The sequence below is a fragment of the Actinokineospora cianjurensis genome (assembly GCF_003663795.1).
In the GTDB taxonomy this organism is placed as follows: domain Bacteria; phylum Actinomycetota; class Actinomycetes; order Mycobacteriales; family Pseudonocardiaceae; genus Actinokineospora; species Actinokineospora terrae.
In genome coordinates, this window is the sequence record NZ_RCDD01000001.1 from 346,030 (window position 1) to 402,863 (window position 56,834).

Below are 56,834 nucleotides of genomic sequence, written 5' to 3' on the forward strand. Positions count from 1 at the left end.
CTTTGAGCGGTTTGATCTTGAGCTGAGGGGTGTCCGGCTCTCGCGCTCGGCTTCGCCATCGACGACCACGCCTCGCCTGCGGCATTGGCCCAAGCGCGATTTACGAGCCAAGCTCGATGCGGTGGACTTGTTTTGCGTGGGGCCCCGACACCAGCCGTGGCAGGACCGCAAAGCAGGGGCCGAAGAGCATGGCCCTGTCCGCGAACGACGCTACGACTGGTGCTCCCCCACACAAAACAAGTCCACCCCATCGAGCCGGCCTGGCACCAGCGGATCCGAGGAGCGGTTTCGGGCCAACGTCGTAGAAGGGCACGTGGGGGCCGACGACCGAGAAGGGCACGTTCGGACCAGCGGATCCGAGGAGCGCGTGGCTGGCCAACGTCTGTGAGGGCCGGGTGTGGGCCAACGTTGTTCGGGGGCGCGTGGTTGGCCAACGATTGTGAGGGCCGAGTGGGTTGGAGGCTGGTGTTAGCGGCGGTTGCGGTCGTAGACCAGGCGGAGGCCCAGGAGGGTGAGGTTGGGGAGGTGGTGGTTGATGGTTTCGGCTTCATCGACCACCAGAGGGGCCAAACCGCCGGTGGCGATTACGGTTACTGGGCCTGTGTGGCCGGTGCGGGTGAGTTCGGCGGTGATGCGGTGGACGAGACCGTCCACTTGGCCTGCGAAGCCGTACATGATGCCGGATTGCAGGCACTCCACCGTGTTCTTGCCGATCACCGAGCGCGGGCGGACCATTTCGACTTTGCGGAGGGCGGCGGCTCGGGCGGCTAGGGCGTCGACGGAGATTTCGATTCCCGGCATGAAGACGCCGCCGAGGAATTCGCCTTTGGCGGAGATCACGTCGATGTTGGTGGAGGTGCCGAAGTCGACCACGACGCAGGCGGTGCTGTGCAGGTGGTGGGCGGCGAGGGTGTTGATGATCCGGTCGGCGCCCACCTCCTTGGGGTTGTCGACCAGCAGCGGGACGCCGGTGCGGACGCCGGGTTCGACGATCACGCGGTGCACGCGCGGGTAGTAGGCGCTGAGCATGGCCCGGAGTTCGCGCAGGACGGCGGGCACGGTCGAGAGCGCCGAGACGCCGGTGATCTGGTCGGCGTGCGGGCCGAGGAGGCCGCGGGTGGTCAGCGCGAGTTCGTCGGCGGTCATCCTGGCGTCGGTGCGCATCCGCCAGTCCCGCACCAGCTCGTCGCCGTCGTGCACGCCGAGCGCGATGTTGGTGTTGCCGACGTCGATCGTGAGCAGCACGTCAGCTCTCGGCGGCGAGCAGGGCGTCGAGCTTGGCCGCGTCCACGGTCTCGGCGGGCGGCTCGGCCGTCGCGGCGCCGCTGAGCAGGCCGGAGTCGGCCGGAGCGTGCGCGGCGTCGGCGCCGAGGTGCACGACCCGGTTGTCGGCGTCGACGAAGACGACCCTGGGCTCGTAGGCGGCGGCCTCCGCGGTGTCCATCACGCCGTAGGCGATCAGGATGACCAGGTCGCCGGGGTGCACCAGGTGCGCGGCGGCCCCGTTGATGCCGATCACCCCGCTGCCCCGCTCGCCCTCGATGACGTAGGTCTCCAGGCGGGCGCCGTTGGTGACGTCGACGATGGCGACCTTCTCGCCCGGCAGCAGGTCGGCCGCCTCCAGCAGCACCGGGTCGACGGTGACCGAGCCGACGTAGTGCAGGTCGGCCTGGGTGACGGTGGCCCGGTGGATCTTGGACTTGAGCATCGTGCGCAACATCGCGGACCTCTCCTATCCGTGCGTTCCGAGTTCGCCGCCGCCGAGGTGCAGCGCGACGTTGTCGATGAGCCGGGTGCCGCCGAGCCGGGCGGCCACCAGCAGTCGGGCCTCGCCCCGGTCGGGGGCGGGGCCGAGGTCGGGTCCGCGCAGCGCGAGGTAGTCGACCTCGAGTTCGGGGGTGCCCACCAGCACGGCTTCGGCCGCCGCGAGCACGCCCTGAGCGCCCTGGGCACCGGCGTACGCGCCCGCGGTCAACGCGGCGGACAGCGCGGTCGCGGCGGTGCGCTGCTCGGCGTCGAGGTAGGCGTTGCGGCTGGACTTGGCCAGCCCGTCGCGCTCGCGGACCGTGGGGATGCCGATGACGTGCGGGTCCATGTCCAGGTCGCGGACCATCTTCTTGATCAGCGCGAGCTGCTGGTAGTCCTTCTCGCCGAACAGCGCGTAGTCGGGTCGGACGATGTTGAACAGCTTCGCCACCACGGTCAGCACGCCTGCGAAGTGCCCCGGCCGGACCGCGCCCTCCAGCTCGTCGCCGAGCGGTCCGGGGTGGACGGTGACCTGCGCGCCCTCGGGGTAGAGGGCCTCGCGCTCTGGGGTGAACACCAGCTCGACCCGCTCAGCCGCGCAGACCTCCAGGTCGGCCTCCAGCGGGCGCGGGTAGCGGTCGAAGTCCTCGCCCGCGCCGAACTGCAGCGGGTTGACGAAGATCGACACCACCAGCACCGTGTTCGGGATCCGGCGCGCGCGGCTCATCAGCTCGCGGTGGCCGTCGTGCAGCGCGCCCATGGTGGGCACGAACGCGATCTTGCGGCCCGTGGCGCGCAACGCCCGGGTGGTCTTGGCCAACTCCTCCGGCGACGTGTGCCGGTGCAGCTGACCTGCGGTGAAGCTGGGCTTGGCCCTCATCGGGTCTCTTCCTCGATCGCGGCGGTGACGTCGGGCGCCAGGTCGGGCCGCAGCAGGCCCGCCTCGGTGGCGCGGCCGACGGTGCGCATCGCCAGTGCGCGGTAGGCGGGCAGCATGTGCGGGGCCTGCTCGGCGAGCACCCGCACGTGCCGGACGACGGTGCCCGCGTCCCCCCTGGCCACCGGGCCGGTGAGGGCGCGGTCGCCGTGGCGCAGGGCGTTGTCCAGCGCGGCGGACAGCAGCGGGGCGAGCAGGCGCTGCGGGGTGGCGACCCCGGCGTCGCGCAGCAGGTCGACGCACTCGCCGACCAGGGTGACCAGGTGGTTCGCGCCGTGCGCGAGGGCGGTGTGGTAGAGCGGGCGGGCCGCTGCGGGCACCCGGACCGGCTCCGCGCCCATCTCCACGACCAGCGCCTCGGCGACGTTCCAGGCGACCTCGTCGTCGTCGGCCGCGGTGACCCCGAAGCTGCACGCGACGATGCGCTGCAGGTCCTCCGCGCGGCCGGTGAAGGTCATCACCGGGTGCAGCGCGAGCCCGAGGACGCCCTGCTCGACGGCCGGTTCCAGCACCTCGACGCCGTGGGCGCCGCAGGTGTGCACGACGATCTGGCCCGGTCGCAGCGCACCGGCGGCGGCGAGGCCGCGGACCATGCCGGGCAGCGCGTCGTCGGGGATGGCGAGCAGCACGAGGTCGGCGATCGCGGCGACCTGGTCGGGCGGGAGGACGGCGGCGTCGGGCAGCAGCTGCTCGGCTCGGCGCAGCGACTCGCGGGACACCGCGGAGACGGCGGTCACGGTGTGGCCCGCGCGGGTGAGCGCGGCACCGAGGACGGCACCGACCCGACCGGCGGAGACGACCCCGACCGACAGGCGCGCGGGCCTGCTCATGACGGGCGACCTAGCGTGCGGGACATGGCGAACTGCGCTCCCTCGCCTCGTTCCAGTCCCGCATCGGCGCGGGTACCGGACGACGCCACGAGAGTAGCCACCGCGGCGGATCCGGGTGGGGGCTGGGTGATGTGCTTCACCGGGTCGCGCGCGCCACATCCACCGCGGCGCGGCGGGACTCGCGGACGATCCCGACCAGCCGCGCCTCCCGGTCGGCCGCCGCCGGGCCCGCGGTCCCGACCGCCATGGCGTGCCGGTGGAAGGCCAGTTCGCTGACCGCGCTCTGGTACACCTCGACCGCCCGCGCCGCCTGCCCGCCCGCCTGTGCCCTGACCTGCGCGCGCCACTTCCGGCGGCCCTTGAGGCTGGCCAGCAGGTCCACTTCGGACCGGACGACCAGCCCGGCGTCGACCATGGCCACCAGCCCCGCGCTGACCACGCGCTGCTCGCGCTTGCGCTGCCAGTGCACGAAGTACACGACCGCGCCGAACACCGGCACCATCACCAGGAAGTACACGCTGAGGAAGGTGTCCGCGTTCCCGAGGGTGGCGGTGGTGTTCCACAGCGCGTGCAGCACGACGGCGGCGAGGTAGCCCAGCAGCGGCGCCAGCACCCGGGTGCGCTTCGAGGTCGACCTGGCCGCGACGCCGAACCCGATGCCGATCATGACCGTGAACAGCGGGTGGGTGAACGGCGAGAGGACACCGCGCAGGATGAACGCGGCGAGCACCCCCGGCGAGGTGCTGTCGCCGAAGCCGTACTCGGCGAACGCGCGGCCGAAGTAGTAGATGTTCTCGGTGAAGGCGAACCCGGCCGCGACCAGTCCGGCGTAGACGATGCCGTCCACGACACCGTCGAACTCCTCGCGCAGGAACAGCAGGATGCCCAGCACGAACGCGCCCTTGACGCCCTCCTCGAACAGCGGCGCGGACACCATGGCGCTGATCTTGTCGCCCTGCCCCTTGCCGAGCAGCAGGTCGCCGACGGCCTCGGCGGTGTTGTTGATCAGCAGCGCGGTGATCGCCGCGACGCACGCGCCCCAGGCGAAGGCCAGCCACAGCAGCCGGGCGGGCTCCGGCTCCCACCGGTCGACCCACAGGAACGCGGCCACCACCGGCCCAACGGGCAGCAGCGCGCCACCGACGCCGACCAGCTCGGCGAGCAGCCCCACTCTGGCGTAGCTCAACGCGAGCAGCGTCAACCCACACCCGGCGAGCACGACCAAGCCCGCCACCGGAACCAGAACCGTCAACCGGCGCGGCAGATGCCGTCGCGGAACCCCGTCAGACACGACAGATGATCATAGGGCCGGGCGCGGTCAGTCCTCGCCGCGGCGGCGGTGGCGGCGCGGCGAGCCACCGGTGCCGTGCGCGGCGAGCAGCTCGCTGACGGACTTGCCGGAGGAGTGCGACCCGGTGTCCTCCTGCGGCTCCTCGGCGGCGATGCTCTCGTGCCAGGCAGGCGCGCCCTCGGCCCTGCGGCGCCTGCCGCCGGGGTCCTGGTCGGCGTGCTGGGCGTTGACCGGGGGGAAGGTGCCGGTCACCGCGCGCCTGCGACCACCTGGGTCGGGTGCGGCGGGCATCAGGGCACGGTCGGGTGCGGCGGGCGCCAGGGCACGCTCGGGTGCGGCGGAGGTCAGGGCGGGGTCGGGCGCGGGCGTCATGGCGACCTCGGTGCGCTCTGCGGACCGGGGACGCTGCACCGAGCCGGGCGCGGGCATGTCGCGGACGGCACCGGGCGTCGGCTGGGCCTCGCGCGCGGCCGGGCGGAACTCCTGGCCGGTCTCCTGGCGCGGCCGGACAGGTGCCGCGGGCTGCTGCCGCACCGGTGCCTGCGCGGAGACCTCACGGCGCACCTCAGGGGCGCGCTCCGCACCGTTGCGCACCGGCACCTGCGCGGTCGCCTCGCGCCTGGGCTGCTGCTGGACCGGCCCGAACTGCTGGCTCGCCGCAGGCCCGGGAGCCGCGTGCCCGTGGGCACCCGCCCGTGCCGGGCCCGTGTCCTGGCGGACCGGGCCGAACTCCTGGCTCACCTCGGGGCCGTGACCGTTGCGCGCGGCACCGTTGCGGGTGGACTCAGGCCGAGCGGGGCCGGGCGTGCGCGTCTGAGCGGCTGGGTGCCCCGGTCGGACCTGGCTCGCCTCGGAGCCATGGGTGCCGGTGTGCGACGAGGCCGGGCCGCCTCGCACACCATCCCGACCCTGAGCGCGAACCGGGCCGAACTCCTGACTCGCCTCAGGACCATGAGCACCATTGCGAACAGGCTCGAACTGCTGACTCACATCCGCGGCATAGGCACCGGTGTGCGACGAGGCCGGGCCGCCTCGCACACCATCCCGACCCTGGGCACGAACCGGGCCGAACTCCTGACTCGCCTCAGGACCATGAGCACCATTGCGGACGGGCTCGAACTGCTGACTCACATCCGATCGGGCCGGGCTGCCTGCACGCCCGTTGGCGCGAACCGGCCCGGACTCCTGGCTGGCCTCGGGACCATGACCGTTGCGAACGGGCTCCGCGGCGTACGCACCGTTGCGGGCTTGCTCCGACCGAGCCGGGCCTGCGCTGCGGACCTGGCTCGCGTCCCGGCCCTGGGCACCCGCCCGGACGGGACCGAATTCCTGGCTGGCCTCGGGGCCGGTGCGGACCGGCTCGAACTGCTGGCTCGCCATCGCGGCGTAGGCACCGGTGCGTGCCGGGGCCGGGTCGCGGCGGGGCGGGTTGGTGGCGCCCGCGCGAGCGGCTTCCCGGGGCGCGGCGGGGCGCTGGGGGGCGGCGGGGTCGCGGCGGACGGGCTCGAAGTCCTGGCTGGCCTCGGCGTTCGCGCGGGCGGGTTCGCGGCGCAGCGGCTTGACGCGGTTCTGGGCCGGGATGGGCGCCGACTGCCGCGAGGACTCCCAGGACGGGGTCCAGTCGGGGTCGATGCGGTCCGGGTCCTCGTCGCGGACCCACTGGTTGCGGGCCACCCTGCCGATGAGCTGGGTGTCCGGGTCGCCGCCAGCGGTGATGTGCCGGACCGGGTTGGCTGGCCGCGCGGCGATGGCGTTGTCGGCGATGCCGCGCATGCGGGTGGCCTCGGCGTGCAGCGCGAAGCGCTCGACCAGCACCTCGCCGCCGAGCAGCGCCTCGAGGCTGTGCCGGAGGTGGTGCAGTTCCTCGCGCAGCGCGGTGAGGTCGTCGGAGGTCTCCGCCTCGACCTTGCGCCGGGTGGTGGCCTCGACCTCCAGTTCGAACTCGCGGCGGGCGGCGACCTCGCGCTCGAGTTCGAGTTCGTACACGCGCTGCCGCTCGGTGGCCTCGTCGGCCCGGTCGGCGACCTGCCTGCGGTAGCGGGCGGCGAGGAAGGCCCCGGCGAGGGCGGCCCACAGCGCGGCGACGACGCCGAGCCGCATCCACCGCAGCGAGTCGCTGAGCACCAGCACCGCTGTCGAGGCCAGGGCCAGACCTAAAGCGGCGAGCAGCAGGGCGCGCGCACCGCGGGAGCCCTGTGCTGGGGGGTCAGTCCGGCCGGTCATGGCGCCTACCGTACCCGCCCGTTATCTCAGCGAGATCAAATGGCGGGCACGATGTTTACCTGATCGGGTCCCGTCGCTGGTCATCGCGGTCGTCCGGGGTGCGGCAGCAGGACTCCAGCCACAGCGCCGCGGCGATGAGCGCGGCGGCGCACACCACACCGACGACGGCGCTGGCGACGTCGTGCTTGGCTGCGGCCACCTCGGCGCTCTCCGGCAGCACATATCCCAGGACACCGAGCCAGGCGCCGACCATGATGGCACCGAGCACAGAGGACGCCTTGGCCAGTGCGACGGCCCTGGCGGCGGTCAGCGGCTGCACCGCTTTGCCCGTCCCCTTGATCCGGTCGCGCAGGCCGAACCCGAACAGCGCCTCCACGACGGCGAGCACCAATAGGGTGATTCCGGCGAGGCGGGGCAACGGGGGCAGATCGCCGTAGAGGACGCGCAGTGCCAAGTAGACGACGACCGCGCCGACCAGCCCGGCGAGCACCAGGTCACGGGGTTTGGTGAAGGTCATCGCAACTCCAGGTCGTCGCGCCGGTGGACTCCGCTGACATCAAGGCCCGCCAACAACGCGTCAGCCCTACCGAGCCCGGGTACGACCGCGTCCGGGTCTATGTCCAGCCACGGGATCAACACCGTGGCGCGCTCGTGGGTTCCCGGGTGCGGGAGGATCAGATCCGGTTCCGAGCTGATGACACGGTCGACCACCACTACGTCCACATCGAGCGTCCGCGGCCCCCAGTGCTGCTCACGGACTCGTCCAGCCGCGTTCTCCAGTGCCTGACCGCGCCACAGCCATCCCCAGGCGTCTGTGACCGCGTCTTCCACCACACACACGGCATTGAGGAAGTCGGGCTGGTCGGTGACGCCCCACGCGGCCGTCTCGTAGACAGGCGAGAGCGCGACAAGGGCGTTCGCGAGTCCGTCCACGGCGATGCGCAGGTTGGCCAACCGGTCGCCCAGGTTGGAACCGAGTGAGAGGACCGCCCGGCTCACCGGCGGCGGGAGCGGCGCACGGTCACCGCGACGTCGGCGAAGCTGAGCGGGATAGGCGCGCTCGGTTTGTGCACTGTGACCTCGACAGCGTGCACGCGCGCATCGGTCATCTCGCCGTCCGCGATCTCGGCGGCCACCGTCTCGATGAGATCCCGCGACGGTCCACCGATGACAGCCGCCGCGCGCTCGGCCAGTTCGCCGTAGTGCACGGTGTGCTGGAGGTCGTCGGTTGCCGCTGCCTCACGCAGGTCGATCCACAGCGTTATGTCGACCACGAAGTCCTGCCCGTCGCGCTTCTCGTGCTCGAACACGCCGTGGTTGCCGCGCACGCGCAGCCCGGTGAGGGTGATCCGATCGGTCATCGGTCTCCTGTCATAGCGGCGGCTACCGCGACCGCGTCCAGCGAGCGCCGCACGTCGTGCACCCGCACCCCCCAGGCCCCCGCTGACGCGACCAACGCCGACACCGCGGCCGTCGCGTCCTCCCGGCCGCGCGGCGGGCGGAGAGCGCCTTCGGCGTCGGCGAGGAGCTTGCCGAGGAACCGCTTGCGCGAGACCCCCACCAACACCGGGAACCCCAGGTCGACCAACGCGGGCAACTCGCGCAGCAGCGCCCAGTTGTGGTCGCTGTTCTTGGCGAACCCGATGCCCGGGTCGATCGCGATCGCCTGCTCGGCGACACCGGCGGTCAGCGCGGCGTCGACCCTGGCCAGCAACTCGGCCCTGACCTCGGCGACCACGTCGGTGTACTCGGCGAGGGCGTCCATGTCCCTGCTGTGCCCGCGCCAGTGCATGAGGATCCACGGCACCCCGGTCTCGGCGGCGACCCTGGCCATGTCCGGGTCGGCGAGCCCACCGGACACGTCGTTGATCACGACCGCGCCCGCGGCGACGGCGGCCTCGGCGACCAGCGCCCTGGTGGTGTCGACGCTGACCCGCACCCCGGCGGCGGCCAACTCCCTGATGACCGGGACCACCCTGGCGATCTCGGTCGGGGCGTCCACCCGCAGCGCACCCGGCCTGGTGGACTCACCGCCGACGTCGACCAGGTCGGCGCCGCCGCGCCAGATCCGCACACCGTGCTCGATGGCGTCGTCGACGTGCAGGTACCGACCCCCGTCGGAGAACGAGTCGGGCGTCACGTTGAGCACGCCCACGACCGCGCACCGACCAGGCGAGGGCAGCAGGGTCACCGGCTGCGCCCGTTGATCAGCTGGATGGCCTCGGCCCTGGTGGACGGCGAGCTCTTGAGCAGCCCGCGCAGCGCGGAGGTGGTGGTGCGGGCGCCCGGCTTGCGGATGCCGCGCATGGCCATGCACAGGTGCTCGGCCTCGATGACCACGATCACCCCGCGTGGCTGGAGTTTGCGCACCAGGGCGTCGGCGACCTGCGAGGTGAGCCGCTCCTGGACCTGCGGCCGCTTGGCGTACAAGTCGACCAGCCTGGCCAGTTTGGACAGTCCGGTGACGTTGCCCTTCTCGTTCGGGATGTAGCCGACGTGGGCGTGGCCGTGGAAGGGCACCAGGTGGTGCTCGCAGTTGTGCGTCAGGTGCCCGCCGATGAGGAACGTCGGGTGCGGGTCGCAGGTGAGGCTGTAGACGGTCGCCTCGGCGGCCACCGCGCGCACCGACTCCACCCGCACCCACTGCGACTGCCCCAGGGTGGTGGTGTGCCCGTCGCGGGCGAACCCGTGGCGCAGCAGCCACTCCGCGTCCTGACCCGGGGCGCCCGCGGTGACCAGCTCCCTGGCAGGCGCGGCGATCCCGGTCCACTCCACATGGGACCCGGCGACGTCCTTCGCCTCGGCCCAACCGTGCGGGGTCGCGAGTGGATGATCACCGGTGACGGTGAACACACCGGCGCCTGTGGACACCTCGACGAGGTCGCGCGACCGCTTGGCGGTGACGCCGATCACGGAAGTCTCCACCCGGCGACCGTCCACCAGGGTCCACAGTGGATCACCGACCCGGATGTCCTGCGCGGCGCGGGGACCGCCGACGGCGTCCACCGGCTGCCCGTGCGGCACGCAGGTCGAGTACATCGGGATGTCGGTGACCAGGATGAGCTCGTCGTGGCTCTCGTCGAAAGTCTTGTCCAGCACCGAGTCCGGCTCGGTGTAGAGCCCGGCGAACAGCTCGGCGTACGCCCTGGCCACCCGGGCCGGGGTCTCCAGCAGGCCCTCGCGGTCGGGGTCCTCGCCGCAGGCCAGCAGCAGCTCGCGGATCGCCTTCTCGGCGCGGTCCTGGTCGAAAGCCGGGGTCGGGACGTCCTCGCGGGTGCTGAACGTCCCGACCCGGTCACGGCTCGTTGTCATCGGTATCCTCCGCCATCGTCGCGGCACAACGCCGCCACCATCGCATCAGGAACCGTTGGTGCGCCCACCGGAGTCCTGATCCCGGTTCGTGGGATCCGCGGGGGGCTGACCACCACCCTGGTGCTGCTGCGCGTCGTTGCGGCGCTCACCCCACGACGGCTGCCAGGAGTCGTGCGGACCGGACGGTCGGGTGGGACCGGTCGCCGGTGTCCACCCGGGCGGCGCGCCGTAGTGCGGCGGCCCCGCGTGCCTGCCGGTCTGCTGACCGTACGGCGGCGGGCTGCCGTAGGGCGGCGGCTGCGGCGAGCCGTAGGGCGGCGGGCTCCCGTACGGCGGGGTGCCGTTGGGGGCGGCGCCGTTGCCGGGGGGCAGCTCGGGGGTGCCCCGCGGCGGACCGCCGGGCAGGTCGCCCGCGCCGCCGATGGCGCCGACCGGGGTCGGCACCGGCTCGCGGGGGGTGTCCTCCGGCCAGGTCTCGCCGCGCTCGATGGCCTGCTCGCGGCGGGTCTTGATCGGCGGCTTGTCCGAGGGGGTGCGCTCGCCGAAGTCGTTGAACGCGGTGATCCTCGGCCGCTTCTCCACCTTGGAGAAGATCCGCTCCAGGTCCTTGCGGGTGAGCGTCTCCTTCTCCAGCAGCTCCACCACCAGGTCGTCGAGGACGTCGCGGTAGGTGTTGAGCACGTCCCACGCCTCGGTGTGCGCGGCCTCGATGAGCTTGCGCACCTCCTCGTCGATCTCGTGCGCGACCTCGAGCGAGTAGTCCGCGCCGTGGCCCATCGACCGGCCGAGGAACGGGTCGCCCTGCTCCTGGCCGTAGCGGACCGCGCCGAGGCGGGCGCTCATGCCGTACTCGGTGACCATCGCCTTGGCGATCTTGGTGGCCTGGTCGATGTCGCTGGACGCGCCGGTGGTCGGCTCGTGGAACACCAACTCCTCGGCCGAGCGACCGCCGAGGGCGAACACCAGCCTGGCGATCATCTCCGAGCGGGTCATCAGCTGCTTGTCGTCCTCGGGGACGACGAGCGCGTGCCCACCGGTGCGGCCGCGGGGCAGGATCGTCAGCTTGTACACCGGCTCCAGGTCCGGCATCGCCCACGCGGCGAGGGCGTGGCCGCCCTCGTGGTAGGCGGTGATCTTCTTCTCCTTGTCGGAGATGATCCGGCTCTTGCGGGCCGGTCCGCCGATCACCCGGTCGACCGACTCCTCCAGCGCGGCCGCGGTGATCTGCGTGCCGTTCTGCCTGGCGGTGAGCAGCGCGGCCTCGTTGAGCACGTTGGCCAGGTCGGCGCCGGACATGCCGACGGTGCGCTTGGCCAGGCTGTCGAGGTCGGCGTCGGCGGCCATCGGCTTGCCCTTGCCGTGCACCTGCAGGATCTTCTTGCGGCCGGTCAGGTCGGGCGCCGACACCGGGATCTGCCGGTCGAACCGGCCGGGGCGCAGCAGCGCCGGGTCCAGGATGTCGGGCCGGTTGGTGGCCGCGATGAGGATGATGCCGCCGCGCGCGTCGAAGCCGTCCATCTCGACGAGCAGCTGGTTGAGGGTCTGCTCGCGCTCGTCGTGACCGCCGCCGAGGCCCGCGCCGCGCTGGCGGCCGACCGCGTCGATCTCGTCGACGAAGATGATGCACGGGGCGTTCTGCTTGGCCTGCTCGAACAGGTCGCGCACCCGGGAGGCACCGACTCCGACGAACATCTCCACGAAGTCCGACCCGGAGATCGAGTAGAACGGCACCCCGGCCTCACCGGCGACGGCCCTGGCCAGCAGGGTCTTGCCGGTTCCCGGCGGGCCGTAGAGCAGCACGCCCTTGGGGATCTTCGCGCCGAGCGCCTGGTAACGGGCCGGGTTCTGCAGGAAGTCCTTGATCTCGTGCAGTTCCTCGACAGCCTCGTCGGCACCGGCGACATCGCCGAACGTCGTCTTGGGCATGTCCTTGGGCAACTGCTTGGCCTTGGACTTGCCGAAGTTGAGCACCCGGTTGCCGCCACCCTGGACGTTGTTCATCATCCACATCAGCAGCAGCAACAGCAGCGCGAGCGGGATGAGGAAGATCAGGATCTGGGTGAGGAAGGAGTCCTGCGAGACCGAGGTCTTGAACTCGGTCCCGGTCTTGGCGATCAGCGACTTGTAGATCTCCGAGGTCGCCCCGGCCGGGTACTGCGCCAGGACCTGGGTGACCTGCTTGCCGTCCTGATCGATCGGGGCGTTGAGGGTCAGCTTGAGCTGCTGTTCCTTGTCACCGAGCTCGGCGGTCTTGACGTTGCCCGCCTGGATCTGCGCGATGGCTTTCGACGTCGGCACCGTGGTGTAGCCACGGGTGTCGTCGAAGAGCATGGTGAAGGCGAAGTAAATCAGCAACACCGCCAGGATCCACAGCAGCGGGTTGCGAAGCAGGCGCTTGCGGTCCATTCACTTACGGCCGCGAGGCGGCCTCCACCCTCCCTGACGTGCACTGAGGGCAATGACGACCCATTGCCCAGCCGGACGGGGCACACACTCCGGTCTTGCCAGAGTACCGTCCGCGTCGGCACCCTCACCGGGCGAAGTGCCGGCTGGGTGCGCAACAGGGACAACGTGCCCACGACGGGCATGGTTCCCACGACTACCTGATCGGTCCAGTTCAGGCGGCCGGGTCGGTGCTCAGGACGTGTAGACCCTCGGGTCCAGCGTGCCGATGTAGGGCAGGTCGCGGTAGCGCTCGGCGAAGTCGAGGCCGTAGCCGACCACGAACTCGTTCGGGATCTCGAAGCCGATGTAGCGCACCGGGACGTCGACCTTGATCGCGTCCGGCTTGCGCAGCAGGGTGCAGACCTCCAACGACTTCGGTCCGCGCGAGGCGAGGTTCTTGAGCAGCCAGGACAGGGTGAGCCCGGAGTCGATGATGTCCTCGACGATGAGCACGTCGCGGCCCGCGATGTCGCGGTCGAGGTCCTTGAGGATCCGCACCACGCCGGAGGACGAGGTCGCCGACCCGTAGGAGCTGACCGCCATGAACTCCAGCTGCACCGGCACCGGCAGCGCCCTGGCCAGGTCGGTCATGAACATCACCGCGCCCTTGAGCACGCCGACGAGCACCAGGTCCGAACCGTTCTCCGGGTAGTCGTGCCCCACCTGCTTGGCGAGTTCGGCGATCTTCTCGTCGAGCTGCTGCTCGGTGATCAGCACCGAGGCGATGTCGCCGTCGTACACGGTTCCCCTCTCACACATCCCGACCAGTGCACGTGAGCCTGCCACGTGCACGCCGAGCCACCAACCCGCCCGGCAGGGCGATGCCGCGTTGTCCGTGCCAATCGGACACCAGCGCGTCGGCACCCCGCAGGTGCGCGTCGGTCAGCTCGGGGACACCCGCCCGGGTCAGCCAGGTGCGCAGCACGCGGCGCCGCACGGCGGGGGGTAGCGGGGTGAGTTCTGCCACGACCAGTTCGCCGCCCGCGCTGGCCCTTGTGTGCGCTTCTGCGGCGATCGCGTCGAGTGCGGCTAGGTCTTCGCGCAGCTGGGCCGCGGTCCTGGCGAGGGCAGCGCTGACACCGCCTTGGAGGACGTCGTCGAGCAGCGGCAGCACCTCGTGCCGTAGGCGGACGCGGGTGAAGCGTGGGTCGGCGTTGTGCGGGTCCTGCCACGGGGTGATGCCCAGCGCGGCGCAGGCGGTCTGCGTGGTGGTCCTGGGGGTGCGGAGCAGCGGTCTCGCCCACGGGTGGTCCAGCGGCTTCATGCCCGCGATGGACCGGGGGCCGGAACCGCGGCCGAGTCCGAGCAGGACGGTCTCCGCCTGGTCGTCGCGGGTGTGGCCGAGCAGGACCCAAGCGCCGTCCGCCGCGGTGCGCAGTGCGGCGTAGCGGGCGCGGCGGGCGGCTGCTTCCAGGCCGCCCTTGCCCTCGACGACGACCGGGAGGACGTGGACCTCGTCGAGCCCGAGGTGCGCGAGGTGCTCGGCGGCGCGGGACGCGGTGAGCGCTGATTCGGCTTGTAGGCCGTGGTCGACGATCAGGCCGACGACCGCCAGGCCCATCTTGTGGCCGATGTGGGTCGCGGCGGCGGCGAGCGCGAGGGAGTCCGCGCCACCGGACACGGCGACGGTGATCCTGCCCTCGGGTTCGACCCCGTCGAGCAGGTCGCGCACGGCCCGCCGGATGTCGGCAACGGCCGGGTGGGGCTTGGCAGTGCTCACGCGACGCGGCGGATCCAGGCGGCCGGGTCGCTCAGCTCCGACCTCAGCGGCAACGTCTCCGGTGATGTCCAGATCGCGTTGAACCTGTCCATGCCGATCTCGCCGATGATGTGCGAGGTGAACGTGGCGCCCACGGCGTACTGCTTCATCTTCGCGTCTACGCCCAAGAGGTTGCGCAGCACGCGGTCGAGCAGTCCCCCACCGCGCCTGCGCACGGTGAACCGCTCGCGGATCGTGGCCACGGTCGGCACGACGATCGGGCCGACGGCGTCCATGACGTGATCGGCGTGGCCCTCCAAGAGGGTCGAGATGGAGATAAGACGGTCGAACACCGCACGCTGCTCAGGGGTCTGCAATGCCTCCACGAGCCCGAGAGGGCCACTGGAGGCGGTGGGGTCCGGCTTGGTCCTGGCGCTGCGCAGCAAGTCTGGGAGGCGCGCGACGGCACCGTTAGCGCTGTCGTCGAGACCACCGAGGAACGCGCCCACCTGCTGCTGGAAGTAAGAGCGCAGCCACGGAACGGCGGTGAATTGCAGCCTGTGCGTGCACTCGTGCAGACAGACCCACATCCGGAAGTCCTCCGGTGGGACGTCCAGCGCCTGGTGCGCGGCCACGATGTTCGGCGCCACCAGCAGCAACCGGCCGGACTCGCCGCCGAACGGGTCGTACTGGCCGAGGACCCGGCTGCTCAGGTACGCCAGCACCATCCCGGCCTGCACCCCGGCCGTGCCCGCCAGCACGCCACCGACGACCCGGCTCGGCCTGCTCGGCAACGCGTCCGTGGTGAGCGCGGCGATGCTGTCGGCGGCGGCCTGGATCCAGTGGTCCCGGTCGACCACGTCACCGGGCAGCAGCGGCAGGTCCGCGCCGAGGCCGGTCAACCGGCGCACATGTGCCTCGGCGTCGGCGGTGATGTCCCGCAGCCTGCTCACCGTGTGCTCGGCGACGTCCCTGGTCACCACCGGCCCGGGGCGGACCAGCCGCCGCGCCGTCGAGACCGCCAGGTCCCAGTCGACCGGAGGAGCCCCGCCGGTCGACTTCGCCACGTCCGCGCCGGTCGTGTTCACCTGCTCGACGCTACCGGAGCGCGGGTGATCTCACCTACAGCCGCATTGGCGCAGCGCGGCAGCCACGGCGTCCAGCGCGGGCTGCGCGGCACCGGGGACCGAGCCGTTGGACATCAGGGCGAACACCAGCAGCCTGCCGTCGGTGTCGAGCACCACCCCGGCCAGGGAGTTCACGCTGGACAGGGTGCCGGTCTTGGCCCGCACCCAGCCCTTGCCCGGCGCGGCGGCCGGACCCTGGTAGCGACCGGCGAGGGTGCCGCTGCCACCCGCGACCGGCAGCGCGCCGAGCAGCGGGCGGAGCTTGGCGGTGCGCGGGTCGGCGCCGTCGGGCGCCGCGGCGACCTTGAGCACGTCGGCCAGCAGCGCGGCGCTGACCTGGTTCAGGGTGGACAGACCGCTGCCGTCGTCGAGGGTGACGGTGCTGGTGTCGAACCCGTTGTCCTTGAGGGTCTTGATGGTCGCCGCCGCGCCGCCCTCGAACGACGCCTGCTGACCGGTGGCCTTGGCGACCTCGCGGGCCATCGCCTCGGCGAGCACGTTGTCCGACCGCTGCAGGACGTTGTCGACCAGCTCGACCACCGGCGCCGAGCGCACCTCGCCGAGCACCTGGGCGTCGGCCTTGGCCTGCGCGGTCGCCTTCGCGGGCACGGTCGCGCCCCCGCCGATCCGCTTGGCGAACTCCTCGGCCAGCGAGCGGGCCGGGTTGGCCGAGCGCGGCGAGACGGCCTTGGTCGGGTCGGCCCGGCCGCCGTCGAGCATCGCGGGCACCATCGGCGCGATGTAGCCACCGGCCACGTCGGCGGGGATCCAGCCCTTGGCGATGCTCTCGCCCGAGTAGCGGTCCAGGTCGAGCAGGACGGTGGTGACCGGCCCCTTGGCCTTGACCTGCTCGACCAGGTCGTCGAGGTGGGCGGCGCCGGGGTAGACGGTGTTCTTGCCCGCGGCGAACGACGACAGGGTCGGGTCACCGCCGCCGATGATGATCACGGTTCCCGGCTTGTCACCCGCGACGACCTTGGTGGGGAGCTGGGCGGCGTGCGGGAGGGCCAGCAGCGCGGCCGCGCAGGTCAGCAGCTTCGCGGTGGACGCGGGGACCAGCGTGGTGTCGGCGTTCTGGGCGAAGAGGACCTCGCCGTTGGCCGGGTCGACGACGGTACCGGTGAGCGTGCCCAGGACCGGGTCGCTCGCCGGGCCTGCCAGGGCCGCACGCACCCCGGCGGACGAGGGCGCGGCGTTGGCGGCACCCGGGCCCTTGAGGGTGGGCGTGAACTGCACCGGGCCGGGCGGCGGCGCGATGGTGACCTCGGGCTCGGCGGCCGTGATGCCCAGCTTGGCCCGCAGCTCGGGGACGAACTGGACGGCGGCGGCCGCGCCGAGCACCACGACGACGACCAGCGCCATCGCCACCAGCAGGCCGATCCGCGGCTTGCGGCGCTCGACCGGCTGCTCCGGCTCGTCGGCCGGGTCGAGCCGCTGCGGGGCGGTCTGGCCCGACTGGGCCGGTGCGGGGTGCCCGGGTGGTCCGGGCGGCACGGGCTGGATGGGCTTGGGTTCCCTGGTGACGGCGCCGACCTGGATGACCTGGGTGCGCTCGGCCTGGCCCGGCGGCGGCTGCGGCGGCGGCCACGCACCCGGCCGCTGCCTGCCCACCTGACCCTGCTGACCCACCTGCCCCTGTCCCGGTTGCCCTTGCCCTGTCTGCCCCTGAACTGGCTGTCCTTGGCCCTGTCCCGGCTGTCCCTGCTGACCTGGCGACCCCTGGAGACCGGTGAGGCCCGGCTTGCTCTGTCCTGGCTGCCCCTGACCTGGCTGGCCTTGTCCCGGCTGTCCCGGCTGACCTGGCGACCCCTGGTGACCGGCGAGGCCCTGCTGACCGGTCTGCCCCTGCTGCGGCCCCGGGCCGGGCGGGCCCTGGCGCTGCGGCGGACGGGGACCGCTCGGCGGCCGCGGCGGGCCACCCTGCGGACGGCCCTGCCCCTGGCGACCAGCGGGGAACGCCGCCGTCGCGTCGCCGGAGGGGCGGCGCGCGGGCTGGGTCTTGTCGCCGTCGCGCGGGCCGGAGGGCGCGAACGGGGCCTGGATCGGCCCGTCCAGCAACCGCCCGCGGTTGCCCGCGTGCACGGTCACGTCCGCGTCAGCGGGTTCACTCGAACGTGGAACCGCCGTTCCGGGCGTGTCGCGGACGTGGGTCTCGTCACGTAACGCGGGCCCGCGAGCGCTCCGAGTGGTCGACTCGGGTGCTCCGACGGGGCGGTCGTCGTCGACGCTCGGCCACGCCGCGTCGTCGTCCGCGGGCCACGCTGGGTTGTTGTCCGGCACGTCAGGAAGACGTTCGCCCTGTTCATCAGGTTGTCGCCGGGCTCGTTCCCGATCCCGGCCGTGCTCTGATCCCGGCTGCGGCACCCCGCGTCCTCCCCCTGCGCTCCCGGTGAACGTCACACCCGGATCGGTTCGGGCCGGGGCGACACCGTGGTCCACACTAGTGAGGTAGCAGAGGAAGCGAGCAGGAGCGAGGACACGTCAGTGGAGTTCGACGTCACCATCGAGATCCCCAAGGGGAACCGCAACAAGTACGAGATGGACCACGAGACTGGTCGCATCCGGCTCGACCGCACCCTCTTCACCGCCACCCAGTACCCGGCGGACTACGGGTTCGTCGACAACACCCTGGGTGAGGACGGCGACCCGCTCGACGCGTTGGTCCTGGTGCAGGAGCCGACCTTCCCCGGCTGCCTGATCCGCGCCCGCGCCATCGGCATGTTCCGCATGACCGACGAGAAGGGCGGCGACGACAAGGTCCTGTGCGTCCCGTCGCACGACCCGCGCACCGAGCACCTGCGCGACATCCACCACCTGGCCGAGTACCACCGGCTGGAGATCCAGCACTTCTTCGAGGTCTACAAGGACCTCGAGCCGGGCAAGAGCGTCGAGGGCGCGAGCTGGGTGGGTCGCACCGAGGCCGAGGCCGAGATCGAGCGCTCCTACGCGCGGCTCAAGGAGTCCGGCCTGACCCTGCACTGACCGCAGGCAGCCAAGAGCCCCCGCGCACCCCTGGTCGGTGCCGGGGGCTTTCGCTTTCCCCGGCCTATTCGCGGACCCAGCGCAGGCGGCCCAGTGCGTCGACCTCGGGGCGGTACTCGGCGGGGTTGGCGCCCTCCAGCCTGGCCGCGGTGCGGTCGAGCAGGTCGACGACGTCGTCGGCGTGGTGCTGCATCGCCGGGTAGCGGTAGACGGCGCCGTCGTGCAGGTAGAGGAAGTTGCCGGACTCGCCCTTGGCGAAGGGCACGTCCCCCTCGCGCCAGTTCGGGTCGGCGCACACCTCGGTGACGGTGGTGCGGATCTCCCGCACGGTCAGCGGCTGGTAGGCGGGCGGGAAGCCGAACCCGTCCAGGCGGACGCCGTCGTGCCTGCCGAGGGAGACCACGAGCGCGGTGGGCAGCCGGACGCCGAGGTCGCGCTGCAGGCCGATCATCTCGGTGCGGCTGGCCGGGGCGTTCCAGGACGCGGAGGTCGCGGCGGCGTTGTCGACCAGCCACCGCTCGACGCGCTCCCAGGCCACGGTGACCCGCTCGGCCACCACCGGGTCGGGCTCGGCGAGGTTCAGCGGGCCCTCCGGTGGCCTGCACCTGCCGTCGACCGGCGTCGGCGCGGCGCTGGGCCTGCCCGCCGGGTGCTGCTCGATCGCGACACCGAGCGCGAGCGCGCCCGCGATCAGCAACCCACCTATGGCGAAGATCGCCACCACCACGCGCACCGATCCACCCCCGTTGTCCCCCGCCAGGATGACAGAGACCTACACAGCCGGTGCACAGCGCGTTCCTGGTTAACAGTCGAAGCATGGGCGTCATGGACCACCACACCGAAGACCACGACCGGGGACTCGCCTTCGACCTGGCCACCCTGGGCAGACGGCGCTTGTTGACGTTGATGGGTGGTGCGGGTCTGGCAGCGCTCACGGGCTGCGGTACCGATCACACGGGCCACAACATGAGCGCCAGCACTACGACCACAGCGGGCACCGTGGCGCAGTCGCAGGGCGCGGCCGCCGCGTCCGACTGTGGCACCGAGACCCCACAGGAGACCGGAGGCCCGTACCCGGCCGATGGGACCAACGGGCCGAATGTGTTGACCGAGAGCGGGATCGTCCGCAGCGACATCCGATCCAGCTTCGGTAGCTCTACCACCACGGCCAAGGGCGTTGCTTTGACGGTGGAGCTAACGATCGTCGATACGGCACAGTCCTGCGCCGCCATTCCTGGCACAGCGGTCTACCTGTGGCACTGCGACATCAACGGCAACTACTCGATGTACGGCAAGGGCATCGAGAACGAGAACTACCTGCGCGGCGTGCAGGAGAGCGACCCACAGGGGAAGGTCAAGTTCACGACCATCTTCCCCGCCGCCTACTCCGGCAGGTGGCCGCACATCCACTTCGAGATCTACCCGAGCCTGTCCGAGGCTACCAAGGCGGGCGAGCCTCTGAAGACGACACAGTTGGCTCTACCGAAGGACGTTTGCACCACCGTCTACGGCACGGAGGGCTACTCCCAGAGCGTCCGCAACCTCGCCCAGACGTCTCTGGAGCGCGACAACGTCTTCGGTGACGGCTACGAGACCCAACTCGCCACCGTGTCCGGCGACGTGACAGCCGGCTACGCGGCAACGCTGGCTGTCCGGGTATGACAAACGGCCCCGCACTCAGATGAGTGCGGGGCCGCTCGGTAGAGCTATCAGTGCATCGCGGCGGCGGGAGCGGCGGCGTTGGCCTCCGCTGCCTCGTCCGCGGCGCGCTGGATGCCGGACTTGTTCACCAGCGGGGTCTCCTTCAGGAACCAGATCAACCCGAAGGCCACCAGCGTGACGATCCCGCCGACCAGGAACACCGTGTCCAGCGAGCTGGCGAAACCACTCAGGATCGGCCGGGCGAGCACCGGGTCCAGGGTGTTGAGGAACGCGGTGTTGTTCAGGTCGACACCGGTCCCGCTCGCCAGGCTCCGCGCGAACTCGGGGTTCTGCGCCAGCGCCGCGGTGAACGCCGCGTCGCCGCGCACCGAGCCGAACGCGTCGCCGATCCGGTCGCCAACCACGCTGAACAGGATGGACAGGAAGACCGCGGTGCCGACGGTGCCGCCGATGGACCGGAAGAAGGTCGCCGACGAGGTCGCCACCCCCATGTCCTTGACCGGCACGTCGTTCTGGATGGCCAGGATCAGCGTCTGCATGCACAGGCCGAGCCCGGCGCCGGTCAGCACCATCACCAGCATGACCTGCCACATCGGGGTGTCCACGCCGACCTGCGAGAACAGCAGCAGGGACACCGCGGTGGCACCCAGGCCGATGATCGGGAACTTCCGGTACCGGCCGGTCTTGGCGATGATCTGCCCGGACCCCATCGCGGCCACCAGGATGCCGAAGGTCATCGGCAGCGTCATCAGACCCGACTCGGTCGGCGACGCGCCCTTGACGATCTGCAGGTAGAGCGGCAGCGACATCATGGTGCCGAACATGCCGACGCCCATCACGAAGTTGACCACGTTGGTCAACGCGAAGGTCCGGCGGCGGAACAGGCGCAGCGGCAGCAGTGCCGCGTCCCCCATGCGCTTCTCGACGAAGACGAACGCGACGAGCCCGATCACGCCGATGGCGTACATGAGGATCGCGCGGCCGGAGTCCCAGCCCCACTCCCGACCCTGCTCGGCGACGATCAGCAGCGGCACCAGGCCGACGGTGAGCGCGATGGCGCCCCAGTAGTCCACCCGCTGCGGGACGCGGCGGTGCGGGACGTTGAGGTGGCGGGCGACCACGATCAGCGCGACGATGCCGATCGGGACGTTGAGCAGGAACACCCAGCGCCAGCCCTCGATACCCGCGAAGGTGTCGAGCCCGGCGAAGGCACCGCCGACGACCGGACCGGCCACACTGGACAGTCCCCAGACGGCCATGAAGTAGCCCTGGTACTTGCTGCGCTCACGCGGCGGCACCATGTCGGCGATGATCGCCAGCGCCAGCGACATGAGGCCACCGGCACCGAGGCCCTGGACCGCGCGGTAGGCCGCGAGTTCGTACATCGAGTTGGCGATGCCGGAGAGCACCGAGCCGACCAGGAAGAACGAGATCGCGGTGAGGTACATCGGCTTGCGGCCGAAGATGTCGGACAGCTTGCCGTAGAGCGGGGTGGAGATGGTGGCGGTGATCAGGTAGGCGGTGGTCGCCCACGCCTGGATGGTCTGGCCGTTGAGCTGGTCGGCGATCGTCTTCATGGCCGACGCCATGATGGTCTGGTCGAGCGCGGCGAGCAGCATGCCAAGCATGAGCCCGGAGAGCACGGTCAGGATCTGCCGGTGGCTCAGTTGCCCTGGTGCGGCATCTGAAACCGGTGCTGACATTACTTTCCCCCTTCGGAACGCGCGTGGGTGGCGCATTCGGTGATGAGCGTCGGCAGGTAGTCCGCGTGGTCGGCGAGGAACCGCTCGAACAACCGCACGAAGGTGTCCAGGTCGTCGTGGTCCCAGTGGGCGACCATCTTCGCCAGCGACAGCGCCATCACGGCGCGCTGGCGCTTGAGCAGGTCGACCCCGGCCTCGGTGATGGCGAGCAGGCTGGCCCGCCCGTCCTCCTGGTCGGCGCGCCGCTCGACGAGGCCGTCCTTGACCAGGGTCGCGACCTGGCGGCTGACCGTGGACGGGTCGGAGTGGATCGCCTCGGCGAGCGCGCTGGAGCGGCTGGGGCCGAGGACGACGAGGTTCTTGAGCAGCACGATGGCGGACCGGTCGACGCCTGCCTTGCTCATCCGCGCCGCGATGGTGGCCTGCTGCTTGCCGAAGGCGAACAGGACGGTGGCCAGTCGCTGGCCCTGTTCGACCTCTCGCGCGGAGAGTTCGGCGGTGGTGCCGGTGGCCTGCTCGACCGGCGTGGCCGCGACGGCTTCGGTCACCCGACACCTCCCGAGTTGCTTGCATCATCCAAGTAGTTGGTCGATACAAGCATGCGCTTTTCGGGTGACGGACCGCAAGCCAATAACCTGCGACCCCGCTCACACCGGCGAACTGCCCGGCGCGCTTGCGCGACACCGGGCGTTCAGCAGGTGTTAGCGCAGGTCAGGACCACCCGGGCATGGGGAACCCGGCGAGCAGTTCGCGCACCTCGTCGGCCACGGCGGCCACCTCGGCGTCGTCACCCGCCGCGATCGCCCGGTCGATCCACTCGGCCAACTGGGGCATGTGCTCGACCCGGAGACCACGCGTGGTGATCGCCGAGGTTCCCAGCCGCACGCCGGAGGGGTCAAACGGTTTGCGGGTGTCGAAGGGCACCGAGTTGTAGTTGAGCTCGATGCCCGCGCGGTCGAGCACCTTGGCCGCGGGCTTGCCGCCGACGCCCTTGCCGGTGAGGTCGATCAGGATCAGGTGGTTGTCCGTGCCGCCGCTGACCAGGTCGAACCCGCGCTCGACCAGGGCATCGGCCAGCGCCTTGGCGTTGGCGACGATGTCGGCGGCGTAGGTGCGGAACTCGGGCTTGGCGGCCTCACCGAGCGCGACGGCGATCGCGGCGGTGGTGTGGTTGTGCGGGCCGCCCTGCAAGCCGGGGAAGACGGCCTTGTCCAGCGCCTTGGCGTGCTTGGCGTCGGACATCAGCATCGCCCCGCGCGGGCCCCGCAGCGTCTTGTGCGTGGTGGTCGAGATGATCTCCGCGTGCCCGACCGGCGACGGGTGCGCCCCACCGGCGACCAGGCCCGCGATGTGCGCGATGTCGGCGACCAGCACCGCGCCGACCTCCCTGGCGATCTCGGCGAACCCGGGGAAGTCGATCGTCCTCGGGATGGCCGTGCCGCCGCAGAAGATCAGCTTGGGCCGCTCGGCCAGCGCCAGTTCGCGAACCTCGTCCAGGTCGACCCGACCGGTGTCCTTGCGCACTCCGTACTGCACAGCGCGGAACCACTTACCGGTCGCCGAGACTCCCCAGCCGTGGGTGAGGTGACCTCCCGCGGGTAGCGCCATGCCCATGACCGTGTCGCCTGGCTCTACCAGCGCGAGGTAGATAGCGAGATTGGCAGGGGAACCGGAGTAGGGCTGGACGTTGGCGTGGTCGACGCCGAACACGGTCTTGGCCCGGTCGACCGCGAGGGTCTCAACAGGGTCGATGAACTGCTGGCCCTCGTAGTACCGCTTGCCCGCGTACCCCTCGGAGTACTTGTTGGTGAGCACGGTGCCGGTGGCTTCCAGCACGGCAGCGGAGACGTAGTTCTCGGACGCGATCAGCCGGACCTTCTCGAACTGCCGTCGGGCCTCCCCCTCGACCAGCGCCGCGACCTCGGCGTCGGCGGCGGCCAGGTGCGGGATACCAGGCTGGTGCATGGTCGTTCCTTCCAGAGCGTGCGGCGACGGGACCGGTGACACCCAGGCGTTCGGTGTCGCACCCGCTCCAGCCGCTCCCCGGTGGTCACTTCCACCCGTACACGCCAGTAACGACTCTGGGTAAGACCCTACCCGTTGCCACCTCTTGTTACTCGCGGGTAATCTCGCCGCATGAGCCTGGACTGGGTCGCCGACGCGATGAAGAAGACCGTCCCCTGGGTGACCACCGCCTGCGTGGAGTTCCTCGAGGTCACCCCCACTCAGGTGACCTGCTCCCTGCCCGACCCCGAACCCCACCGCAACCACGTCGGCGGCCCCCACGCCGCCGTCATCTTCGGCCTCGCCGAAACCGCCTCCGGCGCCCTCGCCCTGGCCGCCTTCTCCGCCGAGATGGCCCGCGCGACCCCGCTGGTGGTCCGCTCGGAGATCCACTACCGCAAACTCGCCCTCGGCCCGCTGACCGCCACCGCCGTGCTGACCCGCCCCGCCACCGAGGTCACCGCGGAACTCGACGCGGGCACCCGCCCCGAGTTCACAGTGGACTGCACCATCCACAACGCCGAAGGCACCCTGACCACCGAGATGGCCGTCACCTGGACCCTCAAGCCCCACAAACCCCAGTAACAGCAACCCGCCCCGGCCAGCCCAACCACCACGGCACCCGCCCGCACACACCCGCACACACCCGCGCACCCCGGCAGCGCCACCACCCCAAGGTCACCCCAACCGACCCCAGGTACCCCCACCGCCCCCGCTTCGCGCACGCGGTCCCGACCCGGCCCAGCCCCCACCCACACCGGGGGGCGTCCCAGTGCCCAGTCTACCGGCACCCCCCGACAGTGGATCTTGAAACAGGGCCCCACAAGATCCAGATGTGGATAACTTCTGTCGCTGAACCGGGTGAAAACCAGGGTCAGCTCGGGCGGGTTGGCCGAGGTAGGGCCAGGGCGGCGTCGACGTCGACGTGGGCTTCGGGGTGCTCGGCCCACCACTGGGCGTAAGTCGGGTTGCGGTCGACGATCGAGCGGTAGGCGTGGGCGACGCAGGCGAAGACCTCGTGCCTGCGGCTGCCCAGGACGCCGTCCAGGCGGATCACCAGGACCACGGGCAGTCGCAGGATGGCGCCGCGCAGGGGGCGGATCACGAAGCCGGGGCCGCTCAGCGACGCGGGCTGCGCCAGGCACACCGCCCCCGCCGCGGCCAGGGCCATGGCGGTGCGGCCCTCGGTCACGTGGTGGGTGATGCGCGGGGTGAACCCGAGCTTCTCGCACGCCTCGCGGAAGCCGAGGCGCATGGTGTCCTGGTCGGGCGGGGGGACGACCCAGTCGAGGTCGGCGAGGTCGACCAGGTCGATCTCCTCCTGGGCGGCCAGCGGGCTGTCCGAGCTGAGGGCGACGAACTGCGGTTCCTCGACGATCGTGCGGACCTCGACGTCGCGCAGGGTGCGGTTCTCCATGCCCTCGAAGCGCTCGAAGACGGCGATGTCGGCCTGCTTGGAGGAGATCAGGTCGAGCAGCGCAGGGCCGGACGAGTCGATCTCGGTGCGCAGCTCGGAGGTCTTGATCCAGGCGCGCAGCTCGGCGATGAGGGCGCTGGTGAACAGCATCGGGCTGGACGCGACGACCAGCGGCGCCTCGGCCGGGTTCTGGGTGTGCGTGCGCGCGGTGGCCAGCAGCGCCGACATGTCCTCCAGCACGACCCGCGCCGAGCGGACCACGCTGCGGCCGAGTTCGGTGGGGATGCTGCCGTTGGAGCTGCGGCGGAACAGCTCGCCGCCGACCAGCCGCTCGATGGAGCGCAGTTGCGCGGTGAGCGCGGGCTGGGTCACGCCGAGGCGGATGGCCGCTTTGGACACACTGCCCTCCTCGGCGATGGCGCAGATCGCCCGGAGGTGGCGGAGCTCGAGTTCGGCCATAACTGAAGTTGATACCCCGTTCGGATGAGATCAAGCTAGAGCGACGCGGCATATTTCTGATACCGGTTTGCCGCGCGCCGATGTCGGGCGCGCCGGACCGGGGGCACAACCTCCGGGTCCCGCAGACTCCCGGTGCCCGGCACCGCCCACCCACGGCGTGCCGGGCACCGGTTTCACACTTCCTCGATCCCCGTGGCGTGCCGCCGGGCGAGGTGCTGGTAGACGGTCGCGTTGTGGTCGACCCACACCTTCGAAGTCCCCTCTAGCGGTACCTGCCGCTTCGCCGGTACTCCCATCGCGACCACCTCTGGCGGGATCTGGGTCCCCGGCCCCACCAGGGCCCCTGCCGCTACCAGCGCGCGTTCGCCGATGACGGCACCGTCCTGGATGGTCGCACCGTTGCCGATGAGGGCTTGTGCGCCAATGACGCAATCGTGCACTACGCACAGGTGGCCGATCGTGGCGTTCTCGCCCACCTCGCAGCCGTTGGCGTTGACGTGGATGACCGTGTTGTCCTGGACGTTGGCACCGGATCCGATGACCACGGGCCCGAAGTCGGCGCGGATGACCGCCCCGTACCAGACCGAGGCGTCCGCCCCGACCGTCACGTCGCCGATGAGGGTGGCCGTCGGCGCTATCCACGCCGACGGGTCGACCTTGGGGCTCTTGCCCTCGAACGAGTACAGCGGCATCGCCCCACACTAATGTCGGGCCGCATGATGCTCGACTCCGGCGGCTACGCCGCGACCGTGACCGAGGCCGCCGACGCGGTCGCCGCAGCCGAGCGGGCCGGGTACGACGGCGCCTGGGTGGCCGAGACGCAGATCGACCCGTTCGTGGGACTCGCCGTCGCCGCGGGCCGGACGGAGCGGGTCGAGCTGGTCACCGGCATCGCGGTGGCCTTCGCGCGCAACCCGATGACGGTCGCGGTCCAGGCCAACGACCTGCACCTGCTCTCCGGCGGCCGGTTCGTGCTGGGGCTGGGGTCGCAGATCAAGCCGCACATCACCAAGCGGTTCGGGATGCCGTGGTCAGCACCTGCCGCGCGCATGCGGGAGTTCGTGCTCGCCGTTCGCGCTATCTGGTCCGCGTTCGAGACCGGTGAGCGTTTGCGCTTCCTCGGTGAGTTCTACACGCACACGCTGATGACGCCGTTCTTCAACCCTGGTCCTAACCCGCACGGCAACCCCAAGGTCTATCTAGCCGCAGTCGGCGAGCGGATGACCGAGGTCGCCGGCGAGGTCGCAGACGGAATGCTGTGCCACGGCTTCTCCACTGAGCGCTATCTGCGTGAGGTGACACTGCCTGCGTTGGAACGCGGCTTGGCGAAGGCGGGTAAGACGCTCGAAGGCTTCGACATCAGCGGGCCGAGTTTCGTCGCTAGCGGTTCGACCGATGAGGAACTGGCCACCGCGATCGCCGAAGTACGGAGGCAGATCGCGTTCTACGGCTCCACCCCGGCCTATCGCGGCGTCTTGGAACTCCACGGATGGGGCGCCCTGCAGGACGACCTCAACGCGTTGTCCAAGCGCGGTCAGTGGACCGAGATGAACGCTCTTATCGACGACGAGGTCCTGAACACCTTCGCGGTCGTAGGCGACCCGAAGTCCGCGGCTGCGGAGATCAAGCGCCGCTACGGCGACGTCGCCACCAGGTTGACGGTGACGCCGCCGGTCGCGGCAGCCCTACGCGACGCGGATTAGAGCGGCGCCTGCCAACACGAAGAACACCAAGACCACCAGCGTGCCGGAAGTCCCACCCTTGCCGCTCGTGACAACCTGATCGACCGCGCCGGTCAGCTGGATGCCGCAGTGCGCGGTGACGATGTGCCGACCGGGCACGATCTTGGGGAACTCCACGCGCGCCGTGAACTCACCGTCGGTGTCGGACACGGCGGTGCCGACCTGCTCACCGCCGGAGGTCAGGATGACCGTCTGGCTCGGCGTGCAGCCCGCACCCTTGGCGGAGAGCGGGTCGCCGGGGCGGACGCTCTTGCGGTCGAGCTTCAGGCCGCCGTCGACGGGCTTCTCGTCGACGATGGGGGTCGTCGACGTGGTGGTCGTGGGCGGCTCGGTGGTCGTCGTGGTGTCCGAAGTGGTCGATGTCGTCGTGTCGGTTGTCGTCACACCGGGCGTGGTGGTTGTTGTTGTCGGCCCGGTCGTCGTTGTGGTGACCGTCGGACGTGACGTAGTCGTTGTGACCGGCGGGATGGTCGTCGTCACAGGCGGCACGGTCGTAGTGGTCGGCTTGGTCGTGGGGGGCACGGTCGTCGTCGTGGTCGGGACCGTCACGGTGAACCGCGTGATCCCCTGGTCGCCGTCGCCGTTGCAGGTGCCGGTGATGGAGTAGGTCGCCTGCTTCGCCGACCTCGGCACGACCACGGAGAACGAGCCGGAGATCTTGCCATTCGTTACCACTGTGGGGATCGTGGTGAGCGACGTGGCGAACGTGAGGGTGCGGCACAGACCCACGACGCCGAGGCTCCACGAGATCGTGAAGGTGCTGCCCGCAGGGCCGGAGGTCGGGCTGATGCTCAGCGACACCGGTGGCGGCGGGACCGCGGCGGATGAGAGCGGTGCCAACGCGACCAATAGCGCCGCCGCGGCAACGGTGATGCTCGCTAAGCGTCCAACACTGCGCACAGCTCGTACCCCTGTCCGTGTCCCTGATCCCGTGGAACGCCCCGGTCCGAACCCGGACCGCTGTAGCATTCCGCCCCGATCAGCCCTGCCTCAACCGGGAGTCTTCCCATGGGACGTCTCATCGCCGCCGCGGTTGCTCTCGTGACGGTAGCCCTGCTGTTTGGTGCAACACCTGCGGCAGCGCAGGATTCGGACGTCCCGTTGACGGTGACGGTCACTCTGGACGGTCAGGACATCACCGACCGTACGGTGCGACTGGACCCGGCCAAGGCCGCCGAAGTTTCGGTAACAGCCGTTAACCGCGGTAAGAGCGTGCAGAAGGTCCGCCTGGTGCGGCTCTCCGGTATCGCGCTGGCACTGACGTTCTTCGCCTACGACACGACGCTGCCGTTCGAGGTGCAGCCGGGTAGCCGGGTCACCCGGACGTTCCCGCTCGACGTGCGCGACCTCGAGGGCCAGGCGATCGGGCTGCTGCCGACGTCGGTCGAGCTGCTCTCGGAGGACCGCGAGGTGCTCGGCAGCGCGGAGACGGTCGCGGACGTGCGCGGCACGGTGTGGTCGGTGTACGGGGTGTTCGGCCTGGTCATGCTGCTGCTGACGGCGGCGATCTGGGCGACCGTGCTGATCGCGCTGGCCAGGCACAAGCTGTCGCCGAACCGGATCAGGCGGGCGCTGCGGTTCCTGCCAGCGGGCATCGGCACCGGGATCGTGGCGGTCGTGTCGCTGTCGGTGCTGCGGCTGGTCCCGCCGGACCCGCTGATCGAGATCCCCATCGTGGTCGGCGCGTCGGCGATCGCCATGGTGCTCGGGTTCCTCACCCCGCACCCGGTCGCGCCCGCGTCGGACGGCGACCTGACGGTGGCGCTACCGCCCGCTGTTGACCCTGGCGCCGTCACCCAGGGCGTCACGGATCACTACACCCAGCCGAACACCAAGAGGTGGCCTGGATGAGCAACCCGGCGGCACTCGCCACCGCGCTCCCGCAGTACGAGGTCGGGGTCAAGATCGGCTCCGGCGGGATGGGCGTGGTGTTCGAGGGCACCCACCGCTCGCTCGGCCGCGCGGTGGCCATCAAGGTGCTGCCCGCGGACCTGGTCGGGGACCCGTCGGTCAACGCCAGGTTCGACCGCGAGGCGCGGGTGCTGGCCAGCCTCGACCACCCGCACATCGTCCCGGTGTACGACTACGTGCAGACCGGCGCGGACAACCTGCTGGTGATGGAGAAGCTCGACGGCGGCACGGTCTACGACAGGTTCCACGGCGCAGGGCTGACCGGTGAGCAGTCCTGCGCGATAGTGCTGGCGATGCTCGGTGGGCTGCACGCGGCGCACAAGGCCGGGGTGCTGCACCTGGACGTCAAGCCTAAGAACCTGCTGTTTACATCGGCGGGCGTGCTCAAGGTCGTGGACTTCGGTATCGCCCAGGTGGTCAGCGAGGGCGCGACGATGATGACGCACGCGGGCGAGGTGCTCGGTACCCCTGCCTACATCGCCCCGGAACAGGCGATGGGCAACGCTCTTACCCCCGCCGCGGACATCTACTCGTCTGGGACGGTCCTCTACGAACTGCTGTGCGGGGAGCTGCCGTACGACCGCACGCGCGGCGCGGTGAGCATGATGCGCCAACGCATCTTCAACGACCCGGCGCCGATCCCGAGGGTGCCCGCGCCCCTGGCCACGGTCGTCATGCGCAGCATCGCCCGCGACCCCGAGCACCGCTACCGAGACGTCGAGGCGTTCGCCACCGACCTCAGCTCCGCCGCCACCGCCGTCTTCGGCGCAGGCTGGCTCGAACGCTCCAGCGTCCCGGTCCACCTGGCCCCCCGCATCACCGGCGCGATCTCCCAACAACTGAGCCGCCAGCCAGACGCGCTCACCATCATCACACCCCCCATCCGCGGCATGACAGCGGAACCGACCCGCACGATGGGCGACTTCCGCGGCAAGGAACTCCGCCCCGCCAGCGAACTCATGTCCCGCCGCGGCCCGTCACCCTTGTGGCCCGCTCTGGTGGCAACGGCGGCTCTTATCGCGTTGGTGGTGTTGCCCTTCTTGTCCCCGGCAACCCTGAACCATCCGCCATCGGCTCTATTGGTGAACGGCCAACTCGCGGATACGACCGTCGAAGTCGACCTGAGCAAACAAATCACCGTCGCAGGCCGCGCTAACGGCGCCGTACCGCTCCGATTCGACCTCAGCGCCGCTGGAGTCCCCCTCGGCGGCGTGAGCAAGGTGATCGCGCCAACACCCGAGGGCACCTTCGAGACCACTTTCAAACCCCAAGCCCTCATGCGCTGGCTCGCAGGCGGCGCCGTAACCGCCCAGATAACCCTGGGCGACGCGGCCCCGGAGACCTTCACCCTCCGCTCCGCCTCCCACCCCATGGCCACCATCATGGGCGCGGGCAGCCTCCTGCTCTCCCTCTTCGCCCTGGCCAACGTAGAAGCCCAAATGCGCGCCCTCCGCCGAGGCCACCGCCGCCCAGCGGCCCCCTTTGTGGCGGGCTTCCTCGGCCTGCTGTTCGGCCTCACGTTCTGGCTCTTCATCACCGCCATCACCACCCACGAACCCTCCCCCGGCTACGCCATCGGCACCGCCATCGCGGGCGCCATCACGGCCTCGGCCTTCGTCCTCGCCACCGCCTGGTCCGCCCGCCGCTCCAGGGCTTAGCGAGCGCGATCCAGCGGACACCTCGACGAATGGGCGCGTGAAATATTTCAGTTGGGCCGAGAAATTTCACGGCCCGGCCCGCTGAAGCCCCTGTGCCGCAAGGGGATAAGCTGTCGATCAACTACTCGATCCTGCCGCGAGAACTCTCGGCGGGACACTCCCGCCGAGTTGGGTAATTCCCCAAGGTCAGGAGGAATGAGTGGTCGACGGACGGCGAAGACGAGTCCGTGCGCGCCGGGAGCGTCCAAGGTTGCAGCCCTGGACGCTCCTCGGCATCGCGATTCGGGTGTGCCTGTGGTTCTGGACTGACGACTAGTACCCACGAGCGATCCCGCGGCGGCCGGGTGGGGATTCCCCATCCGGCCGTCTCGCTTCCACCACACTCGCGGTGGAGGTGTACCGACGATATCAGCCGCTGACCAATTAAGTACGCGTGGTTCGGCTGAAACCAGTCCGGATCATCCGTTGCGGGTGAGGAGTAGGGGGATTTCGGAGACGCAGGACAGCAGGTGGGTGTGGCGTTCCTGGCCCAGGGTCTCGGCGTCCTGGGAGCCGGTGAGGACGCCGATCACGTAGCGGGCTGAGGCGTTGGTGCCTGCTCTGAGGTCCAGGACGGTGTCGCCTGCGGTGAGGACTCGGGTGGTGGAGTGGACGCCGGTGAGTTCCATGGCTCGGAAGATCATGTACGGGGCTGGGCGGCCGGTGGCTACCTCGTCGGCGGTGACTAGGGCGTCGATGCAGCCGCCGACTTTCCAGCCGAGGCGGGTCAAGAGGTCTTCGGCGACGTCGCGGGAGAAGCCGGTTGTCAGGGCTACCTTGACGCCGCGGGCGCGGAGTTCGGTAAGAGCGGATTCGACGCCCGGTAGTGCGGTGGGGGGTTCGGCTTCGTAGGCGGCGGCGAGGCGGGTGCGGAAGTCGTCGAAGACCGTGTCGACCTCGGCGGGGGCGCCTGCGAGCAGGGCGGCGATCGCTTCGCGCTTGTCGGCGCCCATCCAGCGCTGGATGTCGGCGGCGGGCACGGGTGAGCCGGACGCGGCGGCGACGGCGTCGGCGAGCGCGCGGTAGACGGCGCCGCCTTCCTGGACGGTGGTGCCCGCCATGTCGAGGGCCACCAGGTCGATGCTCACGGGGTCTCCTTGAGGATGTGCGGGCTGACCCGGCCCGCCTGCACGTTGTCGATGGTGAAGGTCACCAGGTCTGGTCGGTACCGGTCGTCGGCGTACTCCACCCGGGCGCCGGTGGCGTCGGTGGCTCTGCGGCGCTCGCGCAGCAACGGTGCGCCGACGGCGATCGACAGCAGCTCCGCGTCGGTCTCGTTCGCACCGATTGCGTCGATGGTGTGCCGGGCGGCGCGCAGGTCGATGCCGCGGTCGAGCAGGTGGGCGTAGATCGACCCGCCGTCGGGGTCGAAGTCGAACAGCAGCCGCCCGACCGGTTCGATGAAGCTGCTGCGTTCCAGCATGGTCGGGATGCCGTCGAGCAGCCGCAGCCGCAGCACCTCGACGACCGGGCTGCCCTCGTCCACCCCGAGCACGTCGGCGGCCACCTGGCTGGCCCCGCGCCTGGCGACCTCGACGGTGCGCTGTCCCGGTTCCCGCCCCATCTCGCGCGCCCAGCGGGTGAACGACAGGAACGTCTCGAACGGCTGCGCGACCGCCGCGTGGCGCACCACGGGCGGCTTGCCCTGGCCGCCGCCGATGAGCCCCTCGTTGCGCAACGCGGCCAGCGCCTGTCGCACCGTTCCACGCGAGGCGCCGAACTCCTCGCACAACTGGGCCTCGGACGGCAACGCGGCGCCGACGGTGAGCTGACCGCGGCTGATCCGGCCACGCAGCGAGTCGGCCACCCTGTGGTGCAGCGGCTGGGTCACAGACTTGACCATACGAGTCGCCCACCACCCGCTGTCAAGTCGGCCCACCATCCGGCTTGAGCTGGATGAACAACGCGGAAACTTGTCCAAACAAGTGCCGCGAAGGTCTTGCGATCACCCACCAACCGGCCGCACCTTCTGTGCCATGACAACCCATGCGGACCTCGTCGTCGTCGGCGCGGGCATCGTCGGCCTGGCGCACGCCGCCGAGGCCGTCGACCGCGGCCTGCGGGTGGTGGTGCTCGACCGCGACGAACGCGCGGTCGGCGCGTCCATCCGCAACTTCGGCCACATCTGCCTGACCGCCCAGCACGGCGACGCCCTCGCGTACGGCCTCGCGGCGCGGGAGCGGTGGCTGTCGTTGGCGGCGAAGGCGGGTTTCTGGGTGTCAGAGGCGGGAACCGTCGTCGCAGCGCGCGCGCAGGACGAGGTGGCGGTGCTCGCGGAGTTCGCCCAGCACCGGGGCGACCAAGTGCGGCTGCTCGACGCGAACGGCGTGCGCTCACACCTCCCGGTGATCTCCGACGAGGTCATCGGCGGCGCGTGGTTCCCGCTCGACCTGCGCGTCGACCCCCGCGAGGCGGTCCCGGCGCTGGCGACGTGGTTGGCAGGCCAGGGCGTCGACTTCCGTTGGCGCACAACGGTCACCGGTGTCGAGTCGGGGGCAGTGCACACGACCAGGGGCACCGTGACCGCCGACAACGTTGTGATCGCCGTCGGCCACGATGTCGACCGCCTGCTGCCGGATGTCGCCGAGGCCGCAGGCGTGCAACGGTGCTTGCTGCGGATGCTCCAAGTATCCACACCGGACTCAACGACGATCGCCCCGGCTGTCCTTTCCGGACTCTCCATGCTGCGCTACGCGGGCCTCACCGCCTGCCCGTCGGCGGCCGCGGTGCGGGAGCGGATCACCCGCGCCGACCCCGCGCTGCTCGACGTCGTCATGAACCTGATGTTCACCCAACGACCCGACGGTGACCTCGTCATCGGTGACACCCACCGGTACGGCAGCACCCACGACCCGTTCGACGACGAGCCGACCGGCGACCTCGTCCTGCGGGAGACCGCCAGGCTGCTCGGCGTCGACCGGCTCACCGTCCGCGCCCGCTGGCGCGGGGTGTACGCGGCCGCCGAGCGGTCCGAGTTCCTCATCGCCCACCCCCACCCCGGGGTCAGCGTGGTGTCCGTGACCTCCGGGATCGGCATGACCACCGCGTTCGGCCTCGCCCCCACCGTTCTCGACAGCCTAGGAGCACCATGAAGCGCATCGTTGTCCTCATCGCCGCCGCGGCGCTGGCGTTGACCGCCTGCGGTAGCAACGAAGCCGCGACTGGATCACCGTCCTGCCCGGGCGGCGAGGTCAGGTTCGGCATCGAGCCCTACGAGGACCCGGCCAAGCTGACCCCCGCCTACGAGGTCCTCACCGGCGCGCTGCGGCGGGAGCTGGACTGCCCGGTGAAGCTGCAGGTCGTGCAGGACTACTCGGCCGAGGTGCTGGCCATGCAGAACGGGAAGCTGGAGCTGGCGCAGTTCGGCCCGCTCGGTTTCGTGTTCGCCAGCCGCCGCGCCAACGCCGAGCCGCTGGCCTCCTTCGGTGACGCGCAGGGCAAGCTGACCAGCTACAAGGCCGGGATCTGGGTGCCGAAGGACTCCCCGGCCCAGTCGCTGGCCGACCTGCGCGGCAAGTCCCTCGCCCTCTCCGAGCCCGGCTCGACCTCCGGCGACGCGCTGCCCCGGGCCGCGCTGGCCAAGATCGGCCTGGACAAGTCGGCGCTGAAGCTGGACTACGCGGGCGGCCACCCCGAGGCCCTGCTGGCCCTGACCAACGGCAAGGTCGACGCCGCCGAGATCAACACCCAGCAGCTGGCCACCGCGCGCGCCGCGGGCACCTTCGACGAGTCCCGCTTCCGCCAGGTCTGGGCGTCGGACCCCATCCCCAACGACCCGATCACCGTCGCGGGCAGCGCGAGCCCCGAGTTCAAGGCCGCCGCCCGCAAGGCCCTGCTCTCCCTCACCCCCGCCGAGGTCGCCGCCGTCGGCAAGTTCCTCGACGTCGACCCCGCAGGCCCCCTCGTCGCGGTCGACAAGTCCACCTACCAGCCCCTCTTCGACCTGGCCGACACCCTCGGCCTCACCGAAGGCGACGTTTAACCCTCCCTTTCCCGCCCCTTTCCCACACCATTTCCCGCCCCATTCCGGCACAACTCCAGCGCAATTCCAGCACCTTTTCCCGCCGCTAGACTGGTCGCCCAGCCCCCACCACTCCCGGGGGGTGTCCCTGGGGCCAGTCTACCGGGGGGCGGGGTCGCGGGGGGTGGGGTGGGGGTGATCTGTGGACAAGTCGGGGGTTGTGGATGGAGGGATCCGCAGGTCAGCGGGCCGAGGCGAGAAGCAGCAGCAGGGAAGTCAGCCGGATGGGTGAAAGGCGGAAGTCGTGGGAAATGCGCTTTCGGTGAAAGGGCTGCGGAAATCGTTCGGCGACCGGACCGTGTTGAACGGGGTTGATTTCGAGGTCCGGGCGGGCGAGTTGGTGGTGTTGCTGGGCGCGAACGGGTCGGGGAAGTCGACGGCGTTGCGGTGTGTCGTCGGGTTGGCCGAGGCCGACGCCGGGGAGATCACCGTCCACTCCGGACGCGCCGCGATGGTGTTCCAGCAGATCCACCTGGTGCGCAGGCGCAACGTGATCGACAACGTGTGCGCGGGTGGGCTGGCCGGGTTGCCGTTGTCGCGGTCGCTCACCCCGGCGCTGTTCCCCAGGGACCTGCGCGAGAAGGCCATGGCGTGCCTGGACCGCGTCGGGCTCGCCGACCGGGCGCGGGACCGCGCCGCGAGCCTGTCGGGTGGGCAGCAGCAGCGGGTCGCGGTCGCGCGGGCGTTGTGCCAGGGGGCGGAGGTGCTGCTGGCCGACGAGCCGGTGTCCGCGCTCGACCCCGCCGCCGCGACCCAGGTGATGGAGTTGCTGGTCGAGTTGGCGCACCGGGACGGGTTGGCCGTCGCGGCCGTGCTGCACCAGCCGGACCTCGCGCGCAGGCACGCCGACCGCGTGATCGGCCTGCTGCACGGCGAGATCCGGCTCACCACCCCGGCCGCCGAACTGTCCGATGTGGACATCGACGCGCTGTACGCCCCGGATCGGGTCCCGGCATGACCACGCGCAAGTACCTCACCGCCGCCATCGTCATCGCGGTCCTCGGCGTCGCGCACGTTCTCGCCTGGGACACAACAGAAGTCTCGCCCGCGGCGTTGGTCGACGGCTGGCAGGGGATGGCGCGGTTCCTCGCCGAGGCCCTCCCGCCCGACCTCGACTGGAACACGGTCGTCCAACCCGGACTCGAAGGGTGCCTGACGACACTGGCGATCGGGCTGCTTGGCACGACGCTGTCGATCCCGGCAGCGCTGCTGTTCGCGGTCATGGGCACGCGTGGGCGAAACCGAGTCGTGTACCAGGTATCACGCTCGGTCATGTCGTTCCTGCGGGCGGTGCCGGACGTGGTGTTCGCGCTGGTGTTCGTCACCGCGGTCGGGCTCGGGCCGTTCGCGGGTGTGCTGGCGTTGATCTGCCACAACGTGGGCGTGATGGGCAAGCTGTGGTCGGAGGCGATGGACGAGATCGACCCCGGCCCTGCCGACGCGCTGCGGGTGTCCGGGGCGAGCGAGGCGCAGGTGGTGGCGAACGCGGTCCTGCCAGCGGTGGTCCCTGCGCTGGTCGGGCTACTGCTGTACCGGTTCGACGTGAACGTGCGGTCCTCGCTCGTACTCGGGCTCGTCGGCGCGGGCGGGGTGGGGTTCCTGATCAACCAGTCGATCCAGCTGTTCCAGTTCGACCAGATGGCGACCTACATCCTGATGGTGCTGGTGCTGATCGTCGCGGTCGACCTGCTCAGCGCGGCGGTCCGGCGGCGACTCGGCTGACCTTGCGCCGTTCGAGTGACAGATGAACCTTCAAGTAACAGCTGGTGTCTGTCTCCGATGGACTCTCCACACCGTCCGGTCACGGGAGACGCAGCCGCGCGCCCTCAGCGCGGGCCCGTGACCGGACGGTGCCGGGGCGGCGGGCAGCGCACCGCCCACCACCCCACCCGGGTCCGCGGAGCCCGCCACCACGTCCACGGCGCGACACCACCCGCGCAGGCGAAAGCCGTGGTGTCCACGCCGTCGACGCCCCGACCGGCTGACCTCGGCGGGCGGACGGATCGTGGTGGCAGTCCTCGCGGACCCGGGCCACATCACTCCAGCCGGTAGCGCAACGAGTCGATCTGGCTCTGCCGCACGTCCTCGACCGTCAACCCCGGGTCACCGATGTGCGCGTGCGACAACTCCGCCGGGTCCGGCTGCGCCTCCGCGCCGGGCCACGCCCCCGGCTCCCACAGCTTGGACCGGACGAAAGCCTTGGGGCAGTGGGTGAACACCTCCTCCGGCCGCACGACCAGCGCGGCCAGTGGCGGCTTCCCCACCGCGGTCAGCCCTTCCAGGAGATCGGCCCGCGCTGTCACGCACGCCCGCCCGTTGACCCGCAGCGTCTGGCCGCGCCCCGGGATGACGAACAGCAGTCCGACCCGCCCGGTCGCCACCACGTTGCGCAACGTGTCGATCCGCCGGTTGCCGGTCGCGTCCGGGATCAGGACCGTCCCGTCCGCGGTGACGTGCACGAACCCCGGCGGCCCACCCCGCGGCGTCACGTCGCAGTGCCCGTCCGCGTCGTAGCTGGAGACGAACACGATCGGCGCGCAGGCCACGAACTCCCGCGCCAACGCGTCCACCTCGTGGATGACCTTGTCGTGCTTGCGCTGCGGCTCCTCGTAGATCTCCCGCAGCCCGGCCTCGTCCGCAATCGCTCCCCAGAAGTAGTCCACCGGTCCACGCTATCCCCGGTGTCCTGGGATTTCCGCCCCTACCGCAGCTCCGCGACGACGGCGAGGTCCGCGGCCAACGCCTCCCGGTCGGCTGGAGTCAGCTCCAACGCGTCGATCTGCTCCAAGAGGTCGGCGGGGGACTCGCCTACGCGGACCTGCAGTTCGGCCAGGTAGACCAGGGCAGGCAGCCGGTGCGCGGGCGGCGCGTCGGCGTGCCGGGCAAGGGCGTTCTCGAGCACGCGGACCGCGGCCGGGACGTCACCGCGAGAATCGGCCTGCCGCGCCGCCGTCTCCACCGCCTTGCCGAGCCTGCTCTCCGGCGCGGGCCCGTCCCCGGTACGACCGGAGATCCGCAGCCAGTTCCCACCGGGGTCGACCACGCTGAACCCCGCCGACATGCCCTGCTTGCGCCGCGGCCTGGTCATCCGCGGGATGCCGGACACCGGCACCTTCCCGAACGCCGCCCGCAACCCGGCGGCGAACGCGGCGTGCAGGACCTCGGTATCGGCGACGACGATGACCACGCTGCCCATCGAGTCGGCCGGGTCGAACCCCTCGACGGCGAAGAAGTGCAGGTAGATGCCGCCACGCTGGATGGAGGCGAACGGGTTGGGGCGCTGCTGGCGGTAGGTCACCTCGAACCCGAGGGCGGTGTAGAAGGGCACCACGTCGTCGAGATCGCGGCAGGGCAGACCGGGGATGACCAACTCGGTGGACATACCGAAAGACCGTACACTGTTCGGAGTATCAGGAGGTAGCGGAAATGGAATACGCGGGACGCGGTGACGCGGTGCGCACGATGGCGCTGCTGTGGGACGGGCTTCCCGCACCGCAGCGCGGCCCTCGGCAACGGCTCGACCTGCCGCGCATCGTTGACACGGCGATCGCCGAGGCAGACCGCGCGGGACCCTCCGCCCTGTCGATGCGCTCCCTCGCCCAAGCCCTCGGCATCGGTGCGGCATCGCTCTACACGTACGTGCCGGGCAAGGCGGAACTACTGGAACTGATGGTCGACCGCGTCGCGGGCACCCAACCCCTGCCCTCGGCCGCCCGCGGGTGGCAGACCGGCTTGCGCGACCTCGCCGAGTCCGACCTCGCCAACTACCGCGCACACCCGTGGCTGCTGCAGATCGCCACGTCCCGCACGGTGTTCGGCCCGCACGTCATCGCGCGCTACGAAGCCGCCCTGGCACTACTCGACGGCCATGACCTACCCGCGCTCGACATCGCGAACCACATCGCCACCCTCGACTCCTACACCCGCGGCGCCGCGGCAACAGTCGTCGAAGCCGAACAAGCCTTCTCCCACACCGGCAACACCGACGACGAATGGTGGACCGCGCGAGCCCCCCTCCTAGACGAACGCCTCAACAACCGCTTCCCCCACCTAACCGCCCTAGCAACAAGAGGCGCCTTCACCGTCTCGTCGACAACGCAGCCTTACACCCTGCAACGCGCCCTGGATCGCTTCACCCACGGCCTATCCCTGCTCTTGGATGCCCTCGCCACCCGCGTCACCACCGCGAAGAACACCACCTGACCGGCCATTGATCCGACCAGGCGCCGTGGGCCATGATCAACATCAGCCCCGCCGGAGGTGTGCGCATGGAGATCAAGCCGGGCGGATCGGACCCGCTCGCCGTCCCCAGCCTCTCCGATGCGATCGGCGACTTCCTGGCGGGCGTCACCGCCGCGCTCACCGAAGGACCGGTCGAGATCGGAACGCGCTACCCCGTCACCAGGAGCGGCCCGCGCGACGAGATCCCCCGCACGCTCCGGCGACTGGTCTGGTACCGGGACCGAGGGCGGTGCCGACTGTGCGGCCTTGGCGGTGATCGGATGGAGCTGGACCACATCATCCCCTGGTCGAGCGGCGGCCCCGACACCGGCGCCAACCTGCGGGTGTTGTGCGAACCCTGCAACCAGGAGCGCGGCAACTTCCGAACCTTCGAACCGATCTCCCAGCTCCCCGTCACCCTCATCTGCGACGCGTGCATCGTCCGCCACGGCCAAGTCGAGCACGACAGCCCGCACGGCGTTCGCTACGACATGTGCCCGATCTGCTCCGAGCACAACTTCGACTGGACGATCATCGAGCAAGGCCGGTTCCAGCTCGCGTTCTGCGGCAGCTGCCGCACACGAGCACGGGTCACCGACGCGCGCCGAATACTCTAGCGAGCAGGTACCGGGCGATGATCACTTCGCCGAGGCGCAGAGCGACGACCACCCAGCACTCAAGGCCCGGCAACGGAAGAAGGCCCGGGTCAGCGAACTGACCTGGGCCTTCTGGCTGAGCCGCCTAAGGGAATCGAACCCTTGACCTGTTCATTACGAGTTCCGTAGTGATCATGTCGGGGGGTGCTGGGTGGTACCGCTCCAGTCTGATCCATGCAGGTCAGGCCGGAGCGGCTGCCGTTCGGGACCGGTGCGTATCAGGTGCTGATCATGCGTTCGGGCACACGTCGGGCACGCCTGTTGACGCCTAGAAGCGCAGGTCAGCGTTAGTGCGGGCAGGTCTCGATCACGGCACCCACAGTGCGGGTGCGGACCCGACAATGAGGCGTGGGGCAAGCCGTTGAGCAGGGGCGGGCAGGCCCAACAGCCCCTCGACCACGTGGGACAACGAGCCCGTGCGCCGCTCATCGCAGGCTGCTCGCAGCCCAACACCAGCAGGCCGGGCGGGTTAGGGACGCCCGAACGGTCCGTGTGCGGTGCGAGCGCGAACGTGCTGAACCCGGCGAATCCGCTGTTCTGGTCAGAGCCGAGGTCGACCAGTGTGGTGATGCCGTCCGACGCGCTGCCCCGGTGCGGGACCACGGTGGCGATGGAGCGGGCGACCCTCAGCAGGTCCGCCGAGTCGGTGAGCCCTTCGACCAGGGCCACGCCGTGCCGCGTCAGCGCCTCGACCGCTGCCGACCGGTCGTCGGCCGCGATCCAACCGTCCCCGAACGGACCGTTCATCGTCTCTACCTCCCGAAACGCTGGTTTCGTGGAGATCATGGGAACGCGGCCCGGACCTGCACGTCCAGTGACAAGCTGTCAACACAGGGTCGCCTGGTGCCGCACGGCAGGGTGTTACGTTGCGGACGAGCACATCGCGTCTTCCGGAGGTCAACGCCGATGAACCAGCCCGTCTACCCCGTCTCGATCAAGGGCGTGGTGGTACGTGACGGCAGGGTGTTGCTGTTGAAGAACGAGCGCGAGGAGTGGGAGCTGCCGGGCGGCCGGATCGAACCCGGCGAGACGCCCGAGGAGTGCGTGGCGCGCGAGATCACCGAAGAGACGCGGTGGGAGGTCACCACCGGCCCGATCATCGACACGTGGATGTACTACATCAACGTGGTCGAGAAGAACGTGTTCATCGTGACCTACGGCTGCCACCCGAACGGCGACACCGAACCCGTACTTTCCCATGAACACAAGGAAATCGGGCTGTTCACCGAGTCCGAGGTGCCTGGCCTGAACATGCCGGCCGGGTACAAGCGTTCGATCGCGAGTTGGTTCGCGCACCTGCGCGAGACCGACCGGGAACCGGTCCGGTGACCACCCATGACCGGCGGACGATGCGAGGTGTGCGGGGCTGAGCTGAGCAGGCTCGCCGTCGAGCCGGTTTGTCCGACGTGCCACGCGAGCGCACGTCACGCACCGCCGATCATGCCGGTTCGCCCCCTGACGCCTGCCGTCTGGCTGTGGTCGGCTCCCGACGCGGCAGCCGCCCTGAGGACCCGCGACCTGGCGACGATCCTCCGTACCTACCGCACGGTGAACCGCCTCAGTCAGGAACGGCTCGCGGCGCTGCTCGGCTACGACAAGACCTACGTGTCCATGATCGAGACCGGTCGGCGCACGATCAGCGACGTCACCACCAGTCGCCATATCGCGCGGGTTCTCGGGTTGCCGATGCACGTGCTCGGCGTGACGGACAACGACGATGCCGACTTCGCCGCCATGATCCAGTTCGGTGACTCGACCATCCGGCTCGCCGAGATCGCCCGCCAGTCCGGTCGGGCGGTCGACGCGGTCAACGAGCTATGGCCGTTGGTCGCTCGGCTGGAAGCGCGAGCCGCCGAGGGCCGCGCCGAGCGCGACACGATGATCCTGCTCGGGCAGGGCAGGGCCGCACTGGGCGTCTCACTCGGCACCGTGCTCCCTGAAGAGCGCCTGTCCGCAGCGGCGCGCTGGACCGGCAAGGCCCTCGTGGTCGCCGAACGCCTGGGTGATCCGACGTTCCTCGCTCACGCACTCCGGATGCACGGCAACGAGCTGCGCAAAGCCGATCACGTCGGCGCGGCAATCGCGCACCTCAGCCGAGCAGTGGCCGTGTCCGACGACCGGGAAGGCCAGGGTGCCGCCTTTGCGCTGCTCGCGCGTGCGGCAGGAGAACAGGGCAACCCGGACCTCTTTGACCAGGCCATCACTGGCTATCGCAGCCTGCTCGACTCGGGCATGGGGCGCGGGATGCTGTTCAACCGGTTCACCTTCCGGGAGATCGCGCTACGCGGCCTGATCTCGACTGGCCGCGCCGCCGAGGCGGTGCGCGCCATGCAGGTCGACGTGGGTGGGCCACCGGTCGCACCGCAGTGGCACATCATCGAGCGGGTAACCGCCGGTCAGGTGCTGCTCGCCGCCCGACACCGGGAAGGCGCGACGGAAGCGTTCCGCGCGTCGTTGACGGCCGCCGAGATCCACCGGTTGCCGCACCAGGTCCAACGGACGATCCGAGCGGCAGACGACGCCGGACTCACCGAGGTGAGCGCCGAAGGCCGCGCCGTGCTCCAGCGGCTGACCGATCAGCTTGCCTCGTCCTCAGCCCGGCAGTAGCCCGATCACCGGAGTTTCGTACACAAGGCGAGCCGAACGGTGATCCGGATGCACGGTCACACGTCGATCGACCAGACCGATCCCTGACCGAATCCCTGACGGACGGTCGCGATCCCGGCACGCTTGCGGGCTCGCTTCACTGTCGCCTCGGCGATGCCGTCCACGCGGGCAGCCTTGATGACCCCGGCCGCCTTGTCGCGCGCCACAGCGGAGAACGCCCGACTACCGGTCAACGCTGCCTGTGGAGGGGCCATACAGACGACAGTGCCCTGGCTGGCTCCACATACGGCTCCACGAGGAGCGCTCCTTGGAGCCAACCAGGGCTCTGACCTGCGAGCCGCCTAAGGGAATCGAACCCTTGACCTGTTCATTACGAGTGAACCGCTCTGGCCGACTGAGCTAAGGCGGCGTGACCGGTGACCACTATAGCGGGTGCTGGGGCGTGACTTGCAGGCGCCCACGTCGTTTACTGGGCGGTAGGTTTGCGAGAGGAGCTGTGATGCGGCTGTTGGCCTTACCCGGCGCGGTGGTGGTGTTGGTGTTGGCGGCTGGGCCTGCGGGGGCGCAACCGACCACTCCGGTGCCGCCTCTGGTGGATCCGGGTGGGCCGCCTGCTTCGGCGCCGGTGGGGGTGCAGCCGTTGGGGCGGGCGGTTGGGGATGCGGGGACGGGGTTGGCGGTGATCCGGCTCTTACCGAACACGGCGCCTACGCGGTCGATCATCCCGGGGGCTGAGGGCAAGCTGCCCAAGCAGGCCGGGGTGGAGGTGGGGTTCGGGTTGGCCAGTGCGCAGGTCAACTCGGAGGCATACCTCAGCTTCGAGAAGGTCATCGCGCAGGCGTCGCCGGGGGGTATCGCGGTTCAGGGGGCTAGTCCGCAGACGCCGGGAGCGTTAGCGCAGACGGCGCCGCCGGGCAATGTGCAGCCGAAGAGCGGTGGCGTCAACCCTCCCTCTACGCCGCTAGACACGCTCGTGAAGGCTGGGCTGCTCAACGGCCAGGTGCACGCGCAGTGGAGTGACACCCTCGGCCCCTGCGTCGGGACGATCGCGGACTCCTCCACCGAGCTGGCCAGTCTCTCCGCCCTCAACGCGATCCCCACCCTCCCCAGCACCCCCGACCTCACAGGCGTGTTCGACGCCCCGAACCTCGACCCCGCCGCCGATCAGGCCGTGGTCGACGGGCTGAAGAACCTCACCGGCGGGCTCAACACCCTCGGTGGCGTGCTCGGCGCGAAGTCCGCGCTGCTCAGCCTCCCCAACACCCTGGCCGCCCGGTCCGTGGTCCGGTTGGTCGACATCCCCGGGTCCCCGAACAAGGCCGTCGAGTCCACTTCGACCATGCAGGTGGCCGCGGTGAAACTGCTCGCGGGCACCCCGTTCGAACTGTCCGTCAACGTCGTCAGCCAACCGACCCTGATCGTCACGTCCACTGGCGACAAAGCCACCTCGACCGTCCGCTACACCGCCCCGATCCTGGACGTGGTGCAGGGCGGTAAAAGCCTCGGCCGACTGGACGCCGCGAATCCGGCGCTCGACGTCCCGGTCGGGATCCCGCTGCAGAACCCGGTGGAGAAGCTGCCCATCATCGGTGGTCTGCTCGGCAACGGACAGGTGATCCCGACCGGCTTGTCGAAACTGGACCTCGGGGTGCTGCGGCTCTCCGTCGCCGGGCTGAACCAGAAGGGCGAGGAGGCCACGCAGCCGTTCAAGGGCTACCAGCTCGGGGCGACCGCGCGGCTGCTCGACCTCCAGGTCCTGCCCACCGACGCCCTCGGCCTGCCGAACCTGCCGTCCGCGCTGGCGCAGATCTCGCTGGGCGAGCAGGTCGCCCGGGCGTACGCACCCGCAGGCGGTGTGGTCTGCGGGACCGCCACGAGCACGCCCCAACAACCGCCCGCTCCGCAACCAAAGGGACCGCAGCTGGCTTACACAAATGCCGCCTACCATTCCGTGCCCATTTTCTGGGCGGGTACCGGAATGTTGCTGTTCGGCGTCGTCCTCGTTGCCGCACTACCGCGCAGAAAGCGCTCTAGCCCATGTACAACTGGGTGATCATCGATTCGACGGCGATGCGCGGTTTGACGTTGATCTCGATGGCCTCGCGGCAGGCGAGAACGGCTTCCAGGCGGCGGAGGGTGGATTCCTGGGTCCACTTCTCCGCCGCTTGCCGTGAGCTGGTGGCGTGGTCGGGGTGGTTCAGCGCCGCCGTCGAGCCGGACGAGGTGACCAGCACGTCGCGGTAGAACCCGGCCAGGTCGACCAGGGCGAGGTCGAGCGCGTCGCGCTGGGTCCTGGTGGCCCGGGACTTCTGCCGACGCTCCAGTTCCTTGATGGCGCCCGCGCTGCCCCTGGTGGCCGCCGCGGCGCCCTTGCCGGTGCCCCCGGCGCCGAGGGCGGTCTTGAGCGCGTCCTTCTCCACCTCGTCCCGGGTGCCGCTGACCTGGCCCGCGTCCGCCTCGGCCGCGCTCACCAGGTCGTCGGCCGCGTCGAACACGTCCGACAGCCGCCGCAGGTTGATCGGGATGCGCAGGACCTTGTCCCGGCGCTCCCGCGCGGCCGGGTCGGTGGCCAGGCGCCGCGCGCGGCCCACGTGCCCGCTGCTCACCGACGCGGCCCAGGTCGCGGTCTCGCCGTCGATCCGGTCGCGCAGCTGGAGCACCTCGGCGATCGCGGCCGCCGACGGGGTCCGCAGCGCCACCACGCGGCAGCGGGAGCGGATCGTCACCGAGACGTCGTCCGGGTGGTCCGAGGGCGCGCAGAGCAGGAACACGGTGCGCGGTGGGGGTTCCTCGACCGCCTTGAGCAGGGCGTTCGCCGCGCCCTCGGTCAGCCGGTCGGCGTCGGTGATCACCACGACCTGCCAGCGCCCGCCGGTCGGCCGCCGCGCCGAGGTCTGCACCAGGGCACGCATCTCGGCCACGGAGATCGACAGCCCCTCGGGGACGACCATCCGCACGTCGGCGTGGGTGCCGGACATCGCGGTGTGGCAGCCCTGGCACTCGCCGCAGCCGATGCCGCCCGGGGTCGTGCACTCCAGCGCGGCGGCGAACGCCCGCGCGGCGACCGAGCGGCCGGACCCGGGAGGGCCGGTGAACAGCCAGGCGTGGGTCATGCCCGCCGCGGTACCGGTGCCGTCGACCAGTTCGGCGGCAGCGGTGGCCGCCGTGCTGAGCACCGAGATCGCCTCGGTTTGGCCGACCAACTGCGACCAGACCGTCATCAGTACGACTCCGCCTGCGCGAACTGGGCCAGCTTGCGGCCCGCCATGGTGGTCTTGACCGCGATCAGGACCCGGTCGTGGACGTCGGAGGCGGACCCGTCGCCGTCGACCACCACGTAGCGGTCGGGGTCGGCCGCGGCCATGTCGGTGAGCACGCTCTGCACGTGCCAATGATGCTCCGCGTTCCCGGCGCGCGGCGGCAGGGTCGCCGGGTCGCGGTCGAGCAGGACGGTGATGTCCGGGCGCAGCCGCTCGGTGGCCCAGTCGGCCAGCCCCTCCAGCTCGGTCGGGTCCAGGCCCGCGGCGACCGACAGGTGCGCGAGCGGGCTGTCGACGAACCGCTCCATGACCACGACGGCGCCACGGGCGAGCGCGGGCTGGATCTCGCGTTCGACCAGGTCGGCGCGCACGGCGGCGGCGACGAGGGCGTGCGCGCGGGCGCTGTTGAGACCCGCCTCGGTGAGCACCGACCGCAGCCGCACGTCGTCGAGCGCGGGGTCGGCGGCCAGCAGGACGTCGGTGCCGGAGTTCGCGCGCAGCCAGTCGGCGAGCAGCGTGGCCTGGGTGGAGGTGTCGATGTGGGTGTTGCCCTCGACCGCGATGAGCAGCCCGGTCGACCGGCGCTTGGGCTTGCGGCCGATGGCGGCGCGCAGGTCGGACAGGATCGTCTCCGACCGGCGGTCGTCCATCTGCCGGTAGGCGAGCACGCCCATCACGGTGGCCAGCAGGCCGGCGCCGAGCAGCACCGGGCGGGTGCCGTCGATGATCATCGACCGGCCGAACAGGGTGACGCTGTGCGGGGCGACCAGGCCGACCAGCACCGGGGTGAGCGCCATCCCGCCAGCGAAGATGATCTTCATCAGCGACTGGTAGATGGCGTTGATCCGGCCCCGGATCGAGTCGTCGACCTCGGTGCCGATGATCGTCACGCCGGTCAGGAACGCCGCGCCAGCGCACATGCCCAGGATGGCGCAGGTGATCAGCGAGACCACCAGGTGCGGCGAGAGCGCCACCAGCAGCAGGTCGATGCCCGCGGTGACGATCGCGATGCCGAACAGCCGGTTGCGCGGCAGCTTGCGGGCGAGCTTCGGCGCGCCGCCCATGCCGGTGGCCAGGCCGATGAACAGGGCGACGAACAGCAGGCCGAAGCTGGCCTGGCCGCCGAGCACGCTGGTCGCGTAGACCTGCGAGGACCCGACGAGCGCCCCGGCCGCGACGAACGCGCCGATCATGCCGATGAGCAGGCCGCGCACCAGCGGCGATGTCCGCACGAAGGTGACCGCGTCGCGCAGCATGGCGCCGAACCCGCCGCTGGTGTCGGGCTTGTCGGACGCCGCGGCCTTCGGCGCGGAGGCCACCCGCCGCGAGAGCTCCGGGATCCTGGTGGCGATGGTGGCCGCGCTGGCCAGGTACAGGGCGGCGATGATGAACAGCACCAGCCTGGTGGCCCCGGCCTCGGACTCGCCCGACTCGGTGGCGGCGCGCTGCAGGCTGAAGTTGGTGTTGATGCCGGTGATGGCCGCGTAGAGGCCGCCCGCGCTGATCACCGCGATGCCGTAGGTCATCACCATGCCGAGCTGGTTGGCCGTCTCGACCTGGTCCGGCCTGCGCAGCAGGTTGGGCACCGCGGCGTCCTTGGACGGGATCCACAGCAGCGCGCAGAAGCCGACCAGGAAGTTGCCGACGAACAGCCACAGCGGCGAGCCGACGATGGCGATCGACAGCAGCAGGCCGAACCGGCCGACGTCGGCGAACACCATCACCTTGCGCCGGTCGAACCGGTCGGCGAACAGGCCGCCGAGCGGGGCGAACAGCAGGCCGGGCAGCAGTTGGGTGAGCACGACCCCGGCGAAGGCGAAGCTCTGCGTCTTGTAGTCCTGGGTGGCCTGGCTGACCAGGCCGGTCAACGCGAGCAACGACAGCCAGTCAGCCACGCTGCACAGGTAGGTGACCCCCCACAGCCTGCGGAAGGGCCGGATGGCGAGCACGCTGCGTGCCCGGTGCGCCATCGAGGTCTCGGAACCGGTGCTGGTCTCCGTGACCGTCCCGGTGCCCGCACTGCTCTCGCCGTTCAGACCCCCACCCACCTTCCACGCGGTCCGACCTGGTCCCAGGGTAACCGGGGAACCGGCCTGACCTGGTCATCCGGGTGGCGCACGGCACGCAGCCGCCCGGTCACACCGGGCTAACGACACGAACCGGACTAGTCCACCCGGGTGACAAGCACGTCCCGACCGGCACAGGCTAGCCAGCCTGTCACCGGAACGGGTGACTTCGCGTGATCCCGCCGGATCAGGACTTGGCCTTCGCCGGTGCCTTCTTGGCCGCGGCCGTCGTCTTGGCCGCCGTCGACTTGGCCGCTGTGGTCTTGGCGGCGGCCGTCTTGGTCGTCGTCGACTTGGCGGCGGTGGTGGTCTTCTTGGCCGGGGCCTTGCGCGGGGCTGCTGCCCGCTTCGGCGCCGGGCCCTTGGCGCGCTTCTCCGCCAGCAACTCGGCGGCGCGCTCGTCGGTCAGCGTCTCCACGCTGTCGGACTTGCGCAGCGAGGCGTTGAACTCCCCGTCGGTGACGTACGGGCCGAAGCGGCCGTCCTTGACGACCATCGGCTTGCCGGAGACCGGGTCGTTGCCCATCTCCTTGAGCGGCGGGGCCGATGCCGCGGCCTGCCTGCCGCGCTTCTTCGGCTCCGCGTAGATCTTCATGGCGTCTTCCATGGTGACGGTGAAGATCTGGTCCTCGCCCGCCAACGACCGCGAGTCGGTACCGCGCTTGAGGTACGGGCCGTAGCGGCCGTTCTGCGCGGTGATCTCCTCGCCGTTGCCGGGGTCGACACCGACCACGCGCGGCAGCGAGAGCAGCTTGAGCGCGTCGTCGAGGGTGACCGTGTCCAGCGACATCGACTGGAACAGCGAGCCGGTGCGCGGCTTGGGCTTGGCCGGGGCCTTGGCCCTGGTCTTCTTCGCGCCCTCGGCTGGCGGCGCCTCCTCGACCTCGGGCAGCACCTCGGTCACGTACGGCCCGAAGCGGCCCTCCTTGGCCACGATCTCGTTGCCGGTGACCGGGTCGTTGCCCAGCGAGCGGCCCTCGACCGGGGTGGCGAACAGCTTCTCGGCGATGTCCACCGTCAGCTCGTCCGGCGGCAGGTCCTCCGGCAGGTTCGCCCGCTGCGCCGCGCCGTCGACCTCGCGCTCCAGGTACGGCCCGTAGCGGCCGACGCGCACCACGACCGGGCGGTCCTGGTCGTCGGCGAACACCTCGATCGAGTTCACGACCTTGGCGTCGATGTGCTCGACACCGGAACCGACCAGCTTCTTGAGCCCGCCGGAGCGCCCGACCGAGCCCTCGGGGCCGACCGCGCCGCCGAAGTAGAACCCGGACAGCCAGTTCGTGCGCTGCTGGGTGCCCGCGGCGATGCCGTCGAGCTCCTCCTCCATGGCGGCGGTGAAGTCGTAGTCGACCAAGCGGCCGAAGTGCTGCTCGAGCAGGCCGATCACCGAGAACGCGATCCAGGACGGGACCAGCGCGGAGCCCTTCTTCCACACGTAGCCGCGGTCCTGGATGGTGTTGATGATCGAGGCGTAGGTCGACGGGCGGCCGATGCCCAGCTCCTCGAGGGCCTTGACCAGGCTCGGCTCGGAGTAGCGCGGCGGCGGGCTGGTGGTGTGCCCGTCGGCGCCGAGGTCGGTCGCGGTGACCGCGTGGCCCTTGGTCAGCAGCGGCAGGCGGCGCTCGGCGTCGTCGGCCTCGCCACCGGCCTCGGAGTCCACGGCCTCGACGTAGGCGCGCAGGAAGCCGGGGAAGGTGATCGTGCGGCCGGAGGAGGAGAACACGCACTCCTCGCCGCTGGCGGCGTTGCCGGTGATGCGCACGGTCATCGTGGTGCCGCGCACGTCGGCCATCTGGGAGGCGATGGTGCGCTGCCAGATCAGCTCGTAGAGGCGGAACTCGTCGGACTCCAGCTCCGCGGCCACCTGACCGGGGGTGCGGAACACCTCACCGGCCGGGCGGATGGCCTCGTGCGCCTCCTGGGCGTTCTTGACCTTGCGCGTGTACTGGCGCGGGGTCGGGTGCACGAACTGCGGGCCGTAGAGGTCGGATGCCTGCGAACGGGCGGCCTGGATCGCGGTCTCCGACAGCGTGGTGCTGTCGGTACGCATGTAGGTGATGTAACCGTTCTCGTAGAGCCGCTGCGCGGTGCGCATCGTGCGGTCGGAGCCGAAGCGCAGCTTGCGGCCCGCCTCCTGCTGCAACGTCGACGTCATGAACGGCGCGTAGGGCTTACGGGTGTACGGCTTCTCCTCGACGCTGGAGACGGTAAGAGCCGCCCCGTTCAGCGCGTCGGTAAGACGGCGTGCCTCGGTCTCTTCGAGCAAGAGGACCTCGGTGCTGCCCTTGAGCTTGCCGTCCTGGCCGAAGTCGCGGCCGGTGGCCAGGCGGGTGCCGTCGACCGAGAGCAGCCGGGCACCGAAGTTGCGCGGCTCGGCCTCGGCACCGGCGTCCATCGACGCCGAGATGTCCCAGTAGCTCGCCGCGATGAACGCCATCCGCTCGCGCTCGCGCTGCACGACGATCCTGGTCGCCACCGACTGCACGCGGCCTGCCGAGAGCCTCGGCATGACCTTCTTCCACAGGACCGGGCTGACCTCGTAGCCGTAGAGCCGGTCGAGGATGCGGCGGGTCTCCTGGGCGTCGACCAGGTCGCGGTCGAGGTCGCGGGTGTTCTGCGCCGCGGCGAGGATGGCGGGCTCGGTGATCTCGTGGAAGACCATCCTGCGCACCGGCACCTTGGGCTTGAGCGCCTCGAGCAGGTGCCAGGCGATGGCCTCGCCCTCGCGGTCACCGTCCGTCGCGAGGTAGAGCTCGTCGACGTCCTTGAGCAGGCCCTTGAGCTCGGTGACGGTCGACTTCTTGTCCGGGGTGACGATGTAGATGGGCTCGAAGCCGTTGTCGACGTTGACGCCCAGGTTCGACCAGGTCTCGCCCTTGAACTTCTCCGGCACCTCGGCGGCCTTGCGCGGCAGGTCGCGGATGTGGCCCCGGGAGGACTCGACGACGAAGTTGCGCCCGAGGTAGGACGCGATCTTGCGCGCCTTGGCAGGCGACTCGACGATCACGAGCCGACGTGGCTCGGCACCGCCGGTGCCGTTGCCGTTTCTCTGCGTCCCAGTCGCGCCTGCCACGTGTCCCGCTCTCTTCTTACCCCGTGTCCGTCCCGCGTCAGCCTGCCAGTGTGCACGCCACGTCAGGGGGGCCCACTCCCAGGTTGCCCCAGCACGGCGGATCAGCCGACGAAGTATGGCCCTTTTTCCACCAGTAGCACGGTCAGGACACGGCGCGCATCCGGGAAACCGCGGGCCACTGCTCCGCGCACCCCGTTCCGGCCGGTGGCCCGACCAGCTCGCGGAGCCGCCCGAGGCGCCGCCCGCCGATCAACCGCAGTGCTGGTCCTACCTCATCCGTCCGGTACATAGTCGCAGGTAAACCGCACTGCGCGAGGGCGAACAGGAGAGGCTCGTGGGTGCCGGGCGCGTCGGGGTCGAGCGGCAGCAGGTAGGCGGCGTCGGCCCAGCGCCCAGCCGCGGCGACCCACATCCGCAACGCGGCACCATCGGGGACGAATCCGGCGGGCACGGCCTTGGCGGCGCCGTCACCCCAGGCGGCGGCCAGCGGCGCGAGGTCGACCCGGAACGCGGTGCGCAGACTGGTCACACCGTCGTCGCCGGTGTGCGCCTCGGCGCCGACTCCCCGCTCCGCATAAGCCCTGAGCAGGGCTTTCATCCGCCACGGCGCGTCGATCGGGACCACAAGACCCGCGGTGGCCCTGGCGAAGGTGGTCGTCCGACCCGGCCCGCACAGCAGGCCCGCGAGGTCGGCGACCCTGGGGTGGCGCGCCTCGGCGGAGAAGAACGACATCTGCTGCGCCACAGCGCTCAGAATAGAACAGCAGTTCGATCACGGTAAAGCGCCCGGACCCCGGGTGGGCACCGGATTTACCCCGAACGGAGGAACGCGGGGGCGGCAGCGGTCAGCCGCGCAGCGCGGGGACCCGGTCGCACTGCGGCGCGCGTTCGGCCCATCGGGTGACGTCGGACCCGGCGGTCCCGGCGAGCGGGTCGGCCAGGTCGAGCGCGGCCACCTCGGGCGCCACCTCGCCCGCGACCTCGGCCACGACGTGGGCGGTGGTGTTGTCGTCGAGCACGGTCCGCGCCTCGTCGAGCGGGGCGCGCAGGCCGCGGTAGGTGTCGGCGGCGACGTGGGCGGCGCGGTCACCGCCGGTGATCGGGGAGGGTGCCAGCCGGTCGATGGCGGCGACGGCGCTGCTGAGGCCGTCGGTGAGGGCGGCCAGGTACGCCGCGAGCGCGGCGCGGGCGGCGTCCGGGTCGGCCAGGTCGATGTCGGGCAGCGGTGTCGCCAGCACCACACCGGCGTCGGCGACCACGGCGCAGAACCGGTCGGCCCAGGCGACCATGGCGGACGGGTCGGGGTCGGGCGCGGCCGAGCAGGCCGTGGCGAGCGCGGTGCCCGCCACGGCCACAACCAGCCAGGTGCGCCCGGTGATCAGGAGGTCGGGGTGCTGCTCGCGGTGCCGGAGGCGGAGTCGCCGTCGAGCGCCTTGCAGCTCGGGGCCGCCTTGAACGCCTTGTCCAGTTCCGCGCTGCCGCGCAGGCCCTTGGTCGGGTCCTCGAGCTTCTGCAGGGCCTGCAGGTCCTCGCCGACCTTGAGGAACGCGGCCTGGAAGGCGGCCGGGTCCGACGGCGACGCCGCGGCCAGGTTGGTCTTCGCGGTGTCGACCGCGGTCTTGGCCTCCTCCAGCGCGGAGGTGGCCTTGGCGACCAGCGCCTTGCCGTCGGCGACCGGCGGGTCACCGGCGTCGCCGAAGCTGCTGATCATCTTGTCCAGCGCGCCGGAGAACTTGTCCAGGTACTCCACCAGCGAGGCTTGCGCCTTCACCGGGTTGCTCTGGTCGATCTCCGGCTGCGTGGAGAGCGCGGTCACCTGCGGGGCGACCGAGGCGCAGACCTTCTCCGCCCACGCGGTGGCGTCGCCGCCGGAAGCGGCGGAGGACGCGGTGGTCGTCGTGGCCGCCGCGCCGCTCGAGGAGCCGCCGGTGGCCTTGTCGCTGCCACCGCAGCCCGCGAGGCTGATGGTCAGGGCAGCGGCCGCCGCGGTGAAGGCGACGAGTCGACGTGCCATGTCAATTCTCCTTGCATTGGTTGTCCGTGGAGGCGTCCGGGGAAACCTCCCGGCGAATGCCCAAGATGCTCCCACGCTCCGGTGAACCCCCGCAGACCGGATGAGGCAGGTCCCGCGAACGGGACCTGCCTCATCGGGGCAACACGAACCGGATCAGACGTTCGCGGTCGTTTCCGCCGGGGTGTCGGCGATAGCGGTACCGCGCCGCTTCGAGACCACGACGGCGGCCACGATCAGCACGACAGCGCCGAGCGCGATGCCGACCCTGGCGCCGGTCGAGGCGTCCACGCCGACCGACAGGGTCACGATGGCGGGCGCGATCAGCACCGAGACCAGGTTCATCACCTTGATCAGCGGGTTGATCGCGGGGCCTGCGGTGTCCTTGAACGGGTCGCCGACGGTGTCGCCGATGACCGTCGCGGCGTGCGCGTCGGACCCCTTGCCGCCGTGGTTGCCGTCCTCCACCAGCTTCTTCGCGTTGTCCCAGGCACCACCGGAGTTGGCCAGGAACACCGCCATCAGCGTGCCGGTCGCGATGGCGCCGCCGAGGTAGCCCGCGAGCGGGCCGACACCGAGGCCGAACCCGACCGCGATCGGGGCGAGCACCGCGAGCAGACCGGGGGTGGCCAGCTCGCGCAGCGAGTCGCGGGTGCAGATGTCGACGACGCGGCCGTACTCGGGCTTGGCGGTGCCCTCCATGATGCCGGGGATCTCGCGGAACTGGCGGCGCACCTCGAACACGATCGCGCCTGCCGCCCGGGTCACCGCGTTGACGGCGAGACCGGAGAACATGAACACGACCGCGGCACCGATGATGACGCCCACGAGCACGTTCGGGCTGTAGACCAGGAACGAGAACGCGTTGCCGCCGTCCGCGATCGTCTGGCCTGCCTTGCCCAGGGCTTTACCGATCGCGTCCTGGTAAGAGCCGAACAGCGCGGTCGCGGCGAGCACGGCCGTGGCGATCGCGATGCCCTTGGTGATCGCCTTGGTGGTGTTGCCGACCGCGTCGAGCTCGGTGAGGATCTGCGCGCCCTCGCCGTGCACGTCGCCGGACATCTCCGCGATGCCCTGCGCGTTGTCGGAAACCGGGCCGAAGGTGTCCATCGCGACGATCACGCCGACGGTGGTGAGCAGGCCGCAGCCCGCGAGCGCGATGGCGAACAGCGCCACGATCACCGAGCCGGACAACAGGAACGCCCCGTAGACGGCGGCGCCGATGACGAGCGCGGTGTAGACCGCGGACTCGAAACCGACCGAGATGCCGGACAGGATCACCGTGGCCGCACCGGTCAGCGAGGTCTTGCCGACCTCCTTGACCGGCTTGTAGTCGGTGCCGGTGTAGTAGCCGGTCAGCCAGAGGATCACGCCTGCCAGCACGATGCCGATGATCACCGCGATGGCCGCGATCACCGCCGGGCTGCCCGCGATCTGGGCCGTCTCCGGCGCACCGAGCTCGGAGAACGAGGTCGGCAGGAAGATGAACGCCGCCGCGGTGCACAGCACGGCCGAGAAGAGCGCGGAGATGTAGAACGACCGGTTGATCGCGGTCAGGCCGCTCTCCCCCGGGCGGGACTTGGTGATGTAGACACCGAGCATCGCGGTGATCACGCCGAGGGCGGGGACGATCAGCGGGAACAGCAGCCCGGACGCGCCGAACGCGGTGCTGCCCAGGATGAGCGCGGCGACCAGGGTCACCGCGTAGGACTCGAACAGGTCGGCCGCCATGCCCGCGCAGTCACCCACGTTGTCGCCGACGTTGTCGGCGATGGTGGCCGCGTTGCGCGGGTCGTCCTCCGGGATGTTCTTCTCGACCTTGCCGACGAGGTCGGCGCCGACGTCGGCCGCCTTGGTGAAGATGCCGCCGCCGACGCGCATGAACATCGCGATCAGCGCGGCGCCGAAGCCGAAGCCCTCCAGCACCTTGGGGGCGGTGCCGGTGTAGACGAGCACCACGATCGCGGCGCCGAACAGGCCGAGGCCCACGGTCGCCATGCCCACCGCGCCACCGGTGCGGAAGGCGATCCTGGTGGCCTTCTCCCGGCCGCCGTCCTCGATCGATGCGGCGGCCACCCGCAGGTTGGCCTGGGTGGCCAGCCACATGCCGAGGTAGCCGATGGTGAACGAGAAGACCGCGCCGACCAGGAAGAACAGCGAGCGGCCTACCCGCTCGCCCCCGCTGTCGGCGGGTAGGAGGAACAGCAGCAGGAACACGGCTGTACCGAAGATGAGAAGTGTGTTGCGCTGCCGCTTGAGATAAGCCGCCGCGCCCTCCTGAACCGCCTTGGCGATCTCCTGCATCTTCACGGTGCCCTGACCGGCGGCCAGGACCTCCTTGAGCAAGACATAGCCGACGGCAAGAGCGGCGAGGGCGATCACGGCGACCACGGCCACTACACCGCGGTCTCCGCCGGTGAGCGTCAGGCCCTCCGCGAGGAACTGCCCGGACATCCGTCCTCCTGATGATCTGCCTGTACAGCGCCGACATCCGCCATTACCACAAGACGTCTACCGACCCCGTTTTCGCGTGTGCGCCACCACAATCGGTGGGATGTCGGCGGAGTCTATTGGTAAAGCGGATCACCTACGCGAGCTGTCCCATACCGTGCACGGTCAGTGATGTTACGCGGGCGGACTGTGACCAAACTCTCATGATCATCTTTGCTGCCCGCCGGGCTGTCGGACCGGTGTGCGAAGCTCGACGGGTGACTGTCGAGCTGGCGACCGACCGTGGCGCCGTCCTGCTCGGCCGGGTGCTGGCCGGGGTGGCCAGCGGCGAGAACCCGGTCACCCACGTCGCCGAACTCCCCGCCCGCGCCGAGTCCACCGCGCCGTGGCCAGCGTGGACACCGGAGCCCGTGCGGGAGGCGTTCGTGCGCGCGGGAGTCCGGCTGCCGTGGACACACCAGGTCGCCGCGGCGGAGCACGCGTACGCGGGTCGCAGCGTGGTGATCGCGACGGGTACCGCTTCCGGCAAGTCGTTGGCGTACCAGCTACCGGTGACGGCAGCGCTGACCGAAGACACGCGCGCGACCGCCCTCTATATCTCGCCCACCAAGGCATTGGGGGCCGATCAGCTCCGCGCGGTGCACGAACTGGAACTGCCGGACCTGCGCGCATCGGCCTACGACGGCGACACCCCGATGGTCGAGCGCGACTGGGTGCGCGCCCACTCCCGCTGGATCTTCACCAACCCGGACATGGTCCACCGCGGCATCCTGCCCAGGCACGACCAGTGGACGTCGTTCTTCCGGCGCCTGCGGTACGTGGTGGTCGACGAGTGCCACGCCTACCGGGGCGTGTTCGGCTCGCACGTCGCGCTGCTGCTGCGCCGCCTGCGCCGGGTCGCCCTGCGCTACGGCGCGGACCCGGTGTTCGTGCTGGCGTCGGCGACGGTGTCGGACCCGGCCGGGTCGGCCAGCCGTCTGTCCGGAGTGGACTGCGCGGCGGTCGCCGACGACGCGTCGCCGCGCGGTGCGCGGACGGTGGCGCTGTGGGAGCCGCCGCTGACGGAGCTCTCCGGCGAGAACGGCGCCCCGGTGCGGCGCTCGGCAGGCGCGGAGAGCGCGCGGATCATGGCCGACCTGGTGGTCGAGGGCGCGCGGTCGCTGACGTTCGTGCGGTCCCGGCTGGGCGCGGAGCTGACCGCGCTGGGGGCGCGGCGCATCCTCGACGAGGTCGACCCCGCGCTGTCGAGCCGGGTCGCCGCCTACCGCGCGGGGTTCCTGC

52 protein-coding genes, 1 tRNA gene, 2 pseudogenes and 1 riboswitch (1 of these 56 running past the window's edge) are annotated in these 56,834 nt (G+C 70.7%); of the genes and pseudogenes, 17 read left to right on the forward strand and 38 right to left on the reverse strand.

All coding sequences use genetic code 11. The features are described 5' to 3' along the window. Nucleotides 1-468 precede the first annotated feature (468 nt). The 17 genes and pseudogenes from CLV68_RS01560 to dacB all read right to left on the reverse strand — a co-directional run bounded on the left by CLV68_RS01560 (nt 469) and on the right by dacB (nt 17,239). Nucleotides 469-1,245, reverse strand: a complete 777-nt coding sequence (locus CLV68_RS01560; protein ID WP_121388850.1) for a type III pantothenate kinase — start codon at nt 1,243-1,245, stop codon at nt 469-471. Between the two features lies 1 nt (nt 1,246). Then, nucleotides 1,247-1,720: an aspartate 1-decarboxylase gene (panD, locus tag CLV68_RS01565; protein WP_121388851.1), complete on the reverse strand. Its 474-nt coding sequence runs from the start codon at nt 1,718-1,720 to the stop codon at nt 1,247-1,249. Nucleotides 1,721-1,732: 12 nt separating this feature from the next. Further along, nucleotides 1,733-2,626, reverse strand: a complete 894-nt coding sequence (panC, locus tag CLV68_RS01570) for a pantoate--beta-alanine ligase (RefSeq protein WP_121388852.1) — start codon at nt 2,624-2,626, stop codon at nt 1,733-1,735. After that, on the reverse strand, nt 2,623-3,513 hold the full coding sequence (locus tag CLV68_RS01575; RefSeq protein WP_121388853.1) for a Rossmann-like and DUF2520 domain-containing protein: 891 nt from the start codon (nt 3,511-3,513) through the stop codon (nt 2,623-2,625). Before CLV68_RS01575 ends, panC begins: the two co-directional genes overlap by 4 nt. Before the next feature lie 136 nt (nt 3,514-3,649). Continuing rightward, nucleotides 3,650-4,804, reverse strand: coding sequence for a PrsW family intramembrane metalloprotease (locus tag CLV68_RS01580; protein WP_121388854.1), 1,155 nt, complete (start codon nt 4,802-4,804; stop codon nt 3,650-3,652). Between the two features lie 27 nt (nt 4,805-4,831). Further along, on the reverse strand, nt 4,832-7,027 hold the full coding sequence (locus tag CLV68_RS01585; protein ID WP_121388855.1) for a DUF6779 domain-containing protein: 2,196 nt from the start codon (nt 7,025-7,027) through the stop codon (nt 4,832-4,834). Nucleotides 7,028-7,082: 55 nt separating this feature from the next. After that, nucleotides 7,083-7,544, reverse strand: coding sequence for a DUF3180 domain-containing protein (locus tag CLV68_RS01590; protein WP_121388856.1), 462 nt, complete (start codon nt 7,542-7,544; stop codon nt 7,083-7,085). Beyond that, nucleotides 7,541-8,026 (reverse strand): 2-amino-4-hydroxy-6-hydroxymethyldihydropteridine diphosphokinase, encoded by a 486-nt coding sequence (gene folK / locus CLV68_RS01595; protein ID WP_121388857.1) that lies wholly within the window; start codon nt 8,024-8,026, stop codon nt 7,541-7,543. The genes CLV68_RS01590 and folK overlap by 4 nt, the downstream gene beginning before the upstream one ends. Continuing rightward, nucleotides 8,023-8,388, reverse strand: coding sequence for a dihydroneopterin aldolase (gene folB / locus CLV68_RS01600; RefSeq protein ID WP_121388858.1), 366 nt, complete (start codon nt 8,386-8,388; stop codon nt 8,023-8,025). The genes folK and folB overlap by 4 nt, the downstream gene beginning before the upstream one ends. Continuing rightward, nucleotides 8,385-9,218 (reverse strand): dihydropteroate synthase, encoded by an 834-nt coding sequence (folP, locus tag CLV68_RS01605; RefSeq protein WP_121388859.1) that lies wholly within the window; start codon nt 9,216-9,218, stop codon nt 8,385-8,387. Before folP ends, folB begins: the two co-directional genes overlap by 4 nt. Then, a pseudogene (gene folE, locus CLV68_RS34450) lies at nt 9,215-9,562 on the reverse strand (GTP cyclohydrolase I); the annotation flags it as partial. The pseudogene folE and the gene folP, both read right to left, overlap by 4 nt. 459 nt (nt 9,563-10,021) lie before the next feature. Beyond that, nucleotides 10,022-10,339, reverse strand: a pseudogene (locus CLV68_RS01615) (GTP cyclohydrolase I); the annotation flags it as partial. 45 nt (nt 10,340-10,384) lie between these two features. Beyond that, nucleotides 10,385-12,745 carry an ATP-dependent zinc metalloprotease FtsH gene (ftsH, locus tag CLV68_RS01620; protein ID WP_121388860.1) on the reverse strand — a complete coding sequence of 787 codons (2,361 nt, stop codon included), beginning with the start codon at nt 12,743-12,745 and terminating at the stop codon, nt 10,385-10,387. A gap of 231 nt (nt 12,746-12,976) precedes the next feature. Then, entirely contained in the window at nt 12,977-13,525 is a 549-nt protein-coding gene (gene hpt, locus CLV68_RS01625; protein WP_121388861.1) for a hypoxanthine phosphoribosyltransferase, read from the reverse strand. A gap of 10 nt (nt 13,526-13,535) precedes the next feature. Next, the gene (gene tilS / locus CLV68_RS01630; protein WP_121388862.1) at nt 13,536-14,504 is read right to left on the reverse strand and encodes a tRNA lysidine(34) synthetase TilS; all 969 of its coding nucleotides are present in this window, start codon (nt 14,502-14,504) and stop codon (nt 13,536-13,538) included. Then, complete coding sequence (locus CLV68_RS01635) at nt 14,501-15,571, reverse strand: zinc-dependent metalloprotease (RefSeq protein WP_121388863.1); 1,071 nt, start codon at nt 15,569-15,571, stop codon at nt 14,501-14,503. The genes tilS and CLV68_RS01635 overlap by 4 nt, the downstream gene beginning before the upstream one ends. A 30-nt stretch (nt 15,572-15,601) precedes the next feature. Beyond that, nucleotides 15,602-17,239: a D-alanyl-D-alanine carboxypeptidase/D-alanyl-D-alanine endopeptidase gene (gene dacB / locus CLV68_RS01640; protein WP_147459853.1), complete on the reverse strand. Its 1,638-nt coding sequence runs from the start codon at nt 17,237-17,239 to the stop codon at nt 15,602-15,604. 21 nt (nt 17,240-17,260) lie between these two features. On the opposite strand from dacB, the gene CLV68_RS01645 reads away from it, so the two are divergent. Together CLV68_RS01645 and CLV68_RS01650 are read left to right on the forward strand one after the other, a co-directional pair. Next, nucleotides 17,261-17,773, forward strand: a complete 513-nt coding sequence (locus CLV68_RS01645; RefSeq protein ID WP_147459854.1) for a hypothetical protein — start codon at nt 17,261-17,263, stop codon at nt 17,771-17,773. Nucleotides 17,774-18,094: 321 nt separating this feature from the next. Next, nucleotides 18,095-18,592: an inorganic diphosphatase gene (locus CLV68_RS01650; RefSeq protein WP_092779278.1), complete on the forward strand. Its 498-nt coding sequence runs from the start codon at nt 18,095-18,097 to the stop codon at nt 18,590-18,592. A gap of 64 nt (nt 18,593-18,656) precedes the next feature. Here CLV68_RS01650 and CLV68_RS01655 read toward each other — a convergent pair whose 3' ends face one another. Continuing rightward, a complete protein-coding gene (locus CLV68_RS01655; RefSeq protein WP_121388866.1) occupies nt 18,657-19,325 on the reverse strand; it encodes an SMI1/KNR4 family protein in 669 nt (222 codons plus the stop codon). Between the two features lie 83 nt (nt 19,326-19,408). Between CLV68_RS01655 and CLV68_RS01660 the strand changes: the two genes are divergently transcribed. Further along, nucleotides 19,409-20,254, forward strand: a complete 846-nt coding sequence (locus CLV68_RS01660; protein WP_246009622.1) for an intradiol ring-cleavage dioxygenase — start codon at nt 19,409-19,411, stop codon at nt 20,252-20,254. A 47-nt stretch (nt 20,255-20,301) separates the two neighbouring features. Here the strand turns inward: CLV68_RS01660 and CLV68_RS01665 are convergent, their stop codons facing one another. The 3 genes from CLV68_RS01665 to CLV68_RS01675 all read right to left on the reverse strand — a co-directional run bounded on the left by CLV68_RS01665 (nt 20,302) and on the right by CLV68_RS01675 (nt 23,922). Beyond that, nucleotides 20,302-21,957, reverse strand: coding sequence for an MDR family MFS transporter (locus CLV68_RS01665; RefSeq protein WP_121388867.1), 1,656 nt, complete (start codon nt 21,955-21,957; stop codon nt 20,302-20,304). Then, nucleotides 21,957-22,505: a MarR family winged helix-turn-helix transcriptional regulator gene (locus CLV68_RS01670; RefSeq protein WP_246009623.1), complete on the reverse strand. Its 549-nt coding sequence runs from the start codon at nt 22,503-22,505 to the stop codon at nt 21,957-21,959. The genes CLV68_RS01665 and CLV68_RS01670 overlap by 1 nt, the downstream gene beginning before the upstream one ends. A gap of 163 nt (nt 22,506-22,668) precedes the next feature. Beyond that, nucleotides 22,669-23,922 carry a serine hydroxymethyltransferase gene (locus CLV68_RS01675; RefSeq protein WP_121388868.1) on the reverse strand — a complete coding sequence of 418 codons (1,254 nt, stop codon included), beginning with the start codon at nt 23,920-23,922 and terminating at the stop codon, nt 22,669-22,671. Between the two features lie 33 nt (nt 23,923-23,955). Next, nucleotides 23,956-24,044, reverse strand: a riboswitch (ZMP/ZTP riboswitch). 49 nt (nt 24,045-24,093) lie between these two features. Here CLV68_RS01675 and CLV68_RS01680 point away from each other — a divergent pair. Then, nucleotides 24,094-24,546, forward strand: coding sequence for a DUF4442 domain-containing protein (locus tag CLV68_RS01680; protein ID WP_121388869.1), 453 nt, complete (start codon nt 24,094-24,096; stop codon nt 24,544-24,546). Between the two features lie 289 nt (nt 24,547-24,835). Here CLV68_RS01680 and CLV68_RS01685 read toward each other — a convergent pair whose 3' ends face one another. Together CLV68_RS01685 and CLV68_RS01690 are read right to left on the reverse strand one after the other, a co-directional pair. Beyond that, complete coding sequence (locus tag CLV68_RS01685; RefSeq protein ID WP_092779268.1) at nt 24,836-25,837, reverse strand: LysR family transcriptional regulator; 1,002 nt, start codon at nt 25,835-25,837, stop codon at nt 24,836-24,838. 173 nt (nt 25,838-26,010) lie between these two features. Then, nucleotides 26,011-26,529: a gamma carbonic anhydrase family protein gene (locus CLV68_RS01690; protein ID WP_121388870.1), complete on the reverse strand. Its 519-nt coding sequence runs from the start codon at nt 26,527-26,529 to the stop codon at nt 26,011-26,013. Nucleotides 26,530-26,553: 24 nt separating this feature from the next. On the opposite strand from CLV68_RS01690, the gene CLV68_RS01695 reads away from it, so the two are divergent. Then, entirely contained in the window at nt 26,554-27,540 is a 987-nt protein-coding gene (locus CLV68_RS01695) for an LLM class F420-dependent oxidoreductase (protein ID WP_121388871.1), read from the forward strand. On the opposite strand, the gene CLV68_RS34890 is transcribed toward CLV68_RS01695, so the two are convergent. Beyond that, complete coding sequence (locus CLV68_RS34890; RefSeq protein WP_246009624.1) at nt 27,523-28,479, reverse strand: hypothetical protein; 957 nt, start codon at nt 28,477-28,479, stop codon at nt 27,523-27,525. The two genes, CLV68_RS01695 and CLV68_RS34890, sit on opposite strands and share 18 nt — an antisense overlap. Before the next feature lie 108 nt (nt 28,480-28,587). On the opposite strand from CLV68_RS34890, the gene CLV68_RS01710 reads away from it, so the two are divergent. Both CLV68_RS01710 and CLV68_RS01715 read left to right on the forward strand, forming a co-directional pair. Then, nucleotides 28,588-29,430, forward strand: a complete 843-nt coding sequence (locus CLV68_RS01710) for a hypothetical protein (RefSeq protein ID WP_246009625.1) — start codon at nt 28,588-28,590, stop codon at nt 29,428-29,430. Then, nucleotides 29,427-31,148 carry a serine/threonine-protein kinase gene (locus CLV68_RS01715; RefSeq protein ID WP_121390890.1) on the forward strand — a complete coding sequence of 574 codons (1,722 nt, stop codon included), beginning with the start codon at nt 29,427-29,429 and terminating at the stop codon, nt 31,146-31,148. Before CLV68_RS01710 ends, CLV68_RS01715 begins: the two co-directional genes overlap by 4 nt. 458 nt (nt 31,149-31,606) lie before the next feature. Here CLV68_RS01715 and CLV68_RS01720 read toward each other — a convergent pair whose 3' ends face one another. Together CLV68_RS01720 and CLV68_RS01725 are read right to left on the reverse strand one after the other, a co-directional pair. Further along, nucleotides 31,607-32,275 (reverse strand): phosphonatase-like hydrolase, encoded by a 669-nt coding sequence (locus CLV68_RS01720; RefSeq protein ID WP_211346410.1) that lies wholly within the window; start codon nt 32,273-32,275, stop codon nt 31,607-31,609. Beyond that, nucleotides 32,272-33,018 (reverse strand): GntR family transcriptional regulator, encoded by a 747-nt coding sequence (locus CLV68_RS01725; RefSeq protein WP_246009626.1) that lies wholly within the window; start codon nt 33,016-33,018, stop codon nt 32,272-32,274. Before CLV68_RS01725 ends, CLV68_RS01720 begins: the two co-directional genes overlap by 4 nt. A 145-nt stretch (nt 33,019-33,163) precedes the next feature. Between CLV68_RS01725 and CLV68_RS01730 the strand changes: the two genes are divergently transcribed. The 4 genes from CLV68_RS01730 (at nt 33,164) to phnE (ending at nt 36,930) form a co-directional block, all read left to right on the forward strand. Beyond that, a complete protein-coding gene (locus CLV68_RS01730; protein ID WP_121388873.1) occupies nt 33,164-34,279 on the forward strand; it encodes a TIGR03364 family FAD-dependent oxidoreductase in 1,116 nt (371 codons plus the stop codon). Next, complete coding sequence (locus CLV68_RS01735; RefSeq protein WP_121388874.1) at nt 34,276-35,169, forward strand: phosphate/phosphite/phosphonate ABC transporter substrate-binding protein; 894 nt, start codon at nt 34,276-34,278, stop codon at nt 35,167-35,169. The genes CLV68_RS01730 and CLV68_RS01735 overlap by 4 nt, the downstream gene beginning before the upstream one ends. A gap of 337 nt (nt 35,170-35,506) precedes the next feature. Beyond that, nucleotides 35,507-36,166 (forward strand): phosphonate ABC transporter ATP-binding protein, encoded by a 660-nt coding sequence (locus CLV68_RS01740; protein WP_246009825.1) that lies wholly within the window; start codon nt 35,507-35,509, stop codon nt 36,164-36,166. Then, nucleotides 36,163-36,930, forward strand: coding sequence for a phosphonate ABC transporter, permease protein PhnE (gene phnE / locus CLV68_RS01745; protein WP_121388876.1), 768 nt, complete (start codon nt 36,163-36,165; stop codon nt 36,928-36,930). The genes CLV68_RS01740 and phnE overlap by 4 nt, the downstream gene beginning before the upstream one ends. Before the next feature lie 314 nt (nt 36,931-37,244). Here the strand turns inward: phnE and CLV68_RS01750 are convergent, their stop codons facing one another. Continuing rightward, entirely contained in the window at nt 37,245-37,871 is a 627-nt protein-coding gene (locus CLV68_RS01750; RefSeq protein ID WP_121388877.1) for an MSMEG_1061 family FMN-dependent PPOX-type flavoprotein, read from the reverse strand. 38 nt (nt 37,872-37,909) lie between these two features. Continuing rightward, nucleotides 37,910-38,590, reverse strand: coding sequence for a VOC family protein (locus tag CLV68_RS01755; protein ID WP_121388878.1), 681 nt, complete (start codon nt 38,588-38,590; stop codon nt 37,910-37,912). Nucleotides 38,591-38,634: 44 nt separating this feature from the next. Here CLV68_RS01755 and CLV68_RS01760 point away from each other — a divergent pair, with 44 nt between their 5' ends. Continuing rightward, nucleotides 38,635-39,411, forward strand: coding sequence for a TetR/AcrR family transcriptional regulator C-terminal domain-containing protein (locus CLV68_RS01760; protein WP_121388879.1), 777 nt, complete (start codon nt 38,635-38,637; stop codon nt 39,409-39,411). Nucleotides 39,412-39,476: 65 nt separating this feature from the next. After that, nucleotides 39,477-40,046: an HNH endonuclease gene (locus CLV68_RS01765; protein ID WP_121390892.1), complete on the forward strand. Its 570-nt coding sequence runs from the start codon at nt 39,477-39,479 to the stop codon at nt 40,044-40,046. 171 nt (nt 40,047-40,217) lie between these two features. Here CLV68_RS01765 and CLV68_RS35940 read toward each other — a convergent pair whose 3' ends face one another. Further along, entirely contained in the window at nt 40,218-40,871 is a 654-nt protein-coding gene (locus CLV68_RS35940; RefSeq protein ID WP_121388880.1) for a TauD/TfdA family dioxygenase, read from the reverse strand. Between the two features lie 120 nt (nt 40,872-40,991). Between CLV68_RS35940 and CLV68_RS01775 the strand changes: the two genes are divergently transcribed. Beyond that, nucleotides 40,992-41,414, forward strand: coding sequence for an NUDIX hydrolase (locus CLV68_RS01775; RefSeq protein ID WP_121388881.1), 423 nt, complete (start codon nt 40,992-40,994; stop codon nt 41,412-41,414). Between the two features lie 111 nt (nt 41,415-41,525). After that, on the forward strand, nt 41,526-42,692 hold the full coding sequence (locus CLV68_RS01780; RefSeq protein ID WP_246009627.1) for a helix-turn-helix domain-containing protein: 1,167 nt from the start codon (nt 41,526-41,528) through the stop codon (nt 42,690-42,692). A gap of 56 nt (nt 42,693-42,748) precedes the next feature. Here the strand turns inward: CLV68_RS01780 and CLV68_RS33620 are convergent, their stop codons facing one another. Both CLV68_RS33620 and CLV68_RS01790 read right to left on the reverse strand, forming a co-directional pair. Further along, nucleotides 42,749-42,898 carry a hypothetical protein gene (locus CLV68_RS33620; RefSeq protein ID WP_170224033.1) on the reverse strand — a complete coding sequence of 50 codons (150 nt, stop codon included), beginning with the start codon at nt 42,896-42,898 and terminating at the stop codon, nt 42,749-42,751. Between the two features lie 129 nt (nt 42,899-43,027). Next, nucleotides 43,028-43,101 (reverse strand) — tRNA-Thr (locus CLV68_RS01790). A 90-nt stretch (nt 43,102-43,191) separates the two neighbouring features. Here CLV68_RS01790 and CLV68_RS01795 point away from each other — a divergent pair. After that, a complete protein-coding gene (locus CLV68_RS01795; protein ID WP_211346412.1) occupies nt 43,192-44,745 on the forward strand; it encodes a hypothetical protein in 1,554 nt (517 codons plus the stop codon). On the opposite strand, the gene CLV68_RS01800 is transcribed toward CLV68_RS01795, so the two are convergent. The 7 genes from CLV68_RS01800 to CLV68_RS01830 form a co-directional block, all read right to left on the reverse strand. Beyond that, nucleotides 44,723-45,913, reverse strand: coding sequence for a DNA polymerase III subunit delta' (locus tag CLV68_RS01800; protein ID WP_121388884.1), 1,191 nt, complete (start codon nt 45,911-45,913; stop codon nt 44,723-44,725). The genes CLV68_RS01795 and CLV68_RS01800 overlap by 23 nt on opposite strands. Continuing rightward, nucleotides 45,913-47,922: a bifunctional MFS transporter/dTMP kinase gene (locus CLV68_RS01805; RefSeq protein ID WP_121390893.1), complete on the reverse strand. Its 2,010-nt coding sequence runs from the start codon at nt 47,920-47,922 to the stop codon at nt 45,913-45,915. The genes CLV68_RS01800 and CLV68_RS01805 overlap by 1 nt, the downstream gene beginning before the upstream one ends. A gap of 283 nt (nt 47,923-48,205) precedes the next feature. Beyond that, nucleotides 48,206-51,091, reverse strand: a complete 2,886-nt coding sequence (gene topA, locus CLV68_RS01810; RefSeq protein WP_121388885.1) for a type I DNA topoisomerase — start codon at nt 51,089-51,091, stop codon at nt 48,206-48,208. Between the two features lie 142 nt (nt 51,092-51,233). Beyond that, entirely contained in the window at nt 51,234-51,836 is a 603-nt protein-coding gene (locus CLV68_RS01815) for a hypothetical protein (protein ID WP_246009628.1), read from the reverse strand. Nucleotides 51,837-51,936: 100 nt separating this feature from the next. Continuing rightward, nucleotides 51,937-52,440, reverse strand: coding sequence for a hypothetical protein (locus CLV68_RS01820; protein WP_121388886.1), 504 nt, complete (start codon nt 52,438-52,440; stop codon nt 51,937-51,939). A gap of 29 nt (nt 52,441-52,469) precedes the next feature. Then, nucleotides 52,470-53,105, reverse strand: coding sequence for a hypothetical protein (locus CLV68_RS01825; RefSeq protein WP_121388887.1), 636 nt, complete (start codon nt 53,103-53,105; stop codon nt 52,470-52,472). 153 nt (nt 53,106-53,258) lie between these two features. After that, entirely contained in the window at nt 53,259-55,556 is a 2,298-nt protein-coding gene (locus CLV68_RS01830; protein WP_121388888.1) for a sodium-translocating pyrophosphatase, read from the reverse strand. Between the two features lie 254 nt (nt 55,557-55,810). Between CLV68_RS01830 and CLV68_RS01835 the strand changes: the two genes are divergently transcribed. Continuing rightward, nucleotides 55,811-56,834, forward strand: partial view of a DEAD/DEAH box helicase gene (locus CLV68_RS01835; protein WP_121388889.1) — the beginning only. The gene runs 1,298 nt beyond the window's last position; the window shows 1,024 of its 2,322 coding nt (coding positions 1-1,024); its start codon is at nt 55,811-55,813; the stop codon falls past the right edge of the window.

Coding starts and splice junctions, on each gene's coding strand:
- panD (WP_121388851.1), bottom strand. CDS start 1,720: ATGTTGCGCACGATGCTCAAGTCCAAGATCCACCGGGCCACCGTCACC.
- panC (WP_121388852.1), bottom strand. CDS start 2,626: ATGAGGGCCAAGCCCAGCTTCACCGCAGGTCAGCTGCACCGGCACACG.
- CLV68_RS01575 (WP_121388853.1), bottom strand. CDS start 3,513: ATGAGCAGGCCCGCGCGCCTGTCGGTCGGGGTCGTCTCCGCCGGTCGG.
- CLV68_RS01585 (WP_121388855.1), bottom strand. CDS start 7,027: ATGACCGGCCGGACTGACCCCCCAGCACAGGGCTCCCGCGGTGCGCGC.
- CLV68_RS01590 (WP_121388856.1), bottom strand. CDS start 7,544: ATGACCTTCACCAAACCCCGTGACCTGGTGCTCGCCGGGCTGGTCGGC.
- folB (WP_121388858.1), bottom strand. CDS start 8,388: ATGACCGATCGGATCACCCTCACCGGGCTGCGCGTGCGCGGCAACCAC.
- ftsH (WP_121388860.1), bottom strand. CDS start 12,745: ATGGACCGCAAGCGCCTGCTTCGCAACCCGCTGCTGTGGATCCTGGCG.
- CLV68_RS01660 (WP_246009622.1), top strand. CDS start 19,409: ATGGGCGTCATGGACCACCACACCGAAGACCACGACCGGGGACTCGCC.
- CLV68_RS01665 (WP_121388867.1), bottom strand. CDS start 21,957: ATGTCAGCACCGGTTTCAGATGCCGCACCAGGGCAACTGAGCCACCGG.
- CLV68_RS01675 (WP_121388868.1), bottom strand. CDS start 23,922: ATGCACCAGCCTGGTATCCCGCACCTGGCCGCCGCCGACGCCGAGGTC.
- CLV68_RS01680 (WP_121388869.1), top strand. CDS start 24,094: ATGAGCCTGGACTGGGTCGCCGACGCGATGAAGAAGACCGTCCCCTGG.
- CLV68_RS01685 (WP_092779268.1), bottom strand. CDS start 25,837: ATGGCCGAACTCGAGCTCCGCCACCTCCGGGCGATCTGCGCCATCGCC.
- CLV68_RS01690 (WP_121388870.1), bottom strand. CDS start 26,529: ATGCCGCTGTACTCGTTCGAGGGCAAGAGCCCCAAGGTCGACCCGTCG.
- CLV68_RS01695 (WP_121388871.1), top strand. CDS start 26,554: ATGATGCTCGACTCCGGCGGCTACGCCGCGACCGTGACCGAGGCCGCC.
- CLV68_RS01710 (WP_246009625.1), top strand. CDS start 28,588: ATGGGACGTCTCATCGCCGCCGCGGTTGCTCTCGTGACGGTAGCCCTG.
- CLV68_RS01715 (WP_121390890.1), top strand. CDS start 29,427: ATGAGCAACCCGGCGGCACTCGCCACCGCGCTCCCGCAGTACGAGGTC.
- CLV68_RS01730 (WP_121388873.1), top strand. CDS start 33,164: ATGACAACCCATGCGGACCTCGTCGTCGTCGGCGCGGGCATCGTCGGC.
- CLV68_RS01735 (WP_121388874.1), top strand. CDS start 34,276: ATGAAGCGCATCGTTGTCCTCATCGCCGCCGCGGCGCTGGCGTTGACC.
- phnE (WP_121388876.1), top strand. CDS start 36,163: ATGACCACGCGCAAGTACCTCACCGCCGCCATCGTCATCGCGGTCCTC.
- CLV68_RS01755 (WP_121388878.1), bottom strand. CDS start 38,590: ATGTCCACCGAGTTGGTCATCCCCGGTCTGCCCTGCCGCGATCTCGAC.
- CLV68_RS01760 (WP_121388879.1), top strand. CDS start 38,635: ATGGAATACGCGGGACGCGGTGACGCGGTGCGCACGATGGCGCTGCTG.
- CLV68_RS01765 (WP_121390892.1), top strand. CDS start 39,477: ATGGAGATCAAGCCGGGCGGATCGGACCCGCTCGCCGTCCCCAGCCTC.
- CLV68_RS35940 (WP_121388880.1), bottom strand. CDS start 40,871: ATGATCTCCACGAAACCAGCGTTTCGGGAGGTAGAGACGATGAACGGT.
- CLV68_RS01775 (WP_121388881.1), top strand. CDS start 40,992: ATGAACCAGCCCGTCTACCCCGTCTCGATCAAGGGCGTGGTGGTACGT.
- CLV68_RS01780 (WP_246009627.1), top strand. CDS start 41,526: ATGCCGGTTCGCCCCCTGACGCCTGCCGTCTGGCTGTGGTCGGCTCCC.
- CLV68_RS01795 (WP_211346412.1), top strand. CDS start 43,192: ATGCGGCTGTTGGCCTTACCCGGCGCGGTGGTGGTGTTGGTGTTGGCG.
- CLV68_RS01800 (WP_121388884.1), bottom strand. CDS start 45,913: ATGACGGTCTGGTCGCAGTTGGTCGGCCAAACCGAGGCGATCTCGGTG.
- CLV68_RS01805 (WP_121390893.1), bottom strand. CDS start 47,922: ATGGCGCACCGGGCACGCAGCGTGCTCGCCATCCGGCCCTTCCGCAGG.
- CLV68_RS01825 (WP_121388887.1), bottom strand. CDS start 53,105: ATGGCACGTCGACTCGTCGCCTTCACCGCGGCGGCCGCTGCCCTGACC.
- CLV68_RS01830 (WP_121388888.1), bottom strand. CDS start 55,556: ATGTCCGGGCAGTTCCTCGCGGAGGGCCTGACGCTCACCGGCGGAGAC.